Raw genomic sequence first — 57,671 nt, forward strand, 5'->3', positions numbered from 1 at the left:
TACCCGTGGTGCCGTTGCCGGTGCCGAGGTTGACGTCCACAGCGGCGGCGACGTCGGCGGTGGTGGTGTCGGTTCCGGTGGCGCCGTTGTTGGTGCCGGCGCCGAGGTCTACAACTGCCGCGACGTCAGCCGTGGTGGTGTCGGTTCCTGCTGTTCCGACGTTGCCGGTGCCGAGGTTGACGTCGACAACTGCGCCCAGATCAGCGGTGGTTTTTTCCGGCGTTGAGTCACCCAGTAGGCCCAACGACGAGTTTGCGGCGACCGCCGCTGAGACCGTGGCGGTAGTGCCGGATGTGAGACCATCCGACCCGCTCGTTGTATCCGCTGCGCTGGCAGCGGTGGTGCCGAGGGCTAGTAACCCTCCGGCAAAGAGGGTGCTGAGCAGCCCTCTGCGGATATGTGCGTGCATTGTGATTTCTCCTGAAAGTTGTTGTTGGGCGCCCAAGGCAGCCCAAGTGGCCGTTTTCCGCGCATAGGCGCAGGGGAGGCCCAACTAGTCAGGAGATGAACCGGGGTCGAAAGACACCGGCGCGGGGGAATTCTGCAGGGGGCCGCTGACGGGGAAAACACCGGTCAGTGGAACGTCCATGTGGAAAGTTGAAAGCCAAGCGGGGCCACCGGGGCCCGCGCCGGACGACTGGCTGGTCCCCGAACCGGAGCCCGGAACAGCCGGAAGCTCATAAGGGCCTGCAGTGCCATCGCCGTTGCCGGGGGATTCAGGGCTCCAGGCAGGCGCAGCGGAAGAACGTGCCGAGCCAAGGTTTGCGACCGGCAACGATAGCGTGGACTCCGGCATCAGCGGCAACCGGTAACTGAGGGGGATGGCGCCCAACTGCACCTCAGCGGCTGGCCCGACTTCGGTGCCGAAACCGCCGTCGAAAGCGAAAGAATCCGTAACAGCCGCAAGTCCCGGGGCCAGGGCTTCACTAACCGGAAGAGGGAGTGGCAGCGTATCCGTGCCCGTCAGCAGCTCGTCCACCGGCTCAAGGACCGGTTCAAGAACGGGCAGGGCATCGCCCGCGGCGGGCAAATCGGCGTGAGCGGCTTCGGCCACAAACGTGTCAGCTGCCGCGATTACCGGTGACGTGACCGTGCCGCTGGTCCCGCTGGGCACTATCTGGTTCACCACCGGAACCGCGTCGATGAAGTAGTCCACGGTTCCGGTTGCTGCGCCGGTAAGAGGCTGAAGCATGCCGGCCGGTTCGGGAGCTGCCGGTTGGGCTGGAGGTTCGGCGAGAGCGTGCCCGACGGAGGCCAGGGTGTCGTCGACGGGGGTAGCGGCTGTTCCAGCCACCGACGAAACAGACGAGCTGATGGTGCCCAGCAGCGAACCGGAATCGGGTGTCGACTCGGCGTTGGCAGCAGGGGCTGAAAGTGCCAGCCACGCCGTTGCTGCCGCGCCTGCAAGAAGCAAGGGACGGAGCGTGCGCCATGGCGAACGTGCTGATTCCATCCGCGACACCCCCGAAGCTCCTCGAAAAATCGACGATTGCCTACAGCCTAGGCACGACCACGAGCAGGAGTCCAGAGTTTTCGGTTGATAGTCCGGCGAATTGATTATTTTCCGATGGCGTCGGGCCGGGTTAGCGCGCATCATTCGGGTAGGCCACGCCGAGCTGCGCACGGACGCCATCGAACAGCCGCATGACATTCAGCGAATCCTCAAGCGGCATGACCGGGCTCTCCGTGAGTTCCTGCTGGATGCAGCGGGTGACCTCGCGGAGCTCGTAGGTGTAGCCACGGCCGACGACGTCGAAGCGTTCAATCCGCGGTTCCTCCATGCCGATTCTTACAAGCAGTTCCCTCGGGTTATTGATTGAACCGATGGACTGCAAATACCCCAGGCTTCCAGCGACGGTGGCTGTTCGCGGACCGTAGGCCGTGAGGGACGATGTCAGTTGGGCCTGCGCTCCGTGGTGGTATCCGAGCGTCAACGCGTTCTGGGCATCCACGCCGTCGTCATTTACTGTGCCGGTGGCACTGACGGACTGAGGCAGGCCCAAGGTTCCCAATGCCCACAACAGGGGGTAAACCGTTATGTCAAGGAGTGCGCCGCCGCCGTCCTTGAGGGCCCAGATACGTGCAGTGGGGGAGTAGACCGCCGGGAATCCGAGATCCGCGGTGACCCACTGGACGGCTCCGAGTTCCCCGGACGACGCGATGTCGAACGCTCGCTGCATGCTGGGCAGGAACCGGCTCCACATGGCTTCCATCAGGAAGAGCTTCCTGGACCGTGCAAGGGCCACGAGCTCGGCAGCTTCCCGCGCGTTGATGGTCAGGGCCTTTTCGCACAGCACGTGCTTGCCTGCATTGAGTGCGGCCAGTGCAACTTCGTAGTGCTGGGCGTGCGGAGTGGCCACATAGACCACATCGACGGCGCTGTCCGCCAACAGCCGCTGGTAGCCTGTGCCGCTGGCATCGTCACCGTACGTTTTGGCAAAACCGTACTTGGCCGCGAACGCATCAGCCGTAGCCTGCGTGCGGGAGCTAACCGCGTAGAGTTCCGCATCGGCGAGTTGGACGAGGTCCTGCACCACCGACTGGGCAATGCCGCCTGTTGCTACTACGCCCCACCTCAGAGTGCGTCCTGTGGCGGAACGGGGATCCTGGTCGGACTGGCTGAACAGCCACGGCTGCGCGATAGGGGCACTCATTGTGCCATCCTCTCACTCAGCTGAGAGAGCGTTCAGGAAATACGCGCAAGTACTGAGAGAGCGTCCGAATATTTCGTGCAAAAGGTGAGAGAGGATTGCCTGAAAGACTGCAGGAGCTGAGAGAGGGTTCAAATCGGCCCTCCCTCAGCTCCCGCCGACGCTCCCGGGCGCCCCCGTCGGCGCCGAGACGCCTACGCCGGGGCGGCCGCTCCCACCCGGGTGCGTGCGGGCTCTTCGGTGAGGCGCCCCTGCTGCAGCCGGAACCGGCGGTCCGTCTTGCTTGCCAGCGCTCTGTCGTGCGTGACCACCAGGATGGTGGTGTTGTGGTCGCGGCTGAGCGAGCTGAGGAGCTCGATGATGTGGTCACCGGTCTGCTCGTCCAGGTTTCCGGTGGGCTCGTCGGCCAGGATGAGCTTCGGCTCGTTGGCAAGCGCGCGGGCAATCGCTACACGCTGCTGCTCGCCGCCGGACAGTCGGTTGATGCGGCGCACGTGCTTCTCCGGATCCAGCTGCACCTGCTCCAGCAGTTCCTTGGCCCGTGCAAGCCGCGCGGCCTTGCGGACCCCCGCGAACTCCATCGGCAGCATCACGTTGTCCACGGCGGACAGGTTGGGGATCAGGTTGAACTGCTGGAAGACGAAGCCGATGTCGCGGCGCCGGTATTCGGTCAGCTTGCCGTCCGGCATGCTGGCCAGGCTGACGCCGTTGACGACGACGTCCCCGCTGGTGGGCTTGTCCAGCGCACCCAGCAGGGACAGCAGGGTGCTCTTGCCGCTGCCGCTCTTGCCCACGATGGAGGCGAGCGTGCCCTGTTCGAGTTCGAAGCTGACGTCGTTGACGGGTTTGATGGTGCGGTCGCCGGACTTGAACGTGCGGACGAGATTCTTGACTTCGATCATGGCTACTCTCCTCGGAGGACTTCGATGGGGCGGATGCGGGCGGTCAGGAGCGCGGGGACAAGTGCTCCGATGATGGCGACGCCGAACACTGCGGCGATGCCGGCGGCGATCACACCCGGGGAGGCGCTCGCGGTGACGGTGGTCAGCAGCTGGGACGCTCCGCCGAACGGCCCCCCAGCGGGAAGACCAGCGCCGCCGGGGAAGCCCGCCGCCCCGCCGGGCATGCCGCGCCCGGTGGTTGCCGCCGTCGTCGTACTGCTGTTGGAGCTGATCAGCGCGGAGGCGATGCCACCGCTGGCGAAGGAGGCGACGGCGGCACCCACCACGCTGCCGAGCGCCACCAGGACCAGCGCCTCAAGGACGAACTGGAGTCCGATGGTGCGGTTGGGGGCGCCGATCGCCTTGAGCACACCGATTTCGCGACGGCGCTCGCGGACCAGCATCACCATGATCAGGAGGATGATCAGGCCGGCCGTGCCCAGTGCCGCAACGAACGCGATGAAGGAGATGTTCTTGACGCTTTCCAGGGAGCTGACGGCGGTTTCAAGGTTGCGCTGGCCCTGGGTGACATCGGCCTTGTCGGTACCGAGGGCGTCCTGGAGCGCGGTCTTGGCGGCGTCCACGTTCTCCATGCTGTTCACCGTGACGATCATGGTGGACAGCTCGCCCGGCAGTTCAGCCAGTGTCTGGGCGGACGGGAGGGTGACGTAGAGGGCGTTGTTGCCGAACGTGGTGCCTGCATCGAACAGGCCGGCAACGGTGTAGGCCTGGTCATTGATGGTGAACGTGGAGCCCACCTTGAGGCCGTTCTTTTCGGCGAGGGTGGTGCCCAGGAGCGCGTTGGTTGACTCGGCGGTGTAGTCGCCCAGGCTGGAACCTTCGGTGATCGTCAGGGCCTTGCCCGTGCTGTCCACCTCGGCACCGATTCCGGTGGCAGTAATGGGCAGCGACATGGTCCGCGCCGGCTGGGTGGTTCCGGTTGATCCGGTGGTTCCCTCGCTGGCCTGGTTGCGGTTGCCGAGCGTTCCGGCGTCGACGGCGGCGGTGAGGCTGGTGGTCAGCGTGGTGGTGGTCTGCCCGCCGGGTCCGCCCTGACCTCCGCCGGGGCCGGCCGCCTGGGTTCCGGCTGCCGCCTGCGCTGCGGCTTCGGTTGCGTTGCGTAGGCGCAGCGCCTTGGTGCCGACCACGGCGGTCACGTTGGGTACGGCGGCCGCAGTGGCGGCCTGTTCAGCCGCGAGCGGCTCGCCGCCGCCTTCGAAGCCCTGGCCGCCGGCCGGGTTGACGGTCAACACGGTGCCTACCGATGCGTTCAGTTCGGTGACTTTGGCGGCAACTGCCTGGTTGGCCACCAGCATGGACAGGGCCAGGCCGATTGCCACTGCCAGCACCGCCACCACGGCCCCGGTTCGGACCTTGTTTCTGAAGGCATTGCCTACACTTCGGGCGAGGACGCTCACGATACTCCTAGGATCTCTGGCCGGACGGGATGGCCGGCGTGCTGATCCCACAGTGCTGCGCGCGGCTGTGCGGAGGTCGGGCCGAAGCTATGTTTGCGCTGTGAAGCCCGGGCGGCTGTGCGGTCCGGGGAACGCAAGAGCCCCGGTCCCACCCTGTCGGGCGGGCCAGGGCCCTTGACGTGCAGGCGCCGAAGCGCGGACTACTTGGTGATCGGGCCGAGTACCGGATCGTCGACGTAGGCCGTCTTGACGTTCTCCTTGGTCACGATGACCGGCTCCAGCAGGTAGGCCGGAACGGTCTTGACCGTGTTGTTGTAGGACTTGTCATCGTTGATCTCCGGCGTCTTGCCGGCCTGGATGTCCTTGACCATGGTGATCGCGTGCTCAACGAGCTTGCGGGTGTCCTTGTTGATGGTGGAGTACTGCTCGCCGGCCATGATGGACTTGACGGACTCAACCTCGGAGTCCTGGCCGGTGATGATAGGAAGCGGCTTGCCGGCAGCCTTGACGGACGTCAGGACTGCACGCGCCAGGGTGTCGTTCGGGGACAGGACGCCGTCCAGGGAAGCGGTGCCGTAGCTGCCGGTCAGCAGGGTGTCGGCCCGACGCTGGGCGTTCTCAGCCTTCCAGCCCTGGGTAACTGCCTGCCCAAAGGACTTCTGGCCGGACAGCACCTTCAGCGTTCCGTCGTCGATCTTCGGCTGGAGGATGCTCATGGCGCCGTCGAAGAAGACCTTCGCGTTGGCGTCATCCGGGGAACCGGCGAACAGTTCGATGTTGTACGGGCCGGAAGGCTTCTTGGCCTTCATGCCGTCCAGCAGCGCCTGGCCTTGCAGCTCACCCACCTTGAAGTTGTCGTAGGCCACGTAGTAGTCCACGTTCTCGGTGTTCAGGAGCAGGCGGTCGTAGGCGATGATGGTGGCGCCGGAGTCCTTGGCCTGCTTGAGCTGGGTACCCAGCTGGGCGCCGTCGATGGCACCCACGATGATGACCTTTGCACCCTTGGTGACCATGGCGCTGATCTGGTTCTGCTGCTCGGAGACGCCGCCGTTGGCGAACTGGACGTCAGCCTTGAAGCCGGCTCCGTTCAGGCCGTCGTTGAACAGCTTCTCGGCCAGCACCCAGTTTTCACTGGTCTTCTGGGGGAGCGCGACGCCGATCGAGGAGTTCTTGGGGAATGCCTCGCCGCCGCTGCTACCACCCGTGGTGCCGGTTTCGGCGCGGCCGCAGGCTGTCAGCGCCAGTGCCGCAATAGCAGCGATCGCTGCTGCCTTTCCTGCTTTACCAATCATTTGCATTGCTTGGTTCACTTTCTTTAGATGGTGTGCGGAGAATCGTGGGGAAGCGCTCAGGCTTCCTTGCGGATGACGTCCTTTGTGGCCGTGGTCTCGTCCGGCTGCAGCTCGGTGCTGCTGCGGCCGAAGTTCTTCATCATCATGCCGATGATCGACTTCTTGCCCTGGGTCTTGTTGTAGACGTCGAAGGCGACGGCGATCAGGAGCACCAGGCCCTTGATGATCTGGGTGAGGTCGGCGCCGACGCCCAGGAGCTGCAGGCCGTTGTTCAGGACGGCCATGACCAGGCCACCGACGATCGAGCCGATCACGGTGCCCACGCCGCCGGTCACGGCGGCGCCGCCGATGAACACGGCCGCGATGGCGTCCAGTTCCCAGCCGACGCCGTCGAACGGGCCGGAGGCGGTGGAGCGGCCAACGAAGATCATGCCGGCCAGGCCGGCCAGGATGGACATGTTCATCATCACCAGGAAGTTGACCTTCTTGGACTGGACGCCTGAGAGTTCGGCGGCGTGCCGGTTGCCGCCGACAGCGTAGATGTGGCGGCCGACGATGGTCTTGGACGAGATGAAACCGTAGATGATGACGAGGACGGCGAGGATCAGGCCGGGGATGGGGAACGACGTGCCCGGGCGGCCGGTGGCGAACAGGTACGTGGCGTACAGGATGGCGCCGCAGATCAGGACCAGCTTGAGGATCATCACCCAGGATTCGGGGACTTCGGCACCCAGCGCGATGGCCCGGCGGCGTGAACGGACTTCGCTGAAGATCACGAAGGCCACGGCCAGCAGGCCCAGGAGCAGGGTGAGGTTGTTGTACCCGGTGCTGGGTCCCACCTCGGGGAGGTAGCCGGATCCGAGGTACTGGAAGTCGCTGGGGACCGGGATGGTATTGGACTTGCCCACGAACTGGTTGAAGCCGCGGAACAGCAGCATGCCGGCAAGGGTGACGATGAAGGCAGGGATGCCCACATAGGCGGTCCAGAACCCTTGCCAGGCCCCGATCAGCGCCCCGAGGGCCAGGCCCAGCAGGACACCGGCGTACCAGGGGATGCCCCAGTCACGTATCGCCAGTGCCACGGTGACGCCGACGAAGGCGGCCACGGAGCCGACAGAGAGGTCGATGTGGCCGGCAATGATCACCAGGACCATGCCGATGGCCAGGATCAGGATGTAGGAGTTGCCGTTGAAGAGGTTGATGACGTTGCCCGGGGTGAGCGTGCGGCCCTCAGTGAAAATCTGGAAAAAGACGATCAGTGCAACCAGGGCGAAGATCATGCCGAATTGGCGGGTGTTTCCGCCAAAGAGCTTCTTGAGCGCGTTCATTGTTTCGGTCCTTGTGTCTGGAAGGTTCTGGAGGTATCCACAGGGTCAGGCGGCGGTCTTGCGGGCGGATGTCATGAGCTTCATCAGGCTTTCCTGGCTGGCGTCATCCTTGTCCAGGACACCTGTGATGGCGCCTTCGAAGATGGTGTAGATGCGGTCGGAGAGGCCAAGCAGCTCGGGCAGCTCGGAGGAAATCACGATCACTCCCTTGCCCTGGTTGGCCAGCTGCTGGATGATGCCGTAGATCTCGTACTTGGCGCCGACGTCGATGCCGCGGGTGGGCTCGTCAAGAATCAGCAGGTCCGGGTCGGTGAACATCCATTTCGCGAGCACCACTTTCTGCTGGTTGCCGCCTGAGAGCTTGGCGACGCCTTCTTCCACCGAGGGCGTTTTGGTCCGCAGCGACTTGCGGTACTGCTCCGCAACGGTGAACTCCTTGTTGGGATCCACCACGTTGTGCTTGCTGATCTTCTTGAGGTTGGCCGCGACAGTGGTGGTTTTGATGTCATCGAGGAGGTTCAGGCCGAGGGACTTGCGGTCCTCCGTGACGTAGCCAAGTCCGCTGTCGATCGCCTGGCGTACGGTGCGGAGCGTGACCGCCTTGCCGTCCTTGTAGATCTGGCCCGAGATGAACCGTCCGTACGAGCGGCCAAAGACCGAGCGTGCCAGCTCGGTGCGGCCGGCGCCCATCAGCCCGGCGAAACCGACGATCTCGCCGCGGCGGACGAAGAAGTTGGAGTTCTTGCAGACCATCCGGTCCTGGATCTGCGGGTGGCCCACGTTCCAGTCCTTGACCTCGAAGAACACCTCGCCGATCTTGGGTTCGTGGTCCGGGAAGCGGGATTCCAGCGTCCGGCCCACCATGCCCTTGATGATGCGGTCCTCGTCAACGCCGTCGGCCTTCACATCGAGGGTCTCGATGGACTTGCCGTCACGGATGATGGTGATGGAGTCGGCGATCTGTTCGATCTCGTTGAGCTTGTGGGAAATGATGATGGACGTGATGCCGCGGCCCTTGAGCCCGAGCATGAGATCCAGCAGGTGCTGGGAATCGGATTCGTTCAGGGCTGCCGTCGGCTCGTCCAGAATCAGCAGTTTTACCGACTTGCTCAGGGCCTTGGCGATTTCCACCAACTGCTGCTTGCCGACGCCGATTTCCTTGATGGCGGTATCGGGATCTTCGCGCAGCCCCACCCTGGCCAGCAGCTCCGTGGACCGGGTCCTGGCCTCGGCCCAGTCGATCACGCCGCGCTTGGTGGGTTCGTTGCCCAGGAAGATGTTCTCCATGATGGACAGTTCGGGAATGAGCGCCAGTTCCTGGTGGATGATCACGATGCCGGCATGCTCGCTGGCGCGGATGTCCTTGAACTGCTGAACCTCGTTTTGGTAGACGATGTCGCCGTCGTAGCTGCCGTACGGGTACACGCCGGACAGGACTTTCATGAGGGTGGACTTGCCGGCGCCGTTCTCACCACAGATTGCGTGGATCTCGCCGGCCTTCACCCGCAGGCTTACCTCGGACAAAGCTTTAACGCCGGGGAATTCCTTGGTGATGGAGCGCATCTCGAGAAGTATCGGATCGCTGTGCGTGGTCTGGGACGTCATATGCCCTTACGCCTCCAATGCATGACTTCGTTGTCCGCCCCGCAAACCGCAGGGCCGTCTGATGAAAAAGTAAACTGGATCACAGCCCTTGTCGTCAAGTCTTTAACGCAACAGCCAGATAACGAAACGATCAGGAGCGGCGTATTCCCGCATGCTGGAAGACGAGTGCGGCAGCCCCGAGCGCCTCCGCCCGGTCGCCCAGCGAGGACATCGTCAGTGTGGTGGTCTCGCCGATCACGGGCACCGCATGGCGGACAAGCCCCCGTCGGATGGGGTCCAGGAGCAGGTCTCCTAACCCGGCCAGCGGACCGCCCACCACAATGACCTCAGGGTTGATGAGGTTGGCCACGTTGCCCAGGGCCCGGCCCACGGCCAGGCCTGCGTCGTCCACTACCCGCAGGGTTGCGGAGTCCCGCTCTAGCGCCTTGCGGACGATGTCTTCGGCGCTGAGCGGCTTCTCCTCGCCGCGGCTGAGTAGCTCGATCATGGTGGTTGTGGAGGCAATGGTTTCAAGGCATCCCCTGTTTCCGCAGCGGCAGATGAGGCCGTGCTCATGGATGGTGGCGTGGCCGATTTCGCCGGTGATGCCCACGTTGCCGTAGTACGGGGCACTGTTGAGGATCAGGCCTGCGCCGATGCCCGAACCGATCTTCAGGAACATCAGGTTACTGATGCCACTGTGGGGTCCCCAGGTGACCTCGGAGAGCGCGCCAAGATTGGCGTCGTTGTCAACAAAGACGGGGAAATTCAGGGTGTCCTCAAGGTGCCGGAGGATGTTGATTCCCACCCACTCAGGGAGGATGGCGCCTTGGGCAACGGTGCCCGTGCGGCGGTCGATGGGACCGGGAATTCCGACGCCGGCACCCACCACGGCGCTGCGCTCCACGCCGCTTTCGTCCAGCAGTTTGGCCAGGAGGTCGACGGCGGCACGGATGCCTTCGTCGGAGTGGTGGCCCAGCGGCAGCAGCACCGACTCTTCGGCGATAATGTGGTAGCTCAGCGTGGCGAGGACCACCCGGAGGTGGCGGCGACCAAAGTCGATGCCCACGGCCACGGCCCCGTTGCTGTTGAGCCGGACGTTAAGTGCGCGCCGGCCGGAACTGGTGATCGGTTCCGTGGACGCCAGCCCGGCGTCCTGCATGATCTTGACGATGTTGGAGACCGTGGCCGTGGACAGGCCGGTCTGCCGGGCGAGTTCAGCCTGGGTTGACGGACCGTTCAGAAGGCACTCGATGATCCGTTGCTGGTTCAGGTGCCTCAATGCGGACTGTGAACCAGGATTCTTGGTTCGGCTCCTCGTTGAGCGCGGTGTTGAGGGCATGCAATGAAGCGTGCACCATCTCCACCGTTGTAGTCAAGAAGTTAACGCAAGAGGCAATCACGTTGCCGGACCGGCGCGCACGGACGTTCCGCACCGCCGGCCGCGGATTCCGGGTGGAAATGCACCTGCGCCATCGCCGGCACCCGTGGCTAGGCTGGTAAATACAGAGAGTCCGCGTGTTCCCGCGGGCATCCCGGAGACTTCTAGAGGTGGTAATGGTGCTGCTGGCGCTGATGCAGGCGAACTCCGCCGTGCTCGATGTGGAAGCCAACTGCGGCGCAGTCAATGACGCCGCCCAAAGGGCCGCTGCGGCCGGGGCCCGGGTGCTGGTCACGCCGGAATTGTTCCCCGTGGGTTACGCGCCCCTTCGGATCCGGGCGGAACTGGACCCAGCCAGGCTGCCGTCCATCCGCCGGCAGTTGGCCGACATCGCCCGGCGGAACGGCATCGCCCTGGTGTACAGCCTGCCGGCCGTTACAGCGGATGGGCGGTGGCAGATCACCTCCACCCTCGTGGACCAGGAGGGCGCAGAGCTGCTGAACTACGCCAAGGTGCACCTGTTCGGCGCGGAGGAGCGCAAGGCCTTCAGCCCGGCAACCGAACCTCCCGCCGTCGTGGACTTCCACGGGATCAGGACCTCCATGGTGATCTGCTACGACGTCGAATTTCCGGAGGCCGTGCGTGCTGCCGCCGTCCGCGGCGCCGAACTGCTCCTGGTTCCCACGGCCCTGGCGCAGGGGTTCGATTCCGTCCCGCAGGTCCTGCTGCGCGCACGGGCACTGGAGAGCCAGCTGACCGTGGCCTACGCCAATCACGCGGGCACGGAGGACGGCTGCGAGTTCCTGGGCGGCAGTGTGATCGCCGGTCCCGACGGATCGCTGCTGGCCGCGGCCGGGCCGGCGCCGGAGCTGCTGTTCGCCGAGGTCTTCGCCGCGGCCGCCCGCGAAGCGCGGGACGCCGTGCCGTACCTCCGGGAGCGCCGGCCGGAGGTCTACCGAGACTGGGAACCGCGCGGGTCAGGCGCGGGACGCGGGCCCGCGGCGGCAGGGGAAGGATCCGCGGCCGGGGGTTCGTCCACGTACTGAAGGGCGAACCAGAGTTCCGCGCGCACCTGGGCCTGGTTGAGGTCGGTGTCCAGCAGTTCAGCGAGGGCATTGATCTGCCGGCGGACGCTGTTGCGGTGGAGTCCCAGGGCCTTCGCTGTGGCGTCCCAGCTCCCGTTTTCGCCGAGCCAAGTCCGCAGCACCGCCAGCTGGGCGGATCGCCGCTCAGGTTCTTCCTGGCTGAGCACCGGCTCCAGCAGCCGGGCCGCAAGCATGGTCCCGGCCTCGCGGCCGAGCAGCCCGGCGACCGACCACGTCACCTCGTCCACCCGGGCACTCCTCCCGGTTGCCTGGACCCGTGCGCGCAGCGAACTGGCCCGCTGGTATGCGGAAGCCAGCCCCTGGAACTCCGTGGCATCCCCGATCACCAGCCGCCAGCCGAGCTTCTCCGTTTCGGCCAGCAGTGCCTCGTCCGCCTTGAGGCGTGTGATGGCAGCGAAGCCGTAGTCAGTGATCTCCACCAGCTTGGTGTCGAACATCCGGCGCCACTGCAGCAGTTCCCGGACGGGGCTGTCGCCAGCCGGCCAGTCGGCGTCGGCTTTGAGTCCCTGGACGACCCGCAGCGGTGCCGAACGCGTGGACGAAATGCTCTGCGCCAGGAGGTCCTTGAGCCCGTTGACATGCCTGGTCCCGCCGGACGCCACGCTGTCCGGGTGCAGCAGCAGCGCCGTCGCCAGCTGGCTCGGCGCGAGTGAGCCGCTGGTCCGCTGCCGCACCAGCAGTTCCAGGAGCCCGACGACGGAGGACACCACGCTGTTCTGCGCCGGGGTGAGGGGACTGCCGGATCCGAGGATCAGCGCGCCGAGGTTGGCGTCCCGGGTGCTGCGGAGCGGGTGGCCGAACACCAGGGCGGAACCGGGCTCGTCGAGGGAATCCATTTCCACCCGGGGGCCGCTGCCGGCCAGCAGTCTTTTCAGTATCGGCTGCAGGGCGGAAAGTTCGACGGCGGCGGGCGCGTTCCGCGGTCCGCCTCCCGGGCTGGTGGCGCCGGCGCCGGCTGCACTTCCGCCGGGTGCGCTGGTTGCGCTTCCGCCGGCTGCGGCCCGGGCGCGGACCCTGCCGTCCGCACCCACGAGCAGTGCCCACACCGGAACCCGCTGCACCAGCGCCGCCAGGAGCTCGTGTTCCGGCCTGGCCGAAAGGACCGCACGCATCAGTTGCCTGTTGGTGTCCGCCAGCTGCCTGAACACCCGGGCATTGTCCGATTCCAGCAGCTGGGAGAATTCCAGCCCGATCGCGGCAAACGGAACAGTCTTGGGAACTTCCACCAGCGTCAGGTTGTGATGCCGGCACGCGTCAACCACGGCGCCGGGCACGGCATCGAAGTACGGTTCCAGCCCGAATCCCAGGGCGCCCACGCCGGCGCCGACAAGCCGCTGCACGTAGGCGTCCACCTTCCCTCCCGCGCCGCCGTCGCCGAGGAACGGCAGCCCGGCGGTGAGGATGAATTCGCCGTCGAGCAGGTACGGCGTCGGATCCTCCAGCTCGCTCGGCTCGACCCAGCGGAGCAGCCCGGCACCGTTGCCGCCGTTGTGGAGTATTTTCAGCTCCGGCGGCAGCTTCTGCAGGAACTGCTCCAGCGTGACGAAGCCGAGACGCTCGGCGGCCGCCTCACGCGCCAAGGGGACCACCGGCTTCCTGGTAATCCGGGCACTCGTACGCACGCGGCAGGCGCGGGGCGATCCGGTTGATGATCTCGTCGCCGTGGCTGCCGATCGCCGCGCCCCAGTCATCGGCGCTGGCCGCCCCGGTCTGCGGATCGCCAAATAGCACAGCTGTGTCACCAACGGCCACGCCGTTGGCATCCGGGCCCAGGTCCACCATGAACTGGTCCATGCAGACCTTGCCGATCACCGGGACCCGGCGGCCGCCAAGGAGGATGAGGCTGCGGCCCGAAATGCCCTTCGGAATGCCGTCCGCGTAACCCAGCGGGATCAGCCCCAGGTACCGCGGCTCGTGCGTGAAGGCCTGGTGCTCGTAGCTCACGCCGGTTCCGGCGGGCACCTTCTTCACCAACACCACCGGCGCTGTCACGGTCAGTGCCGGGCGCAGGCCAAAATCGGCCGGAGCAAGGTGGTCCGCCGGAGCCAGCCCGTAGAACGCCAGGCCGGCCCGCACCATGTCGAACGCGAATTCCGGCCGGTCAAGGATGTTGGCGGAGCTTGAGACGTGCCGGAGGGCCGGTTCCAGCCCTGCCGCCCTGGCCTCCCGAACGGCTTCTTCGAAGGCGTCCACGGCTGCCAAGTTGGCGGGGTGCGCGGGAACATCGGCCCAGGCCAGGTGGGTCCAGACGCCCCTGACGGACAGGGTTCCCGCACGCTCCGCAGAGCGGGCGGCGGCCACGAGCTCAGCCCAGTCCTCCGCCCGCGCCCCGCCGCGGCTCAGCCCCGTGTCCAGTTCAAGATGGACGACGGCGGGACGGCCCAGCCGGCGCGCAATGCCGGCCACGACGTCGAGCTGGGCAACGCTGCCCAGCGACACATCGACGTCGTACTCCAGCGCCTCCCGGATCGTCCCGCTGTAGGCCGCCGCGAGGTAAAGCCACGACAGGACGGGGGCGGTGATGCCCGCCCGGCGAAGGGCGATCGCCTCGTGAAGCTGCGCTGTGCCCAGCCAGTCCGCGCCGGCCTCCAGCGCTGTCCGGGCGACGTCGACCAGGCCGTGGCCATAAGCGTTGCCCTTCACCACGGCCATGAAATGCGGTGCGGCGGAGCGCTCCCGGAGGTTGCGGATGTTGTCCGAAATGGCCGTAAGGTCAACGCTGACCTGCCCGGTCAGCGCCGCGGCCTGCGGGCTTTCGATGTGTGCATTAAGTCTCATGCCAGAACACTATAGGGCATTTTGCACAACGGTGAGAGGTGGCTCACAAACCTAAGCTGGACCAAGGGGAAACCGACAACTACTCACGAACGGACGTCAATGATGACTGTGCCTACACTCACCGGCCGGCAGCCGGCAGCTGCCCGCCGTCCGGGCCTGGCTGCGCAGCTGCTGCGCCGCAAGCCGATCGGCCAGATGGTCAGCGAGGCTGAAAACGGCCACGGCGGCCCCAAACTGGTCCGGAGCTTCGGCGTCCTGCAGCTGACCATGATCAGTGTCGGCGCCACCCTGGGCACAGGCATCCTGGTCATCCTCGGCGAATCGGTGCCCCTGGCCGGTCCGGCCATCTGGATTTCGTTCGCGATCGCCGGCCTGGCCGCCCTGCTCTCTGCCGTTTCCTACGCCGAAATGGCCGGACTGGTCCCGGTGGCGGGCTCCAGCTACTCCTATACCTACGCCACCATGGGCGAAGGCATGGCCTGGATCTGCGGCTGGTGCCTCGTGCTGGAGTACGCCGTGTCGGTGGCTGCCGTGGCTGTGGGCGCAGGCCAGTACGTGAACGAGTCCCTGGCGGTCTTCGGGCAGGTCCTGCCGGAGTCCATCTCCCAGCCGCCCGGTGACGGCGGCATCATGAACATCCCGGCCATGGTCATCGTGGTCCTGGCCACGATCCTGCTGGTCCGCGGCGCCCGGGAAAGCGCCTGGATCAACACCGCCATCGTGGTGGTCAAGGTCGGCATCCTCCTGTTCTTCTGCGTCGTAGCCTTCACCGCCTTCAACGCAGGCAACTTCGAACCGCTCCTGCCCATGGGCGCAGCCGGTGTCTCGGCCGCCGCCTCTACGGTGTTCTTTTCCTACATCGGGTTCGACGCCGCTTCCACGGCGGGCGAGGAAGCCCGCAACCCCAAGCGGGACCTGCCGCGCGCCATCATGCTCTCCATGCTGATCGTCACCACCATCTACGTCCTCGTTGCTGTCGCCGCCATCGGCGCCCGCCCCTGGGGCTGGTTCGACGGCACCGAGGCCGCCCTGGTCAAGATTCTTGAAGAGACCACCGGGCAGCCGTGGATTGCCCTGGTCTTCGCCGTCGGCGCCGTGCTGGCCATTGCCAGCATCGTCCTGACCGTCCTCTACGGACAAACCCGCATCCTTCTGTCGATGTCCCGCGACGGCCTGATCCCCAGGATCTTCGGCCGCGTCTCGTCCCGCACCGGCACACCGGTTGCCGGAACCCTGATCGTGGGCATCGCCGTCGCCCTCACCGCCGGGCTGGTCCCGCTCGGGGCACTGGCGGACGCCACCAGCATCGGCACCCTGTTTGCCTTTGCCCTGGTCAACATTGCCGTCATCTACCTGCGGCGCAACCGGCCCGAGCTCAAACGCACCTTCCGCGTGCCGCTGTTCCCGTTGACGCCGATCCTCGGCGCCCTGATGTGTGCGTTCCTCATGGCCAACCTTGGCGCCGACACCTGGGTGGTCTTCGGCATCTGGATGCTGGTGGGCCTCGCAGCCTACCTCGGCTACGGCCGGCGCCACTCCAGGGTGGCGTCGCTCAGCCACGAGGAATACCGTGAACTCAGCGGGCGCGAAATTTCAACACCGTCCACCACCGAACCGACGAAGGCAGACCTTTCATGACCATCGCCACCGAACTGCCGGCAAACGATCCCGCGGCCGCAGCCGGCCCGGACGCCGCACCGACACCTGACCAGGCAAACGACGCCCCCATCACCATGCTGAACCCGGACTTCCCGTTCAGCTATGACCACTACCTCGCCAACCCGGCCGGCCTCGGGTGGGTCCCGCCCGAGCTGTACGGGACCGAAGTGGCAGTGGTCGGGGCAGGGCTCTCCGGGCTGGTCACGGCCTACGAACTGATGAAGCTGGGCCTCCGCCCGGTCATGTACGAGGCGGACCAGATCGGCGGCCGGCTGCGCACCGCCAGCTTCCCTTCGGCACCAGGCGTGATGGCGGACCTCGGCGGCATGCGGTTCCCGGTGTCAGGCAGGGCGTTCTACCACTACGTGGACCTGCTGGGCCTGCAGACCCAGGAGTTCCCCAACCCGCTGGCCGCCGCAACCTCCAGCACCGTGATCGAATTGGCCGGGCAGAAGCACTACGCCAGCACCCCGGCGGACCTGCCGCCGTTCTTCCGCGAAGTGGCGGACGCCTGGAAAGCAGCCGTGAACGACGGCGCCAAGTTCAGTGAGATGCAGGACGCCATCCGTGCGCGGGATACGGCCAGGATCAAGGAGATCTGGAACGAACTCCTGCCGCTCATGGACGAACAGACGTTCTACGGCTTCATCGCCGCCAGCGAGTCCTTCAAGAAAGCAGGCTTCGCCCACCGCGAAGCATTCGGCCAGGTGGGCTTCGGAACCGGCGGCTGGGACACGGACTTCCCAAACTCCATCCTCGAAATCCTGCGCGTCGTCTACACGGACGCCGATGACCAGCACCGCCTCATCGCCGGGGGAGCCCAGCGGCTCCCCGAGGCACTCTGGCAGCACGCGCCGTCGGGCATGGCCCACTGGCCGGAAGGGACGTCACTGGCGTCGCTGCACTCAGGTTCCCCGCGCGGTGCCGTGGACCGGATCGGCCGGGACGCCAACGGCGACCTGCGCCTGCGCGAACGCTGGGGCCGGGAGGCGTCCTACCCTGCCGTCGTCACCACGTGCCAGTCCTGGCTGCTGTCCACCCGGATCCACACCGAGGAGGCATTGTTCCCGGCGGAGCTGTGGACGGCGATCGAGCGCTCGCACTATATGCAGTCCTCCAAGACCTTCGTGATGGTGGACCGCCCGTTCTGGAAGGACACCGATCCGGCGACCGGCCGCGACGTCATGTCCATGACCCTGACCGACCGGTTGAACCGCGCCACTTACCTGCTGGATGACGGGCCGGACAAGCCCGCCGTCATCCTGCTCTCCTACACCTGGAACGACGACGCGCTGAAGTGGCTTGCGCTCGACGCAGACCAGCGGGTGGAGCTCATGCTGCACTCACTCGAGCAGATCTACCCGGGCATGGACATCGCCAGCCACATCATTGGCCAGCCCATCACGGTCTCCTGGGAGGCGGACCCCAACTTCATGGGCGCCTTCAAGGCGAACCTGCCCGGGCACTACCGCTACCAGCAGCGCCTGTTCACGCACTTCAAGCAGGACAAACTGCCGGAGGGCCAGCGCGGGATCTTCCTCGCCGGCGATGACGTTTCTTTCACCGCCGGCTGGGCCGAGGGCGCCGTGACCACCGGCCTCAACGCGGTGTGGGGCGTGGTGAACCACCTCGGCGGACACTCTGCCGCGGGGAACCCGGGCCCGGGAGAGCTGCTTGACGCGCTGGGGCCGATCAGCCTGGACTAGCCGTGCACTTCCCGGTGCGCCTGGGCGAGCTCGCGGTAGTGCGCAGCGTTGCGCTGAACGTCGTCGAACTCCTCTTCGGTGAGCTCGCGCCGGACCTTTGCCGGGACGCCGGCCACCAGCGAACGCGGCGGGATAACCGTTCCTTCGAGGACGACAGCGCCGGCCGCCACGAGCGAGCCGGCGCCGATCACCGCGCCGTTGAGGATGGTGGCGCTCATGCCGATGAGGCAGTCGTCCTCAACGGTGCAGCCGTGCACGACGGCGCTGTGCCCCACACTGACCCGGGCGCCCACTGTGCAGGGGAATCCGGGGTCAGCGTGCAGCACCACGTTGTCCTGCAGGTTGCTGCCGGCGCCTACGGTGATGGCGGCGGTGTCAGCACGGACCGAGACGCCGTAGAACGCGCTGGAGTCCTCGGCCAGGGTGGCATTGCCGATCACGGAGGCGCTTGGGGCAACGAAGACTGAAGGGTGGACGTCCGGGCTGGTGCCGGCAAAGGGATAAAGAGGAGCCATGAGCCCAGCCTAGGACACTGTTCACGTCAGCCCACGTATGCGGACTCCACAAGCGGACTTTGTGCCTAGTGACGCAGCTGACCTGACTCACTAGCATGGGGCCATGGAACTTCGGGGTTTTGGCCCTCACGGGCTTCAGCTGCAAGGACTTCACCTGCGGAAGGACGGAGGCGGCGGGCCCGGCCGGTTCCGCCGGTTGATGCGGCGGATTGAGCAGCTCGAGGCCCTTGACCCGGCCGTCTCGGTGGCCGAGCCGAAGGCTGGCCGCCTGGTCGAAAACCGGCGGATGCGCAGCTTCCTCCACGGCGACGCAACCGGAATACCCCTGCACGGCATCCTGACCGATGTGCCCTTCGGAGCCTGGTTCATGGCCATGTACCTCGACCTGTTCGCGGATCCCGGAACCCAGCGGGCAGCCACCCGGCTGGTGGGCCTTGGCGTTCTGGCCGCGGCGCCCACCGCACTGACCGGATGGGCCGAGTGGGCTTTGGCCGGCCGGGCAACGAAGCGGGTTGGCATCGTCCATGCCGGGCTGAACGGCGTGGCCGTGCTGATCTTCCTCGGATCCTGGACTGCACGGCTCCGGGGCCGGCACAGGCTCGGCATCAGGCTGGCACGGGTCGGGGCACTCCTGTTGATTGCGGCCGCATTCCTGGGCGGATACATGGGCAGCGCCCGTCGGGGTACCTAGCTGGGCAGGGGAGTGCGGAGGACCAGGAACTGGTAATGCTGTGTCCAGTGGCCCGCTCCCGGGCCTGATTCAGCGCCTGAGCCCTCCGGCCACGTGACGAATTCCTCAATGTCGCCGTGCCGGCCGAAGATCCGCCGGAGCGCTGCGTCGCTGCGGCGGCTGAAAAAGCGCGGCGGCTCTATTTCGTCTTCGGGGTTGAGTACCTCTTCGTCGTCCCCGGACCAGAGTCCGACGGCGATCGGCGCCCCGGGGGCGGCCACGCGCACCAGTTCGCGGACGACGTCGTCAATGTCCCTGTTGGGGACGTGCAGCAGCGTGCTCATGCTCCACACCGCCGGGAAGGCGCCGTCGGCGAAGGGCAGGCTCCGGGCGCTGGCAACCGAGACGTTCAGTCCTTTGGACGTTGCTATCCGCACGTGCTCTTCGGACAGGTCAATGCCGGTGTAGTGGATCCCGGCCTGGACGAACTTCAGCCCGTCGAGCCCCAGGCCGGAACCGATTTCCAGCACGCCGTGCCGGCCTTCGGCCTTTAGCCGGGCGATGAACCGGTCCCGCTGCTCCACCCTTTGAGGGGTGAGCGGATGCTCCGGATGAAGGACCGCCCTCTGGTTGTAGAACGCGGCCAGCCGGTCCTCGCCGCCATGCTCCGTGGCGAAGTGCTCGACCACTAGTTGAAGACGACCGTGCGGTTCCCGTCGAGCAGGACCCTGTGCTCGGCGTGCCACTGGACGGCCTGTGCCAGCGTGCGGCCTTCCACGTCGCGGCCCATCTGCACGAACTGTTCGGCGGTGCGGCGGTGGTCCACCCGGATGACTTCCTGTTCGATGATCGGTCCCTCGTCCAGGGCGGCCGTGACGTAGTGCGCCGTGGCACCGATCAGCTTCACGCCGCGGGTGTGGGCCTGGTGGTAGGGCTTCGCGCCCTTGAAGGACGGCAGGAAGGAGTGGTGGATGTTGATGGCCTTGCCGGTGAGCTCGGTGCACAGGTCATTGGACAGGATCTGCATGTAGCGGGCCAGGACGGTCAGTTCGACGCCTTCCTCCGCAATGATCTTCCGCAGCTCGTCCTCGGCCTGGACCTTGGTGTCCGCGGTGACGGGGATGTAGTGGAACGGAATGCCGTAGAACTCCGCCAGCCCGGCCAGTTCCTGGTGGTTGGACACGATGGCGGGGATCTCGATGGGCAGCGTGCCGGAGCGCTGCAGGAACAGGAGATCGTTGAGGCAGTGGGCGGACTTGCTCGCCATCAGCAGCGTGCGGACCTTGCGTCCCTCGGGGTTCAGGCTCCACTGCATGCCGAACGCAGCCGCCACCGGTTCCAGCGCCGCGTACACGTCAGCCTGCGAACCAGCCGTGGTCGCCTCAACCCGCATGAAAAAGGTGCCGGTGGACTGGCTGCCGTACTGCTGCGAGTCCGTAATATTGCAGCCTGCCACGAGCAGTGCTCCCGCAACGGCATGCACGATGCCGGGACGGTCGGGGCAGGAAAGGGTCAGTACGTAGGCGGAGGCCAGCTGGTCTTCAGTCACGAAGAACAGCCTACCCGCGGCGGAGGCTCTGCTTTCGACGGGATGGACGGTCCACATAAAAGGTTTTTGATAGGCTTAACCGGTCGCAACTGGCGTTGGATGGCTAACCATCAGGGAGCGGCACCTACGAAGACCACGGATCGTACGCCTGGGCCGAGGGTCATGTTTTGCCGGTTGGCAGTTTAACCGCTGCCGATCCATGCCGTCGTGCTGCCCTTAACCAAGGGGCGGGGCGACGTCACAGCCGGTAGCCTGACCTTAGCAGTGCCCATCCCTAGCCAGGAGTTTTTCGTGACTACATCACCGACTTCCGTCAGCACTTCCTCCACCGTCAGTAACCTGCCGCTGGCTGAGCTCGATCCCGAGATCGCCGCCGTACTGGACCAGGAGCTTGGCCGCCAGCGCGGCACCCTGGAAATGATCGCCTCCGAAAACTTCGCTCCGCGCGCCGTCATGGAAGCCCAGGGCTCCGTCCTGACCAACAAGTACGCCGAGGGTTACCCGGGCCGCCGCTACTACGGCGGCTGCGAATACGTGGACATCGCCGAGCAGCTGGCGATCGACCGCGTCAAGGAACTGTTCGGCGCCGAGTACGCCAACGTCCAGCCGCACTCCGGTGCACAGGCCAACGCCGCAGCACTGTCCGCCATGATCACCCCCGGTGACAAGATCCTGGGACTCTCCCTTGCCCACGGCGGCCACCTTACCCACGGCATGAAGCTCAACTTCTCCGGCAAGCTCTACAACGTGGCCGCCTACCAGGTGGAGCAGGACAACTTCCGCGTTGACATGGACAAGCTCCGCGAGCAGGCCATCGCCGAGAAGCCCCAGGTGATCATTGCCGGCTGGTCCGCCTACCCGCGCCACCTGGACTTCGCAGCCTTCCGCTCCATCGCCGACGAAGTCGGTGCGCTCCTCTGGACGGACATGGCGCACTTCGCCGGCCTGGTGGCAGCGGGCCTGCACCCGAGCCCGGTGCCGTACTCCGACGTCGTCACCTCCACTGTGCACAAGACCCTCGCCGGCCCCCGCTCCGGCGTGATCCTGGCCAAGCAGGAGTGGGCCAAGAAGCTCAACTCCAACGTCTTCCCGGGCCAGCAGGGCGGACCGCTCATGCACGTCATCGCCGCCAAGGCCGTTGCCTTCAAGATCGCCGGAACCGAGGAATTCAAGGAGCGCCAGGAGCGCGTCCTCGAAGGTGCCAAGATCATTGCCGACCGCCTGAACCAGGCCGACGTCGCAGAAGCCGGCGTCTCGGTACTCACCGGCGGCACCGACGTGCACCTGGTCCTGGTGGACCTGCGCAACTCCCAGCTGGACGGCCAGCAGGCCGAGGACCTCCTGCACTCCGTGGGCATCACCGTGAACCGCAACGCCGTTCCGTTCGACCCCCGCCCGCCGATGGTCACCTCCGGCCTGCGCATCGGTACCCCGGCCCTGGCCACCCGCGGCTTCGGCGCCGAGGAGTTCACCGAGGTTGCCGAGATCATCGCCACCGCCCTGAAGGCCGGCTCCGCCACGGACACCGAGTCCTTGCAGGCCCGCGTGGACAAGCTCGCCGCCGACTTCCCGCTCTACCCGCAGCACGAGCAGTGGTGAACCCGTCCATGGCGCAGACCGCGAAGATCCTTGACGGCAAGGCAGCTGCTGCCGCCATCAAATCCGAGCTGGCTGAGCGTGTCGCGGCACTGAAGGCCCATGGCGTCACTCCGGGGATTGCCACAGTGCTCGTGGGCGCGGACCCTGCCTCGCAGCTGTACGTGTCCATGAAGCACAAGCAGTCTGTGGAGATCGGGATGAACTCGATCCAGCGTGAGCTTCCGGCGGATGCCACCCAGGCCCAAGTTGAGGCCCTCATTGACGAACTCAATGCGGACCCCGCCTGCCACGGTTACATCGTGCAGCTGCCGCTGCCCAAGCACCTGGACACCGACGCCATCCTCGAGCGGATCGACCCCGCCAAGGATGCCGACGGACTGCACCCGACCAACCTTGGCCGGCTGGTGCTCAACGTCAACGGTGAGATCACCTCGCCGCTGCCGTGCACGCCCCGCGGCGTCATCGAGCTCCTGGAGCGCAACGGCTACAGCCTCGCCGGCAAACACGTGGTGGTCGTCGGCCGCGGCGTCACCATCGGCCGCTCGATCGGCCTGCTGCTCACCCGGCGGGCCGTGAACGCCACCGTGACGCTGACGCACACCGGCACCAAGAACCTCTCGGAGCTGCTGCGGCAGGCAGACGTCATCGTGGGTGCGGCGGGTGCCAAGCACATCGTCAAGGCCGCAGACGTGAAGCCGGGCGCTGCCGTGCTCGACGTTGGTGTCACCCGTGAAACCGACCCCGAGACGGGCAAGAGCAAGGTCCACGGCGACATCGATCCTGCCGCTGCCGAAGTAGCCGGCTGGATTTCGCCGAACCCCGGCGGCGTCGGTCCCATGACCGTGGCACTGCTGATGACCAACGTGGTCGAAGCCGCGGAACGCCAACTGGCGGCGGCAAGCCGCGCCGGCGCTGCCTAAGCCGGCTGACTGAAAAGCAACAGGGCGCCTACTCCCCGGGGAGTAGGCGCCCTACGCCGTTAAGCCGACGACGCCGGGCGGTCGGCGCGGCTAGGCTCGGAGTATGCCGCGCCGATTCCAGGGTCCGCCCACTGCCTTCGTGGTGATCGCCGTGGCTGTGGTCCAGGTGGTGGGCACGGTCTTCGCCGCCGCGCGCCAGCCGGACACGCGGCCCCTGGACGCCCTGGCCTTCGTACTGCTGCTCGCCGGCCCGGCAGCGTTGTCCCTCCGGCGGCGGTCCCCGGCAGTCATGCTCCCAGCGGTTGCCGCGGCAACCCTCCTGTACCTGGCCTCCGGATATCCCTGGGGTCCCGTGCTGCTCTCCCTGGCGCTGGCCATCGTCTTCTCGGCGGCCGCCGGCAGGCGGTGGCAGACGTGGACGGTGGCAGGGGCCTGTGCGGCTGCGCTGGTGGCCCACTTTGTGGCCAGCGGCGACGACGGTGCCCTGATCCGGGCCGTGGCCGGAACATCGTGGCTGGTGATCCTGGTGCTGCTGGGGGAGGCCGCCCGGCTCCGGCATGAACGCGTGGCCGAAAGGCGCCGCCAGCAGGAATCCCGCGAACAGGCCGCGCGCGACGAATACCGCCTGGCCCTCGCCAGGGACATCCATGACGTTGTGGCGCACTCGCTGTCCATGATCAACGTCCGGGCCTCAGTGGCACTCCACCTGGGGGACCGGGATCCCGATCAGTTCCGCCCCGCCCTGGAGGCCATCAAAGCGGCGAGCAAGGAATCCTTGGACGAGGTCCGCCAGCTCTTGGGCGTGCTCCGGGACGATGCACCGCTCCGTCCGGCGTCGGGGCCAGGGCTGCGCAAGCTCCCCGAACTTGCCGAGAGCGCGCGCCGTACCGGGCTGGACGTGAAGCTGCAGGCCCTCCCGGACCCCGGAACTAACACGCCGGTCGCGGGAGTCGTGGAGGAAGCGGCCTACCGGATCGTGCAGGAGGCGCTCACCAACGTGGTGAGGCACTCCGGTGCCGGCCGCGCCGCCGTCGTGCTGGAAATTCCCGCGGAGGGGCCCGACGCCGGACAGCTCACCATCACGGTCGACGACGACGGCCGCGGCGCCGCCGGAGCACCGGAGGGCAACGGCCTGACCGGGATGCGGGAGCGCGCGGCGGCGCTGGGCGGCACGGTCCGGTTCCGCCCGCTGCATCCGGGGTGGCGGGTCCAGGCGGTCCTGCCGCTGGGTAGCACCCCGAGTACGGGCGCTCAGATTGAGGGGCAGCAATGATCCGCATCCTGATCGCCGATGACCAGACGCTCATCCGTGCCGGATTCCGTGCGCTCCTGGACGCCGAACCGGACATGGAAGTCGTGGCCGAATGCGGAACCGGTGACGACGCTGTCCGGCTGGCGGCACGTGAGCACCCCGACGTCGTGCTCATGGACATCCGCATGCCGCAGGGTGACGGACTGGACGCGACCCGTCGGATCCTGGCCGATCCGGCCCTTCCCGAAACGCGGGTCATCATCCTCACCACCTTCGAACTGGACGAGTACATCGCCGAGGCCGTGCGGGCGGGCGCGGCCGGGTTCCTCGTCAAGGACACCGAGCCGGAGGAACTGCTCCGCGCGGTGCGCGTGGTGCACGACGGCGACGCCCTCCTGTCGCCGTCAGTGACGCGCAGGATCATGGCCCAGTTGGCCCTGCAGCCCCGCGCGGCCGGCAAACCGCCCGACGCCGGGCTGGACCGGATCACCGACCGTGAACGCGAAGTGCTCCGGCTGGTGGGGGAGGGACTGAACAACGCGGAAATCGCCGGGCGGCTCTTCATCACGCCGCTGACCGCCAAGACCCACGTCTCGCGGATCATGGCAAAGCTGCAGGTCCGGGACCGCGTGCAACTGGTGGTGCTGGCCTATGAATCGGGCCTGGTCCGGCCCGGCTGGAGCAGCTGACGCGGCCCCGCCGCCTCCCGGGGGAGTACGCAGCCCGCCCCAAGTGCCTCCCGTCGCCGGACGACGGCGGGGCGTCCCGAAACCAGACTTGAAGCAGAGCCGAGATACGGCTCGTTGAGAGTTTGGAGCTGACATGTTGACAGCCATGAGCACCGCCATCGGCACGGCCGCTGTGCAGGCGGCGGCGGTGCAACTTCCGGCCGGCGTCGCCGTCCATGCCCCGTGGTACGACGGCGGGTTCTCGCCCTGGTTCCTGCTGTTTCCGCTGTTCTGGATCCTGGTCATCGGCCTGATCATTTTCATCGCCCGCCGGACGTGGCGGACTAACCACCGCTGGGCGGCGCGACAAGGCGGTGAAGGAGTGCTCCGCGAACGGTACGCGCGCGGGGAAATCGACGAAACGGAGTACCGCCAGCGCCTGCAGGTCCTCCGCGCAGAGGAAAAGTAAGACCGCCTCCGGCGCCCTCAACAGCAGGGCGCCGGAGACGGGACGGGGCGGACAAAATCGAATGGATTTTTTGAGATTCAACTCTTTCTTTGTTCGAACGTGAGTACTAACGTTGTGTGGGTGCCTGAACTTGTGTCCAACGAAGAACTGTCAAGCAAACCATCCCGCAGCCAGACCCAGGGCGACCAGATGCAGTACGTCATCACCGCCGAGAACCTCACCAAAACGTATGGCGACGTCACCGCCGTCGACGGCATTTCCTTCAGTGTCCCGGCCGGCGAGGCCTTCGGCCTGCTTGGCCCCAACGGGGCCGGCAAGTCCACCACCATGAAGATGATTGGCGGCGTCTCGCAGCGCACCTCGGGAAGCCTGTCCATCATGGGGCTGGACCCGGAAAGCCACGGGCCGGAAGTCCGAGCCCACCTGGGTGTTGTGCCACAGCAGGACAACCTCGACGAAGAGCTCAAGGTGCGCGACAACCTGCTGGTCTACGGCCGCTACTTCGGGCTGCCGATGAGCTACCTGCGTCCCAAAGCGGATGAGCTGCTGGAGTTCGCCCAGCTGACGGACAAGGCCAAGTCCAAGGTGGACGCCCTCTCCGGCGGCATGAAGCGGCGGCTGACCATTGCGCGCTCGCTGATCAACGAACCCCGGATCCTGCTGCTGGACGAGCCCACGACGGGCCTGGACCCGCAGGCCCGGCACATTCTCTGGGACAGGCTGTTCCGGCTCAAGGAACAGGGCGTCACGCTCATCCTGACCACGCACTACATGGACGAGGCCGAACAGCTGTGCGACCGTTTGATCGTCGTGGACAAGGGCCGGATCATGGCCGAGGGCTCGCCCGCCAGCCTGATCCGGGAGTACTCCACCCGTGAAGTCCTGGAGCTGCGCTTCGGCTCGGAACGCAACGCCACCATCGGTGCCGAACTGGAGGGCATCGGCGAGCGGCTGGAGACGCTCCCGGACCGGGTGCTGATCTACGCCCACGACGGCGAGGCCGCCCTGGAACAGGTCTCCGCGCGCGGACTGCGCCCGGTCACCTCGCTCGTCCGCCGGTCATCCCTGGAGGACGTCTTCCTCCGCCTCACCGGTAGGAGCCTCGTTGACTGATCAGTCCGCGCCTTCCGTTTCGGATGCCGGCGGCCGCGGTCCTGCCGCGCCCGCCCTGCTTCCCGCCCACTCGCCGGCCGTGTCCGCGGCCCGTGCCCGCCGCTGGGGCTCCTTCTACTACGCCGAGCAGGTCCTCCGCGTCATGAAGGGCTACGGCTGGACCATCGTGATGTACGGCGTGGGCCAGCCGGTGGCGTACCTGTTCGCCATGGGCGTGGGCCTGGCCACCCTGGTGGACACGAACAGCGAAGCGGCATTCGGCGGCGTCAGCTACCTCGCGTTCATTGCCCCTGCCCTGCTGATCTCGGCTGCGGTCATGACGGCAGCCAACGAATTCACGTTCCCGGTCATGGACGGGTTCAAATGGCGGCGCGTCTACTACGGGCCGCACGCTTCACCCCTCACTCCGGAACAGATCGCCTCCGGCCACATCATGGCCGTGACGCTGCGGTTCCTGCTGCAGTCCGCCATCTATTTCGTGGTGGTGGCGCTCTTCGGTGCGTCGCCGAGCGGCTGGGGCTGGGTGTCTGTCCTGGTGGCCACGCTGGCAGGGCTCTCGTTCGGCCTGCCACTCATGGCCTATGCCGCGTCCATCAAGGAGGACAAGGGCCAGTTCGCCATGGTGATGCGGTTCATCGTGACCCCCTTGTTCCTGTTCTCGGGAACGTTCTTCCCGCTCGATTCGCTGCCGCTCGCGGTGCGGTGGATCGGCTGGATTTCGCCGATCTGGCACGGCACGGAACTGGGCCGGGTCTTCAGCTACGGCTATGGGGAACCCCCGCTGCTGACCATCGCCCACATCGTGTTCCTGGTGGGTCTCGCCGTTGCCGGCTGGATGCTCACCAAGCGCCAATTCGTCAGGAGGCTGGGCCAATGAGCGTTCTGGCTGAAAGTCACAACCCAAGGGGCCACAGCGTCACCGAAGCGGCGCGGAACCGCCGCTTCGGGCCCATGTACTCACGGAACGTTAAAGCAGTCATCGCCCGCGGGCTCATGGCCACCAAGAGCAGCAACTGGATGGTGATGCTCTCCGGCTTCTTCGAGCCGGTGCTCTACCTGATCTCCATGGGTGTGGGCCTGGGCGCGATCGTGGGCGCCGTGCAAGGCCCCGGCGGCCAGGAAATCAGCTACGCCGCGTACATTGCCCCGGCGCTGTTGGCCGTCTCTGCGATGAACGGTGCCGTGTACGACTCCACCTGGAACGTCTTCTTCAAGATGAACTTCGCCAAGCTGTACCAGGGCATGCTCTACACTTCCCTGGGGCCGTTGGACGTGGCCATGGGGGAGATCTTCCTGGCGCTGCTGCGGGGCCTGCTGTACGCCACCGGGTTCACCGCCGTCATGGGAATCATGGGGCTGATCACCACGCCCTGGGCCATCCTCATGATTCCTGCGTCCGTGCTGATCGCCTTCGGTTTCGCGAGCTTCGGGATGGGGATCACCAGCTTCATGAAGACCTTCCAGCAGATGGACTGGATCAACTTCGTGATGCTCCCCATGTTCCTTTTCAGCGCCACCTTCTACCCGCTCAGCGTGTACCCGCAGTACATCCAGTGGCTCATCCAGGCCATGCCCCTGTGGCATGGGGTTGAGCTGCTCCGGCAGATCAGCGTGGGAATTTTCAGCCCCGCCACGGCCATCCATGTCGGGTACTACCTCGTGATGATCGTGCTTGGTGTCATGCTCACCGCCGGGCGCCTCCGCAAGTTGTTCCTGAAGTAGCGTTCGCCCGGGGTGGAAGCGGCCATTTCCACCGTCGCGTGTTTGAGACAATGGAGGCATGCGAACTCTGGGTAACCCTAACTCTGCGTCCAACCCGGCCAAGGGCGGGTTCTCCATGCTCCGGATCAGCGGCCCAGGAATGATGGTGTTCGTCATTGCCTTCATCGTCGCCGTCATCTTCGCCGCCAACCAGAACGACGTCGTGGGCTGGGTTGTGGCCATCATCGCCGCGTTCTGGCTCGCGCTTGCCGCGTTCGTCGTCTTCAGCATCCAGAAGGCGGCCAAGAAGGCGACCGCCAAACTCAACGAGGCACAGAACGCCTTCAACGCCGCGACCGGCCGCGCGCCGTCGTCGGGCAGTGCCGATCACGGCGGCACCCGCCTGGTGCAGTCACGCAGCGAGGCTGACGAAGTCCGGAACCTGAAGCTGGACCACTCCTTCAAGATCGTGCAGGTGCAGGTGCGCGTCGTCGACCAGGAACGGGCCAAGGGCGACGCAGCAGACCAGGACACCATCCGCCGCGCACTGGAAACCATCGAAATCACGGCCACCAACGCCAGGGACATGATCAAGTCCTCCGGTGGCGCTGACGAACCCGTCAGCGGAACCATCATCGACTAGAGTGGAGCGGGTGAGCTCGGCATTGAAGAAGGACCACCTTCGCATCGCATCAGTCAACGTCAACGGCCTCCGCGCCGCCTACAAGAACGGCATGGCGGAATGGCTTGAACCCCGGGACGTGGACATTCTCTGCCTCCAGGAGGTCAGGGCACCCGACGCGATCGTTCGGCAGCTCCTTGGCGAGGGCTGGTTCATCCTGCATGAGGAAGCCGAGGCCAAGGGCCGCGCCGGCGTGGCCATTGCCTCCCGCACTGAGCCGCTGGCCACCCGCCCACACATCGGCGACGACTACTTTGCCACCGCGGGCCGCTGGGTCGAGGCAGACTTCCGGGTGACGGACGCCGCCGGTGCAGCCGCCACACTGACAGTGGTGAGCGCCTACGTGCACTCCGGCGAGGCAGGAACGCCCAAACAGGACGACAAGTTCCGTTTCCTCGACGTTATGGTCAACCGTCTTCCGGGGCTGGCAAAGCACAGCGACCATGCCCTCGTGGTGGGCGACCTGAACGTGGGCCACACGGAACTGGATATCAGGAACTGGAAGGGCAACGTCAAGCGTGCCGGCTTCCTTCCGGAGGAGCGTGCCTACTTCGACCGCTTCTTCGGCGAAGAAATCGGATGGAGGGATGTCCACAGGGGCCTGGCGGGAAACGTCGACGGCCCCTACACCTGGTGGTCCCAGCGCGGCAAAGCCTTTGACAATGACACAGGCTGGCGCATCGACTACCACATGGCGACCCCTGCCCTTGCTGCCGCCGCGATTTCGGCAGTGGTGGACCGGGCGCCGTCATGGGACACCCGCTTCTCCGACCACGCACCGCTGGTAGTGGACTACCAGCTCTGAGCCCCGAAGGTTTTTCTTACAATGACTAGCTCGACTTCCCCCGTGACCAAGAAACGCATCCTCTCCGGTGCCAAGCCCACAGCGGACTCGCTGCACCTGGGCAACTACATTGGCGCGGTCCGCAACTGGGTCGACATGCAGGCCGAATACGACGCCGTGTTCTTCATCCCAGACCTCCATGCCATCACGGTGGACTTCGAACCCGCCGAGCTGGCCAAGCGCACCCGCGTGGTTGCCGCGCAGTACATTGCCGCGGGCATCGACCCGGACAAGAGCATCTTCTTCGTGCAGTCCCATGTGCCCGAGCACGCCCAGCTGGCCTGGGCCCTGAACTGCATCACGGGCTTCGGCGAAGCAGCCCGCATGACGCAGTTCAAGGACAAGACGCAGAAGTCGGGTACGGACGCCGCAACCCTCGGCCTGTTCGCGTACCCCACCCTGATGGCCGCGGACATCCTCCTGTACCAGACCGACCTTGTGCCGGTCGGCGAGGACCAGCGCCAGCACCTGGAACTGACGCGGAACCTGGCCCAGCGCTTCAACGCCCGCTTCGGCCACACGTTCACCGTCCCCGAGGCCACCATCCTCAAGGCCACCGCCAAGATCTACGACCTCCAGAGCCCGACGGCCAAGATGTCGAAGACAGGAGGGTCGCCCCACGGTTCCATCCAGCTCCTGGAGGACCCCAAGCTCGCGGCCAAGCGCATCAAGTCAGCAGTGACCGACACCGGAACGGAGATCCGGTTCGATGCCGAAGCCAAGCCGGGCGTGTCCAACCTGCTCACCATCTATTCGACGCTGACCGGGAAGACCGTGGCCGAGCTCGAGGCGGAATACCAGGGCAAGATGTACGGCCACCTCAAGAAGGACCTCGCCGATGTCATGGTCGACTTCATCACGCCCCTCCGGGACCGGACCAACGAACTGATGGCGGACCCGGCGGAGCTGGACAGGCTCCTGGCCCAGGGCGCCGAACGCGCCCGGGAAATCGCGTCCGTGACCCTCGGCCAGGTCTATGAGCGCATGGGCTTCCTGCCGTCCCTCAGCCTCGCAGGAGTCCGCTAGCCCCATGTCATCCGTCAGCAAGGTCACCGCAAGCGAAAACTCCCCTGCATACCGCGGAGAGGGACAATTCGTTGACGCCGATGATGACGCTGCCGTCGTCCGTGGCACCGCGCCGGGTAACCGCCAGGCCAGGACCGACGGCATGAGCGTCGGCGTCATCCTGGGTTTCCCGCCTGACATTGCCGAGGAACTGCAGCGCTGGCGGGCCTCCTTCGGCGACCCCATGGCCGGGGTGATCCCCGCGCACATCACGCTGGTCACCACCACGCCCACCAAGGACTGGGAAGCCACCCGCAGCCATGTCCATGAGGTGGCGCGCAAGCAGCAGCCGTTCACGGTCACCATCGCCGGAACAGGCTCGTTCCGGCCCGTTTCCCCGGTGGTCTTCCTGAACGTCGAAGACGGCTTCGGCGACTGCGTGAGCCTGCACGAACAGCTGCAGACCGGGCCGCTGGAACGGGAACTGCCGTTTGCCTACCACCCGCATGTGACCATTGCCCACGATGTGGCGCCGGAGAGCCTGGATGAGGCCGAAGCGGTGCTCAAGGATTACCGGGCCACGTTCCCTGTGGTTAGCATGGGGCTGTACGAGCACGACATCAACGGCATTTGGCAGCTAAGGGAAGAACTCGACTTTGGCATCGAAACTGACCACGCCCGAGGCAAGTCCGGCGCAGAACGGCGCTGAGCCTCCGCTTCCCACGGAGCGCGCCCGGCTAAAGCTGGAAGTGAGCCGGAAGAAGGTCGAGTGGAGCAAAGCCCGCAGGTCCGGCAGCAGGGCAGCCGCCGGGCTTCCCGCCATGTTCCAGTGGCTGCTTGCCCGCCTGAACGCGTTCCGGCCCATGCGGGTGTTCCAGCACTACAACCTGCAGCACGGGCCGCTCATGGCGGCCGGCATCGGCTTCCGGATGTTCTTCTCCATCACGGGCCTGCTGGCCACCGGGTTCTCCCTCGCTGGCCTATTCCTGAGCGGACAGCCTGCGTTGCTGGGCCAAATCATCAAGAGCGTGGTCGTGACCGCGCCGGGCCTCCTAAAGGTCGGCGACGGCGACGGCCTGGTCGACCCGCGGGATCTGCTGAATCCCGCCGGCCTCGGCTGGACCGCCGTGATCGCCGCTGCGGTGACGGTTTTCACGGCCCTGGGCTGGATCAGCGGCATCCGCGACGGTGTGCGGGGCATGATGCAGCTCGGCCCGCGTGGGATTAACCCGGTCCTGCAGATACTTCGCGACGCCGGCACCCTGCTGCTGCTCGGCGTGGCACTCGTGATCAGCGCAGGTGCGTCGCTGATTTTCGGCACTGCGGCCGGTTGGGTCACTGAGCAGCTGCAGCTGGATCCGGTCATGTCATGGCCGCTGACCACGTCCATCAAGGTCGGTGTCCCACTGGCCCTGGGGTTGGTCACGGCCGTGATCATGTTCCGTCTTGCCGCAGGGCTGAAGCTGTCCCGCCGGGCACTGCTGGAAGGGACTATCCTCTCCGCGGCGGGAACCACGGTGCTGCAGATCTTCAGCACTGAGCTCCTCGCCAGCGCCGGCCGCAACCCCATCCTGGCGCCCTTTGCCATCATCATCGGCCTGCTCATTTGGTTCAACCTGGTCAGCCAGGTCTACCTGGTTTCGGCCGCGTGGTCCGCTGTCCGGGAAGAAGACCTCAACAACGCCCCCGCCCCCAAGGCGACCGGCTGGGGTTCACGCCAGGTGCAGCCGGGAAAAACGCCCGTCGAGCGGGAGCGCCAGGCAGCTAGCGTCCGGCGTCGAGGTACTGAGCGGCCCACGCGGAAATAATCAGCGCGGCACGGGCGGCCTGGCCCTTCCCGGTCAGCAGGTGGTCGCTGCCTTCCAACGAGACGAAGCTGCGCGGGTGCCGGGCGGTCTGGAAAATGGTGCTGGCATTCTCGATCCCCACGGTGTTGTCGGTGGGGGAGTGCAGGACCATCAGGGGCTTGTGCAGGCGCTTGATGCAGTCGGTCAGGTCGGCGTTTTCCAGGTCCTCGACGAAGTGCCGGCGGATCTCAACACGCTTGCCGCCGAGGTCCACCTCCGCGCTGCCTTCGCTCAGGATCCGGTCCAGGGCTGCGTCAAAAACGTGGGCCACGTGCTTCGGCGAGAACGGGGCTCCCACGGTGGCCACGGCGTCGAGTTCGGGAATGTGCCGGGCCGCGGACAGGACGGCGGCACCGCCGAAGGAATGCCCCACCAGCAGCGATATTTCCGTGCCCTCGGCGCGCATGAATTCCGCGGCGCGGACCGTGTCGGCCACCTTGTGGCTGAACGAGCCTTCAGACCACAGCCCGGCCGACTCTCCCAGGCCAAGGTTGTCGAAGCGGAGCATGCCCACCCCGTTGTCCGCCAGCGCCTTGCACATCCGTGACGCGGAAGGGTGGTCCTTGCCGAGGGTGAAGCCGTGCGAGAAGACTCCCCAGCCCCTCACCGGCCCGTCGGGGCGGTCCAGGATGCCGGAGAGCAGTTCTCCGGTGGAACCTTCGAACGAGACTTTTTCGGAGCGGGACACGGCGTCCCCTTTCGTTGTGGCTGTCGTGTGTTAAAACGACGACGGCGCCATCCACCGTGAGGTGAGCGACGCCGTCGGCTGTTTATCGTCCGTTCGTGAACGGGCGCTAGATCTTGCGGGCGAGGATTGCCTGCTTGACCTCGGCAATTGCCTGGGTCACCTGGATGCCGCGGGGGCATGCTTCGGAGCAGTTGAAGGTGGTGCGGCAGCGCCACACACCTTCCTTGTCGTTCAGGATCTCCAGGCGCATGTCGCCGGCGTCATCACGGGAATCGAAGATGAAGCGGTGGGCGTTCACGATCGCTGCCGGGCCGAAGTACTGGCCGTCGGTCCAGAAGACCGGGCAGGAGGACGTGCACGCGGCGCACAGGATGCACTTGGTGGTGTCGTCGAAGCGCTCACGGTCCTCGGCGGACTGCAGGCGTTCCTTCGTGGGCTCGTGGCCCTTGTTGATCAGGAACGGCATGACTTCACGGAAGGACTGGAAGAACGGCTCCATGTCCACGATCAGGTCCTTCTCCACCGGCAGGCCCTTGATGGGTTCCACCGTGATGGGCTTGGACGTGTCCAGGTCCTTCAGCAGGGTTTTGCACGCGAGGCGGTTGCGGCCGTTGATGCGCATGGCATCGGAACCACAGACGCCGTGGGCGCAGGAACGGCGGAAGGAGACGCTACCGTCAATCTCCCACTTGACCTTGTGCAGGGCATCCAGCACGCGGTCGGTACCGTACATGGTCACCTTGAAGTCGTCCCAGGTGGCGTCCTCGGAAACCTCGGGGTTGTAACGGCGCACGCGCAGGGTGACGTCGAACGTGGGGATCTCTCCGCCGCCTCCGATGTGCGCGGGCAGCTCGATCTTGGAGGCTGGCTCAGCCAGTTCAGCGGTCATCTTAGTACTTCCTCACCATCGGCTCGTAGCGGGTAAAGACAACCGGTTTGGTGGCCAGGCGGATGCCGGCGATTGCTTCGGCCGATCCGTCAGCCGGGGCGTGGTCGTCCTTGTACGCCATGGAGTGCTTCATGAATTTTTCGTCGTCGCGGTCCGGGAAGTCCTCGCGGAAGTGTCCGCCGCGGGATTCCTCACGGTGCAGGGCAGCAACCGTCATGACCTTGGCCAGTTCCAGCAGGAAGCCCAGTTCAACGGCTTCGAGCAGGTCCAGGTTGAAGCGCTTGCCCTTGTCCTGGACGCTGATGCGCTTGTACCGCTCTTCGAAGGACGCGATGTCCTTGAGGACCTGGTTCAGCGTGTCGGCCGTGCGGAACACCTGCATGTTGGCGTCCATGGTGTCCTGGAGTTCCTTGCGGATCACGGCCACCTTCTCGTCGCCGTTGCCGTTGCGGGCGATATCCAGCAGTTCGATGGTGTACGCCTCCGGGTCCTCCGGGAGCTCCACAAAGTCAGCCGTCTTGGCGTACTCTGCGGCGGCGATGCCGGCGCGCTTGCCGAACACGTTGATGTCCAGCAGCGAGTTGGTGCCCAGTCGGTTGGAGCCGTGAACCGAAACACAGGCCACTTCGCCGGCCGCGTAGAGGCCCGGCACCACGGTGTCGTTGTCCTGCAGCACTTCAGTGGTGATGTTGGTGGGAATGCCGCCCATGGCGTAGTGCGCCGTAGGGAACACCGGGACCGGCTCTGTGTACGGCTCAACACCGAGGTAGGTGCGGGCAAACTCGGTGATGTCCGGCAGCTTCGCATCGATGTGCGCCGGCTCAAGGTGCGTCAGGTCAAGGAGGACGTAGTCCTTGTTCGGGCCACAGCCGCGGCCTTCGCGGACTTCGTTGGCCATGGAGCGGGCCACGATGTCACGGGGTGCAAGGTCCTTGATGGTGGGGGCGTAGCGCTCCATGAAGCGCTCACCCTCAGAGTTGCGAAGGATGGCGCCTTCGCCACGGGCAGCTTCCGAAAGCAGGATGCCCAGGCCGGCAAGACCGGTCGGGTGGAACTGGAAGAACTCCATGTCCTCCAGCGGGATGCCGCGGCGGAACGCAATGCCCATGCCGTCACCGGTCAGGGTGTGTGCGTTGGACGTGGTCTTGAAGACCTTGCCCGCACCGCCGGAGGCGAACACCACGGACTTGGCCTGGAACACGTGCAGTTCGCCGGACGCGAGGTCGTAGGACACGACGCCGGCAACACGCTTCTGCTTGTACGGCGTGCCGTCTTCGCGGACGGCGTCTTCCTCGACCGTCAGGAGGTCCAGGACGTAGTACTCGTTATAGAACTCGACGTTGTGCTTGACGCAGTTTTGGTACAGCGTCTGCAGGATCATGTGACCCGTACGGTCGGCGGCGTAGCAGGCCCGGCGGACCGGGGCCTTGCCGTGGTCACGGGTGTGGCCGCCGAAGCGGCGCTGATCAATCCGGCCTTCCGGCGTGCGGTTGAACGGCAGACCCATCTTTTCCAGGTCCAGCACGGCGTCGATGGCTTCCTTCGCCATGACCTCGGCCGCGTCCTGGTCCACCAGGTAGTCGCCACCCTTAATGGTGTCGAAGGTGTGCCACTCCCAGTTGTCTTCCTCGACATTGGCCAGTGCTGCACACATGCCACCCTGCGCCGCACCGGTGTGCGAGCGGGTGGGGTAGAGCTTGGTCAGTACTGCTGTGCGCGCGCGCTGACCGGATTCGATCGCGGCGCGCATGCCAGCGCCACCGGCACCGACGATGACGACGTCGTACTTATGGACCTGCATACCAGACGCTCTTTCTCTCAAAATTCGCTATAAAACCACGGGCGGGCGGAGCCTGCTCCGTAAAACCGTTGCCCGCACGCCGTGCGGGCGCAGCTGATCCCCTGACGGGGAAAGGTGCCGCTAAGGGGCCGGGCAGAAGCCGCCCGGCAGCGGTACGCCGCTTGCGTCCAGCGGGCACGGGTTGAAGGTGAAGATCACCAGGGTGCCCAGGATGATGATGACGGTGGTGGCGGCGTAGAGGACGGTCTTCAACCAGAAGCGCGTCGAGTCCTTCTCGGCGTAGTCGTTGATGATGGTGCGGACGCCGTTGGTGCCGTGCAGCATGGCGAGCCAGAGCATGGCCAGGTCCCAGAACTGCCAGAACGGATCTGCCCACTTGCCGGCCACGAAGCCGAAGTCAATGGCGTGGATGCCTTCGCCGGCCAGGAGGTTGATGAAGAGGTGGCCGAAGATCAGGACCACCAGGACAACGCCCGACAACCGCATGAACAGCCAGGCCGCCATCTCGAAGTTGCCCTTCGAGCCCCCGGTCCGGCGGTACTTCGGGGCGATCAGTCCGGCGCCCGGCTTGCCGCTGCTGTTTTGTCCACTTCGCGGATTCTGAATCTGGGTAGCAGTCATGGCTTAGTGACCTCCGAAGGCGAGGGAAAGGTGGCGGATGGAGAAGCCGACCATGACGATGACCCAAAGGATCAGGACCGTCCACAGCATCTGGCGCTGGTACTTCGCGCCCTTCTTCCAGAAGTCGACGGCGATGATCCGCAGGCCGTTGAAGGCGTGGAAAACGATCGCTGCGACAAGGCCCGTTTCACCCAGGGCCATGAGGGGGTTCTTGTAGGCGCCGATCACGGCGGTATATGCCTCTGGGGACACGCGCACCAATGAGGTGTCCAGCACATGGACCAACAAGAAGAAGAAAATCACTACACCTGTAATGCGATGTCCGACCCAGGACCACATGCCTTCACGGCCGCGGTACAAGGTGCCAGCTGGTTTTGTCGGCACTGAATAAACCTCCCTGCAACACAGCGGCGCTGGCATGGGATCCACGCGGGGGGAACGCCTGCTGCGAGAGCACTCGTAAGCTCAAGCCTAAATCTAGGCTTCGCTCACAGCTTATTCAATTTAGGAACTCCTTGGTGTCGCCTGCTTGCGCGGTTTTCGTCCTTATTTGAGACGAACGCCACATTAAGGCGCCCGAAGGGGCGCCGGAGGGACGGCATCTGCCCGTATCAGGGCGGTGGTCGGCTAAAGTAGGCCTTGATGACTACAGACATAGCGACAAGCCGGGATTCACCGCTGGACCGTTTTATTGCGGTAATTCCTGCAGGCGGAGTGGGGACCCGCCTCTGGCCCCTGTCACGTGCAGCAGCCCCCAAATTCCTCCACGATCTCACCGGTTCCGGCAGCACACTGCTGCGGGCGACCTACGACCGCCTGGAACCGCTGGCCGGTGAGGGCGTACTGGTTGTTACCGGTGTCGCCCACCGGAACGCGGTGTGCAGCCAGCTTCCCGAGATCCAGGATTCCGATCTGGTGCTGGAAAGCGAGCCCAAGGACTCCGGCGCGGCCATCGGCCTCGCGGCGGCCATCCTTTACCAGCGGGATCCGGAGATCATCATGGGTTCCTTCGCCGCGGACCAGGTGATCAGCCCAGACGATCTCTTCCAGGACGCCGTACGGGAGGCCATTCACACGGCCGCTGCCGGCAAGATCGTCACCATCGGCATCAAGCCCACGCATCCGTCCACCGGGTTCGGGTACATCCGTTCCGGCGAGAACCTTTCCATCGCGAAGGCGCCAAGCGCGCAGGCCGTGGTGGAGTTCGTTGAGAAGCCCAGCGAGGACGTCGCCCAGCAGTACGTGGACAGCGGCGAGTACGTATGGAACGCGGGTATGTTCGTTGCTCCTGTGTCACTGATGCTCAAGCACCTCGAAGCAAACCAGCCTGAACTGTTCAAGGGACTCACGGAGATCGCCGAGGCCTGGGACACGCCGGAGCGTGACGAGGTCACCGCCCGTGTGTGGCCCACGCTGCCGAAGATCGCCATCGACTACGCGGTGGCGGAGCCCGCCGCCGCCGCCGGGGACGTCGCCGTTGTGCCCGGCGCCTTCCGCTGGGACGACGTCGGCGACTTTGCCTCCGTGGGCCGGCTCAACAGCGCCAAGGAAGTCGACGATGTCACCGTCCTCGGCGAAGGCGCCCGTGTATTCACCGAAAACGCGAGCGGCGTTGTGGTCACGGACACCAAGCGTGTCATCGCGCTGATCGGCATCAAGGACGTGGTCATTGTTGACACCCCGGATGCTTTGCTGGTCACCACCATGGCGCACTCGCAGCGTGTCAAGGCCGCCGTTGATGCGCTCAAGGCCAGCGGCGACACAGACGTCCTCTGATTTCGGACCCAGCCCAAGCTTTCCGGCGCCGCCGGGGAGCTTGGGCTGACCTGTGTCCGGTGCCGGAAGCTGGCTCCCGGATCCGTAACCCGCAGACCCTGATGCGGGTATTCGCACCACCATCGCTAGAGTTGTTCCGTGCGCAATTACACTACTGAAGCCGAGCCCACCGCCCTTGTGGGGCCGTGGCTGGAGCCGCTGCTGCCGGAACTCATCGATTTCCGCCGTGACCTCCATGCGCATCCGGAGCTGTCCTTCAAGGAATTCCGGACCACCAACAAGCTGGCGGAGCGGCTGGAAGCTGCCGGCCTGAAGCCGCGCCGGCTCGAAGGTACCGGCCTTACCGTTGACGTCGGCGAAGGCCCCATCGCCACGGCCCTGCGCGGAGACATCGACGCCCTCCCCATCATCGAGGAAACCGGCCTGCCGTTCGCGTCGAAGAACCACGGCGTCACCCATGCCTGCGGCCATGACGTCCACACCACCACCATGCTTGGGATCGCCCTGGTGCTGCACCGCATGCACCAGGAATCGCCGCTGGGCGGCAGTGTCCGCATCATCTTCCAGCCTGCCGAGGAAACCATGCCCGGCGGAGCGCACGCCTGCATCGAGCAGGGCGTGCTCGAAGGCGTGCCGCGCATCCTGGCCCTGCACTGCGATCCGCGCATCGACGTGGGCAAGATCGGCACCCGGATCGGGGCCATCACCTCGGCCTCGGACACCATCCGGATCGAGCTTTCCGGACGCGGCGGCCACACCTCGCGCCCGCACCTGACCGAGGACCTCGTCTTCGCGCTGGCGCAGATCGCCGTGAACGTGCCGGCAGTGCTGTCCCGCCGTGTGGACGTCCGCAGCGGCGTTTCCGTGGTTTGGGGACACATTTCCGCCGGCTCGGCACCGAACGCCATTCCCGGCACGGGCTACATGGCCGGAACCATGCGGTGCCTGGACCGCGATGCCTGGCACAGTGCCGGCAAGCTCCTGGACGAAGTGGTGCACCAGGTGGCCGCACCGTACGGGGTGGACGTCCGGCTCGAGCACACCCGCGGCGTTCCCCCGGTAGTGAACTCCGAACACGAGACGGCACTCATCGAGGCGGCGGCACGCGCCGAAATCGCCGAGGGTGCCGTGGTCCTCACGCCGCAGTCCATGGGCGGCGAGGACTTCGCCTGGTTCCTGGCTGAACTTCCGGGGGCGATGATGCGGCTTGGCACCAAGACGCCCGGCGGCGAGGAATACGACCTCCACCGCGGCGATTACATCCTGGACGAGCGTGCCCTGGGCTACGGCATCCAGGTCCTGACCGCCGCTGCCCTCCGCACCATCCGCGACCTCTAAGCAACGCCTTTTAGAGCGCGAACTGGCAGCTAATGCCCTCAAATCCCGGATTTGCGGGCATTAGCTGCCAGTTCGCGCTCTCCTTTGCGCAGATAAGTTGTGCACAATTCAATTGTGCGTTATCGTTTTTCTATGACCGACGCTCCCAGACTCAATCGCCAGGTGTGCTTCGCGCTGTATTCCGCGTCGAAGGCAGCCACCGCTGTGTACCGGCCCATGCTGGACGAGCTGGGGCTGACCTATCCCCAGTACCTCGTCATGCTGGTGCTCTGGGAGGACCAGCCGCGCAGCGTCCGCGAACTGGGGGAGGAGCTGGGCCTGGACTCGGGCACGCTCTCCCCGCTGCTGAAGCGGCTCGAGGCGCTGGGGCTGGTGGAGCGCAGGCGTTCGGCCGAGGATGAACGCCGGGTTGAGGTCTTTCTCACGGACTCCGGCACGGCCCTCAGTGCCAAGTCCAGCGCAATTCCCCAGCAGCTCGCAGACGCGGCAGGCCTATCCGCGGCCGAGCTCGACCAGCTCCGGGAGACCCTCGGCCGGCTCACAGCCGCCCTCCATTCCTCCCGCTAGACAGACTTTCCATCCAACAGAACGGAACCACGTGAAGACTCTTTACACAGCAGAAGCACTGGCCTCAGGCGAGGGCCGGGACGGCAACGCCCGTACCAAGGACGGCAAACTCGACGTGACGCTGGCCAGCCCCGTGGAACTGGGCGGCAACGGCCAGGGCACCAACCCGGAACAGCTCTTCGCAGCCGGCTACGCGGCGTGCTTCCACTCGGCCCTCCGCCTGGTGGGCCGGACGGAAAAAGCCGACCTCACGGATTCCGCCGTCGCAGCGAAGATCCACTTCGGCGCCCTCGAGGACGGTGTGGGTTACGGCCTGGCCGCCGAGCTCGAAATCGCCCTGCCCGCACTGGACCTGGCAACAGCTGAGGCCCTCGTGGCCAAGGCTCACCGGATCTGCCCCTATTCCAACGCCACCCGCGGCAACATCAACGTAGACATCAAAATCCTGGAGGTGGCCGCATGAGCGCCAACACCGTAACCCTTCCCGTCACCACCCGCGAGATCCAGCTGGCGTCGCGTCCGCACGGCCGCCCGGTGCCGGAGAACTTCCGCCTCGCCGAGTCCGGACTCCCGGAGCTGCAGGACGGCCAGGTGCTGGTCCGCAACCGTTTCATCTCCGTTGACCCTTACATGCGCGGCCGCATGAACGACGTCAAGTCCTACTCGGCGCCGTTTGCGCTGGATGCAGCGCTCGACGGCGGCGCCGTCGGCGAGGTGATCGCGTCCAGGTCGGAGGAACGCAAGGTGGGGGACGTCGTCGTGCATTCCCTTGGCTGGCGTGAATACGCCGTGCTGGACGCCGCCGCCACCTCCCCGGCCCGCACCGACCTGGCACCCGCATCGGCGTTCCTGGGAGCGCTGGGCATGACCGGCCTGACCGCCTACGCCGGCCTGCTGAAAGTAGCCGAGTTCAAGCCCGGCGAGGTCGTCTTCGTTTCCGGAGCCGCGGGTGCCGTCGGGTCCCTGGTTGGCCAGATCGCCAAGGCGATGGGTGCCTCCCGCGTAATCGGCAGCGCAGGATCCCCGGACAAGGTGGCCCGCCTGCTGGAGCTCGGCTTCGACGCCGCCTTCAACTACAACGACGGCCCTGTGGCTGACCAGCTCGCCGCGGCAGCGGGTGAACGCGGGATCGACGTGTACTTCGACAACGTCGGCGGTGAACACCTGGAAGCGGCGCTCTCCGCGCTGACTGTCGGCGGCCGCGTGGCCATGTGCGGCGCCATTGCGCAGTACAACTCGATCGAACCCACTCCGGCTCCCCGCAACCTCATGCTGGCCATCGGCAAGCAGCTGACGCTCAAGGGCTTCCTGGTCCGCGGCTACTGGCAGTACATGGGCGAGTTCGTCGAGGCCGTGTCCGCCTGGGTTGCTGACGGCACGGTCCGCTACGACGAAACCGTCGTGGACGGCCTGGAGAACGCCCCGCAGGTGTTCATGGACCTTCTCGACGGAGCCAACACCGGGAAAATGCTGGTCCGGATCTAGGGAAATGGACGTGACTTGCGGTGACGGCTACCGGTAGGTAACAAGTTCTCAACAATCTTCCGGAAGGTGTGCCGGCGTGGTATCAGGACGTGTCGCAGGCCACTACAGTAGCTGACATCAGTGCGCCTCGGCGCAGTGCTGCGAACCCATCAGTGAAAACAGAATTTCAGTGTGGAGCATTCGAAACGGACACTCATTGAACCCCCGTCGTAGCGCCTATCTCTTTGTTCCTGGAGGAAAATTGAAGAACTCACTGCGTGCAACCCTGAAGCGCGGTTCAATGGCCGGTGTCGCCACCGCGGGTGCGGCCGCCCTGCTACTGACCGGCTGCGGGGCTCCCCCGGAATCCGGCAGCACCGCAAGCGCCACCGCCAGCGACTACACGGGCTGCATTGTGTCCGACTCCGGTGGATTCGACGACCAGTCGTTCAACCAGTCCTCGTACGAAGGACTGAAGAAGACGGAGAAGGACCTCGGAATCAAGGTCAACCAGGTCGAATCCAAGACCAACAACGACTTCGAACCGAACCTCCGCGCCATGGTCACCGCCGGCTGCAGCCTGACCATCACTGTTGGCTTCCTGCTTGGCGATGCCACGAAGGCCCAGGCCACGGCCAACCCGGACAAGCACTTCGCCATCATCGACTTCGGCTACGACACCCCCATCACCAACGTCAAGCCGATTATCTATGACACGGCCCAGGCTGCTTTTATGGCCGGTTACCTCGCCGCCGCATCCACCAAAACCGGGACGGTCGCCACGTTCGGCGGCATTAAGATCCCCACGGTCACCATCTTCATGGACGGCTACGCCGGCGGCGTGAAGTACTACAACGAAAAGAAGGGCAAGGACGTCAAGGTCCTTGGCTGGGACAAGGCGAAGCAGGACGGCAGCTTCACCGGTGACTTCGAAAAACAGGACAAGGGCAAGCAGCTGACCCAGAACTTCCTGGACCAGGGCGCGGATATCGTGATGCCCGTTGCCGGACCCGTCGGCAAGGGCGCCGGCGCGGCCCTGAAGGAAGCCAAGGCAGCAGGCAAGGACGTCAAGCTCATCTGGGTTGACTCCGACGGCTTCCTGACCGCTCCGGACTACAAGGAAATCATGCTCTCCTCAGTGATGAAGCAGATGGGCGAGGCCGTTGAGACGGTTGTGAAGGAAGACAAGGACGGCAAGTTCACCAACACGCCGTACGTCGGCACCCTCGCGAACGACGGGGTCCAGCTGGCCCCGTTCCACGAATTGGAGTCGCAGGTTTCCGCGGAACTGAAGACTGAACTGGACCAGATCAAGAAGGACATTGTTGACGGCAAGCTGAAGGTCGAGTCGGCAGCGAGCCCGAAGGCCTAGTTCCCTCCGCAAAGCGCCACCACCCGGTTGGTCATTGACTCCGGGCGGTGGCGCTTTGCGTTGGGCGTCGGCTTTTCCAGCGGGCTCATCCCATTCCGTCAAAGGCTGCAGGCACTAGGCTGGTGCTGCAGCCACATATCCCGTCCGGGCACATTTTCCGGACGCTTCGAGATTGGTCAGAGTTTTGAAACTTGAACTCAGAGGGATCACCAAACGCTTCGGCTCCCTAATTGCCAACGATCACATCGATGTGGTTGTTGAACCCGGTCAGATTCACTGCCTGCTTGGTGAGAATGGCGCTGGCAAGTCCACGCTAATGAATGTCCTGTACGGACTGCACGAGCCCAGTGAGGGCGAAATCCTGGTGGACGGCAAAGCCGTCACCTTCCGCGGCCCGGGCGATGCCATGGCTGCAGGCATCGGCATGGTGCACCAGCACTTCATGCTGGTCCCGGTGTTTACCGTCGCTGAGAACGTGGCGCTCGGCGCCGAAACCACCAAGGTGGGCGGCTTCCTCAACCTGGATGACACCCGCCGGAAGATCAAGTTGATCTCGGACAGGTACGGTTTCGACGTCGACCCCGACGCCCTGATCGAGGACCTTCCGGTGGGCGTCCAGCAACGCGTTGAGATCATCAAGGCCCTGGTCCGCGATGCGAAGGTGCTCATCCTTGACGAGCCCACGGCAGTACTGACACCGCAGGACACCGATGAGCTTCTGGACATCATGCGCCAGCTGAAAAGCAGTGGTACGTCGATCGTCTTCATCTCCCACAAACTCCGCGAAGTGAAGGCCGTGTCCGACACGATCACCGTCATCCGGCGCGGCAAGGTGGTAGGCACGGCGGACCCCGGTGCGTCCACCACCGAGCTTGCCTCCATGATGGTGGGCCGCGCGGTCAGCCTGACGCTGGACAAGGCGCCCGCCAAACCGCAGGAAACCACCTTCCAGGTCAAGGACCTCACCGTCATCGCCCCGACAGGCCAGCATGTTGTGGACGGCATTAGCTTCGACATCGCCCGCGGCGAAATTCTCGCCGTGGCAGGGGTGCAGGGCAACGGCCAGACGGAACTCACGGAAGCCATCCTGGGCCTGCAGGAACGCTGCCACGGATCAATCCTGCTCGACGGCGAAGAACTCCTGGGCCACAGCGTCAAGGAAGTGCTCAACGCAGGCGTCGGCTTTGTCCCTGAAGACCGGACCGTTGACGGGCTCATCGGCACGTTCTCCATCGCGGAGAACCTGGTGCTGGACCTCTACGACCAACCGCCTTTCGCCAAGGGCATCAGCATGAGCCCCGCCAGGATCCTGGAGAACGCCAAGTCCCGGATCGACGAGTTCGACGTCCGGACCCCGTCCGGGTCACTGGCCGCGGGCACGCTCTCCGGCGGAAACCAGCAGAAAGTGGTCATGGCCAGGGAACTGTCCCGGCCGCTTCGCCTCTTCATCGCCTCCCAGCCCACCCGTGGCGTGGACGTGGGGTCCATCGAGTTCCTGCATAAACGCATCGTGGCCGAACGCGACCAGGGCACCCCGGTGATGATCGTCTCCACCGAACTCGACGAAGTGATCGAGCTCGCCGACCGCATAGCCGTGCTCTACAAGGGCAAACTGGTGGGCGTCGTCCCGGCCGGCACCGGCCGCGACGTCCTGGGCCTGATGATGGCCGGGCTCTCGCCGGAAAGCGCCCACGCAGACACCGCGCACGCTGCCCACGCTGACGCCACCGGGGCGCAGAAGCCGGCACAGACTTCCACCTCCGGTGCCGAACGAGGCGACCATGACTGAACAGGACAAGCCCAAACACATGGCTGACGATAACGCGGAGGAAAACCGCGACACGCAGGCACTCGAACCCCAGGCCCCGGCCGAAGACGCAGCAGCCGCCGCTTCGCTGGACACAGCCGGCGGCGCGATGCAGCCCTCGGCCGTTCCCGTCTCGGCCCAGAGCGGCACCGTCCCGGGCGGACCTGACACCCTGGTCCGGCGGATCTTCACGGGCAGCGGCACGGTCTCGGTCCTGGCGGTGCTGCTGGCCCTGATCCTCGGCGGACTCCTGATCGCCAGTACGGACAAGCAGGTGGGGGCCACGGCAAGCTACCTCTTTGCCCGGCCCTCGGACTTCCTCTCGGCTGTCTGGACCGCTGCGACGCGTTCGTACATCGCGCTGTTCCAGGGCTCGGTGTTCAATCCCCGCGGCTCCAGTGTCGCGGTGCAGTTTGCGCCGCTGATGGAGACCCTCACCATTGCGACACCGCTCATCACCGCGGGCCTGGGCGTGGCGCTGGCATTCCGTGCCGGCCTGTTCAACATCGGCGCCCAGGGCCAGATCATCATGGCCGGCATCCTTGCCGCCTGGGTCGGCTTCGCACTGCACCTGCCCGTGGGCCTGCACCTCCTGCTGGTCCTCGTCGCCGGCATTGTGGGCGGTGCCATCTGGGGTGGACTGGTGGGCCTGCTGAAGGCACGCACAGGAGCGCATGAGGTCATCCTGACCATCATGTTCAACTACATCGCCCTGTACTTCCTGCGATACCTGCTGAACACCCCGGCGTTCCAGCGGCCGGGGGAGTCCAACCCCATCTCGCCGATCCTGGATCCCTCCGCTGTGTACCCGCAGATTTTCGGGACCCAGTACAGGCTGCACCTGGGCTTTGTCCTGGCCATCGCGGCCACCGTCTTCGTCTGGTGGCTGCTTAACCGGTCCACCGTCGGCTTCGAATTTCGGGCCGTCGGGGCCAACCCCAAGGCGGCACTGACCGCCGGCATCAACGTTCCCCGGGCCACTGTCCTGGTCATGGCAATCGCCGGTGCCCTGGCAGGCATGTCCGGTGTGGCGCAGGTGGCGGGAACCGAAAAGGTCCTGACCGATGGCGTCGCTGCCACCTACGGCTTCGACGCCATCACCGTTGCGCTCCTGGGACGCTCGACGCCGTGGGGCACCTTCGCGGCCGGCCTGCTGTTCGGCGCCTTCCGCGCCGGGGCGGTGCAGATGCAGATCCAGACCGGAACCCCCATCGACATCGTGTTGGTGGTCCAGTCGCTGATCGTCCTGTTCATCGCAGCCCCGCCGTTGGTGCGTGCCATCTTCGGGCTCAATCCCCGCAAAAAGAAGGCCGCTAAGCCCGGCAAGTCCAGGACGGCAGCAACCACCGGAGGTGCAGCATGAGCACAACAGCAACGTCGCCCGTTCCGGGCGCGCCGCAGCCGGGAACACCGCAGTCGGCCAAGGAAAAGGCCCCCGCAGTTTCAGCGAAGCCCGTGACCTGGAAGGTGCCGGTCCTGCTGGCTGTCCTCGGCGTCGTGGCGTTCATCTTCTTCGGGATCATGGGACCCAACCAGACAGCAAGTTTCGGAATCTCCTCGAGCGGCGACTTCTTCCAGCTTCCGGCCATCCAGGTGCCCGCCTTCCTCGGCGGCATCGTACTTTCGGTCCTGATGCTGGGCCTCGCCGCCTACGCGGTGTACCTGAAAACCCGGAACGAGCCCTCCCCCGGCTGGCTTCCCGTCGTCTTCATCGTCCTTTTTGTGGCAGCCTTCCTGATCTGGGTGGTGGGCGGCGCCCGCACACCCAGCATCTCGCTGGCCGGTCTCATCGCCGGTTCCGTGACGCTCGCCGTTCCCCTCGTCTTCGGCTCCCTTTCGGGCGTGCTCTGCGAACGCGCGGGCGTCGTAAACATCGCGATTGAGGGCCAGCTCCTCGGCGGTGCGTTCACCGCCGCAATGGTGGCCACCCTGACTAAGAGCCCCTTCGTCGGGCTGCTGGCCGCGGCCGTTGCCGGCGCAGTCGTCTCCATGGTGCTGGCTGTCTTCAGCATCAAGTACCTGGTCAACCAGATCATCGTCGGCGTGGTCCTCAACGTGCTGGTCTCCGGGCTGACCGGTTTCCTGTTCAGTACCGTGATGCAGGCCAACAAAGCCCAGTTCAATTCACCGGGCCGCCTGCCCATTATCGACATCCCCGTGCTGTCCAGCATCCCGGTGATCGGCCCCATTCTGTTTAAGCAGTCCGTGGTGGGGTACCTGATGTACATTGCGGTCATCGTGGTGTGGATCGGCCTCTTCAAGACCAAGTGGGGCCTGCGCGTCCGGGCCGTCGGGGAACACCCGCAGGCCGCCGACACCATGGGCATCAAAGTCAATGCCACGCGCTTCTGGAACGTCACGCTCGGCGGTGCCGTGGCAGGCATCGGCGGTTCCTTCTTCACGCTGGTGGCGATTGACAGCTTCACCAAGGAGATCTCGGGCGGACGCGGCTTCATCGCCCTGGCCGCGCTCATCTTCGGCCGGTGGAACCCGATCGGTGCCTTCTTCGCCGCACTGCTGTTCGGCTTCGCGGACAACCTGCAGAGCATCGTGACCATCATCGGCACGCCGGTTCCGAGCCAGTTCATGGCCATGCTGCCCTACCTGGTGACGGTACTCGCCGTGGCTGGACTGGTTGGCCGCTCCAGGCCGCCGGCGGCTGACGGCATACCCTACGTCAAGGGTTGACGGCCGTGGACGAGGTTTCGCAACGCCCGGAGATTTCTCCCAGCCAGGGCACAGGCGTGGACTGGGCGGCCCTCGAAGCCGCCGCCGTATCCGCCATGAAGAACGCGTATGCGCCGTATTCGAAGTTCGCGGTGGGGGCAGCTGCCCTCACCTCGGACGGCAGGATCGTCAGCGGTTGCAACGTCGAGAACGCCAGCTACGGCCTGACGCTGTGCGCGGAATGCTCCCTGGTAGGCAACCTGCACATGACCGGAGGCGGGCTGCTGCGCGCCTTCTACTGTGTGGACGCCGGCGGCAACATCCTGATGCCGTGCGGGCGCTGCCGCCAGCTGCTGTACGAATTCCGGGCTCCCGACATGGAGCTGATGACAACGCAGGGAATCAAAACCATGGACCAGGTGCTACCCGATGCCTTTGGTCCCCAACACCTGGAGGAACCCCGGTGACACAAACCCCAAGCAACACCGAGGCGTTCGACGCCGTCGACATCATCCGTATCAAGCGGGACAGGGGAGTCCTGACCCCGGCACAGATCGACTGGACCATCAACGCCTACACCCGCGGCGCGATCGCCGACGAGCAGATGGCCGCCCTGAACATGGCCATCCTGCTCAACGGCATGGACCGTGCGGAGATTTCGCGCTGGACCAATGCGATGATCGCCTCCGGCGAACGGATGGACTTCTCCGGCCTGCGGCGTCCCGACGGCGGCGTGAAAGCGACGTCGGACAAACACTCAACAGGGGGAGTGGGGGACAAGATCACGCTGCCGCTGGCACCGCTGGTGGCTGTTTTTGGCGTAGCCGTCCCGCAGCTCTCCGGGCGCGGCCTCGGCCACACCGGAGGCACGCTGGACAAACTGGAGTCAATCCCGGGGTGGCGCGCAGCGCTGAGCAACGACGAGATGATGGCCCAGCTGCAGGACGTCGGGGCCGTGATCTGCGCCGCGGGCGCCGGACTGGCACCTGCGGACAAGAAGCTTTATGCCTTGAGGGACGTCACCGGAACCGTGGAGGCCATCCCGCTCATCGCGTCCTCCATCATGAGCAAGAAGATCGCCGAAGGCACGGGTTCGCTGGTCCTGGACGTCAAGGTGGGAAGCGGCGCCTTCATGAAGGACGAGGCCCGCGCCAGGGAACTGGCCGAGACCATGGTCGCCCTGGGCAAGGACGCCGGGGTCAACACGGTTGCCTTGCTGACCAACATGGACACGCCACTGGGGCTCACGGCCGGAAACGCCATCGAGGTGGAGGAGTCTGTGGAGGTGCTGGCCGGCGGCGGTCCGGAAGACGTCGTCGAACTGACCGTCCGCCTGGCCGAGGAAATGCTGGCCTGCGCAGGCGTGCACGACGCCGACCCGCGTGCGGCGCTCAAGGACGGCCGGGCCATGGACGTGTGGAACCGAATGATCGAGGCGCAGGGCGGCGACCCCCGCGCCACATTGCCTGTGGCCAAGGAGTCCGAGGTTGTCTACGCGCCGGCCGACGGTGTCCTCGTGGAGCTGGACGCCCTGGCCGTGGGTGTGGCGGCCTGGCGGCTGGGCGCCGGGCGGGCCCGCAAGGAGGATCAGGTCCAGGCTGGAGCCGGCGTCAGGCTGCACGCCAAGCCCGGTGCCGTGGTCCGTGCCGGCGAGCCGCTGATGACACTGCTGACGGACACCCCGGAGAAGTTCGGACGTGCCAAGGAAGCCCTTGAAGGGGCCGTGCTGGTTGCGCCGGAAGGCTCCCGGCCGGCGCAGAAACTCATCATCGACCGCATCTCCTGACCACGTGGTTCTCTCCGGCCGGGTCCCTGCGGCGGCGGCGCTTGCCGGCTGTGGACCGGCCGGGGAGAAAACGGGTGGCCCCGGCCGTTAGGAAACTGTGCAGGCTATCAACGACTTCATTCTTGCGGCGGCCGGGCAGCCCTGGGTTCTCCTGCTGGTGCTGGCCTGCTGCGTGATCGACGGGTTCTTCCCGCCGATCCCCAGCGAGTCGGTGGTGGTGGGCCTGGCCGCCGTGGCAGCGACCGCCGATGTGCCCAACCCCTGGCTGCTGATGCTCATGGCCGCGCTGGGTGCATTCGGCGGCGACAACATTGCCTACCTGATCGGACGCAGGGTAGGTACACGGCGGTGGCGGTGGATGCGCGGACCGCGGATGCAGACAGCCTTCCACTGGGCCGGGAACGAACTGAGGAAGCGGCCGGCGTCCCTGGTGCTCGTGGCCCGGTTTGTTCCGATCGGCCGGGTGGCGGTGAACCTCACTGCGGGTGCCACGCATTTTCCGCACTTGCGGTTCGTGGGGCTGACCGTGCTGTCCGCCGCGCTGTGGTCATCGTATTCCGTAGCGATCGGCCTGTTTTTCGGGCAGTGGTTCGAGGACAACCACCTGCTTGGTGCCACCATTGCCATTGTCTGCGCCATCCTGCTCGGGATCATTGTTGACATCATGATCGGCCGCTTCCGTGGCCGGCTGCCCGAGGAACCTGCGGAGGAGCCCGCATCTGGTCCCTAGCAAGGGCCCATGCAGCGGCCGGCGTACCAGCACGCGCCCGCCCGGAGGAGACTCCAGTGAATTGTTTTTCTCCCACCGGAGCGTAGCGAATCATGCTTCTTACATGCGACACTAAATAGGATTTCCATCACTTCATAGGAGCAGGGCCCCGCGTGGAATTTATCAATGAGGCAGTGCTCCATGCCGCAGGCCAATGGTGGATTTATCCCATACTGCTGGTGTTCTTTTTTGTTGACGGTTTCGCGATGGTCGTGCCAAGCGAAACACTGATCGTCGCCCTCGCGGCGTTCTCACGCCAGAGCGGCGAACCCAACCTCTGGATTCTCGGTGCCACAGCGCTGGTCGGCGCCATTGCCGGCGACAACATGGCGTACATGCTGGGTCGGAAGATCGGGCTGGAACGGTGGCGCTGGATGCGCAAGCCCAAGGTGCAGAAAGTCTTCGCGTGGGCCAACTATGAGCTGGAGAAGCGCGGCGCGGTGCTGATCTTCACGGCCCGGTATATTCCCTGGGGCCGTGTGGCCGTCAATTACGTCGCCGGAACCACCGCTTTTCCGCACCGCAGGTTCTTCATCCTGGATGCCTTTGCCTGCTTTACCTGGGTGGGCTATTCGATCGGGATAGGCCTACTGGCCAGTTCGTTCCCCTTGCTGCATGACAACCCGTTGCTCGGCGCCGGCATTGCCGTGGTGTTCGCCATCATTCTGGGGATCATCATCGACCACCTTCTGCGCTGGTGGCACAAGCGGCTCGGCCGCCACGACGCCGAAGTCGTGGACGAGTGGCTGGACGGCGGAACGGGCACGGCCCCGGCGGCTGTCCACGGCCACGGAACGGTCCTCGCCGCCCCCGCCGGAGATGCCGAGGCCAGGGAAGCCTGACGGCTGGCATTACGCGGCCACCGACCCTAAGGTGGGAACCGTGACTGAGCCTATTCTTGACGCTGCCCCTGCCATCGACTTCGACCTCAAGAGCCTCCCGAAGGTATCCCTGCACGACCACTTGGACGGCGGCCTGCGCCCGGCCACCATCATCGAACTGGCGGCGGCCGTCGGGCACACCCTGCCCTCCACCGATCCGGTGGCGCTGGGGCAATGGTTCCGTGAATCCGCCGACTCCGGCTCCCTGGTCCGCTACCTCGAGACCTTCGACCACACCATCGCCGTGATGCAGACCAAAGAGGGTCTCTCCCGGGTGGCCAAGGAATTCGTTGAAGACCTTGCCGACGACGGCGTGGTGTACGGCGAAGTGCGCTGGGCGCCGGAGCAGCACCTGCAGAAGGGGCTGACGCTGGACGAAGTGGTCGAAGCCATCCAGGAAGGGCTCGACGCCGGCGTGGACGCCGTCGCCGAAACCGGCCGGGAAATCCAGGTGGGCCAGCTCATCACGGCCATGCGCCATGCGGACCGCGGCCAGGAGATTGCCGAACTGGCGGTCCGGCACCGCAACAACGGAGCCGTGGGCTTCGACATTGCCGGAGCCGAGGACGGCTTCCTGCCGGCCCGCTTCCGCGACGCCTTCACCTACCTGGCCCAGCACAATTTCCCCGCCACGGTGCACGCCGGCGAAGCCGCAGGCCTGGAAAGCATCCAGTCCGCCCTTGTTGACGGCCGTGCCCTGCGCCTGGGCCACGGCGTGCGCATCGCCGAGGACATCACGGTCGAATTCGACGACGAAGACGCAGAAGAGGGAGACGACGCCGACGACAACATCGGGATGGTGACCCTTGGCGAGCTTGCCAGCTGGGTCCGCGACCGCGGCATCGCCCTGGAGATCTGCCCGTCCTCCAACCTGCAGACCGGCGCCATCGCCGGCTTCGGGGAGGGCATCGAAAGCCACCCGCTGGACATGCTCTACCAGATCGGCTTCAACGTCACCATCAACACCGACAACCGGCTGATGAGCGGCGTGACCCTCACCGACGAGTTCGAACTGCTCGTGGAGACCTTTGACTACGATCTGGACGATCTCCTTGAGCTGACACTCAACGCCGCCGAGGCCGCGTTCCTGCCGTTGGAGGAAAAGGAAGCCCTCGTTGAGTACATCAACGACGCCTACGCCAATCTTGCCTAAGGACGGTTCGGGCCCGGCCGCCTCAGGAGTCGCCTCTTTGTCGGCAAGGATAGCCGCCCTCCGGGAGCACTGCCCCTGGATGGGGGCACTCACCCACGAGTCCCTCGTGGAATACCTCCTCGAGGAGGCCTTTGAGGTCGCCGAAACAATTGAAACCGGCACCGACGAGGCAGAGCTCCGCGGGGAGCTGGGCGATGTGCTGCTCCAGGTGGTGCTGCACGCCCGCCTGGCGGAGGAACGGGGGAGCTTCGGCTTCGACGACGTCGTCCAGGGGCTTGAAGCGAAGCTGATCCGCCGGAATCCGCACGTGTTCCGGCCGGACGGCTCGCTGCAGGACACTTTCCCCGCCAGCGTGGCGGAGATCGTCCGGAAATGGGACTCCATCAAGCTGGCCGAGAAGCCGGAACGCAGTGATCCTTTCGAGGGAATCCCGCAGGCGCTTCCGGCTCTCGCCCGGGCCCAAAAGTCGCTGGACCGGGCCGGGCGGGCAGGCATCGCGGCGGCCGCGCCCGTCCCCTCAGTGGGTCATCTCGTCGACGCCTTCGCCACTGAGGATGAGCTCGGGGAGTTTCTCTTCGAGCTCGCCGCCGCCGCCCGAACCAGGGATTTCGACGCCGAACGCGCCCTCCGCGGGGCCGTCCGGCGTTACCAGGACAGCCACCGTCCTGGTCACCCGGCTACGCCCCGGACGGGATCATGACGTCCGGGTTCTGGATAGGTTTCCGTAACGTGCACCACTCTCGACTACGCTAGTCCCTGACGAGGACGTCGAGTTTTTCCGCTAGTTTCCCAGTAAATCGCTTCACCATAAGGAGCATATTCATGGCGCTTATCGATGCCATCCACGCCCGCGAGATCCTCGATTCCCGTGGCAACCCGACCGTAGAAGTTGAAGTTCTGCTGTCCGACGGCCAGATCGGCCGCGCAGCAGTCCCCTCCGGTGCTTCCACCGGCGAACACGAGGCCGTTGAACTCCGCGACGGAGACAAGGGACGCTACCTCGGCAAGGGTGTCCAGAAGGCCGTTGACGCTGTCATCGACCAGATCGCTCCGGCCCTGACCGGCTTCGACGCCACCGACCAGCGCAGCATCGACCAGGCCATGATCGACCTGGACGGCACCGCGAACAAGGGCAAGCTCGGCGCCAACGCCATCCTGGGTGTTTCCCTGGCCGTGGCCAACGCAGCTGCAGCTTCCGCTGACCTGCCGCTGTACAAGTACCTCGGAGGCCCCAACGCGCACGTCCTGCCCGTTCCGCTGATGAACATCCTCAACGGTGGCTCGCACGCCGACTCCGACGTGGACATCCAGGAATTCATGATTGTCCCGATCGGCGCCGAGACCTTCTCCGAGGGCCTGCGCTGGGGCGTTGAGGTCTACCACAACCTCAAGTCCGTCCTGCAGGCCAAGGGCCTCTCCACCGGCCTCGGCGACGAGGGCGGCTTCGCTCCGAACCTGCCGTCCAACCGTGCCGCCCTGGACCTGATCCAGGAAGCCATCAAGAACGCCGGTTACACCCCGGGCAAGGACATCGCCCTGGCACTGGACGTTGCCTCCTCCGAGTTCTTCAAGGACGGTGCCTACCAGTTCGAAGGCAAGGCACTTTCCGCCACCGAGATGAGCGCCTACTACGCCGAGCTCGTGGCCGACTACCCGCTGGTTTCCATCGAGGACCCGCTGGATGAAAACGACTGGGAAGGCTGGAAGACCCTCACCGACTCCATCGGCGACAAGGTCCAGCTCGTGGGCGACGACCTGTTCGTCACCAACCCTGCCATCCTGCAGCGCGGCATCGACACCAAGACCGCCAACTCGCTCCTGGTCAAGGTCAACCAGATCGGCTCCCTGACCGAGACGCTGGATGCAGTGTCGCTGGCCCAGCGTGCCGGCTACACCACCATCACCTCGCACCGCTCCGGCGAAACCGAGGACACCACGATTGCTGACATCTCCGTTGCCACCAACGCGGGCCAGATCAAGACCGGTGCCCCGGCACGCTCCGAGCGCGTTGCCAAGTACAACCAGCTGCTTCGCATCGAAGAGGAACTCGACGACGCCGCACGCTACGCCGGACGCAGCGCATTCCCGCGTTTCAAGGGCTAGCCTCCAAAAAAACAGCTGACCGGTGGCTATGGTTGAAAGACCATGGCCACCGGTTCTGTTTGTGCCAAGGACCGGTTCACGGCCAGAACTGAGCACAGCACGGACCATTCATTACAGGAGTGTCATGGCCACCCGCCGTCCCAAGGTTCCCCGGGCTACGCCCGCGGCGCGTCAGTCCAAGGACGCCGACGACGGCGCTGAAGTCATCCGCGCGGATTTCGGCGCGACGCGGCACCTGCCCGCCGCCGAGGCCAAGCCGCCCGCTGCGCCCGGGAAAGCCACCACGGCAAGCCGTCTGGGGGCGTCGGTCAAAGCCGGGGTTGCTGCCGGCAAGCAGGCCGCCGGCCGGCCGGCGGGCAGCCAGTCACCGAGCCAATCCACCCGGGCGTCCGGGACAAATGCCTCGGGCAACCAGGATCCCGTCCCCGCTAAGGCCTTTTCCGGACGGATGCTGGCCCTGGCCGTGGTCATGATTGCCATCACCATCATGCTTGCCCCCACAGTCAAGATCTTCATCGACAAACGGGCCGAGATCGCCGCGCTCGAGGCGGATATCGCGGCACGGCAAGCCGAACGGGACAACCTGAAACTCCAGGTCTCCCGCTGGCAGGATCCGAACTACGTGAAACAGCAGGCCCGCGACCGCATTAACATGGTTATGCCGGGAGAAACCGGCTACTGGGTGTTTGGCAGCGATCTGCCGGCCGGGACCGCCAGTGGCCAGGCCGGTACAGGATCAGCAGAGGACCCGGCCAACCTGCCATGGGTGGACTCGCTTTGGGAGTCCATCAGGCGTTCGGCAACAGACTAGAGGCGGTGCCCTCCGCCGGCTGTCCCACGGGTCAGCCTCCAAGGGCAGGAAGGCGGCCGCGCCAGTGGACCAGCATGCAGTGGGCGAAAATGCCCTGGACGGAAACCCCGTCGAGGAAGACACCGCAACCGTGACGGCTTACAGCCACCCGTCTGCCCGCGACCTGGACGTCCTGAGCCGCCAGTTGGGGCGTCCCGTACGCGACGTCGTCGAAATCCCGGCCCGCTGCGTCTGTGGCAACCCCCTGGTCGCGGCGACGTCACCACGGCTCAGCAACGGAACGCCGTTCCCCACCACTTTCTACCTGACCCACCCGGTCATTACATCGGCCGTGTCCCGGCTCGAAGCCGCCGGTCTGATGAACCGGATGAACGAGCGCCTCTCAGCAGACTCCGGCCTCGCCGCGGACTACCGCGCGGCACACGAGGCCTATCTCGTTTCCCGGGCCGAGATTGGCGAGCGGTCAGGCATTGGCGCCGTCCCCGAGATCAACGGGATCTCCGCCGGCGGGATGCCCGCCCGCGTGAAGTGCCTCCACGTCCTGGTGGGCCATTCCCTCGCTGCCGGCCCCGGAGTCAATCCGCTGGGCGATGAAGCCATTGCCGCCATCAGTGAATGGTGGACAGCGGACCGCTGCTATTGCGACGGCGCCTGGGACACCGGGGGAGAGGCGCCCTCAAAGGACCTCAGCCGGCACGGGCCGCAGGGGCTTCCCGACATCGTGGGCCGCCCGGCACCCGTACGCAACACCCAGCGGCTCGCTGAAGAGAGCACCGAAGACTCCGCGGAGGCTGCCAAGTGACCCGGGTTGCCGCCATCGACTGCGGAACCAATTCGATCCGACTCCTGATCGCGGACGTGGACGGAAACGGGAGCAGTTCCACGCTCACCGACGTCGTGCGTGAAATGCGTGTGGTCCGGCTGGGCCAGGGCGTGGACGCAACAGGTGAACTGGCGCAGGAGGCCCTCGACCGGACCTTTGCGGCAACGTCCGACTACGCCGAGCTTATCCGTGAGCACGGAGCCGGTAAGGTCCGCTTCGTTGCCACCTCCGCCACCCGTGACGCCCGCAACCGGAAGGTGTTCGTGGACGGCATCCGCGAGATCCTCGGCGTGGAACCCGAAGTCATTACAGGCGACGAGGAAGCCGCGCTTTCCTTCGCAGGCGCCAGCAGCGTGCTTCCGTCCCGGGGCGCCGACCCCGTGCTTGTGGTGGACCTCGGCGGCGGAAGCACCGAATTTGTCCTCGGCGACGCCAGCGGCGTCATCGCCGCCAAATCAGTGGACGTCGGCTGCGTGCGGATGACCGAACGCCACCTTCGTAACGACCCGCCGTCGGCGGAGCAGATCGCTGCGGCGGAGGCCGACGTCGACGCCGCCATCAGCGAGGCGGGACTGGCCGTTCCGCTGGACCGCACCACCGCCGTCGTCGGCGTCGCAGGGTCGGTCACCACCATTACCGCCCATGCGCTGCGGCTGCCAGAATACTCGCCTGGGGCCATCCACGGCGCGGAACTTCCCCTCGGCACTTTTGGCGAAGCCTGCACGGATCTCCTGGAGATGTCCAAGGCCGACCGCGCCGGACTGCCGTACATGCACCCTGGCCGGGTTGACGTCATCGGCGCCGGCGGCCTGGTCTGGCGCCGTGTTTTGGAGCGCCTGGCCGAAGTGACGGAGGGCAGGATCACATCGGCAGTGGCCAGTGAACACGATATTCTCGACGGAATTGCCCTGAGCATCAGATAGCGACGTGGCATCAGCTCATGAAGACGCGCCGGCCGGATTCCGCATCCCGCCGGTACCACGAGACCGCAGCCTGCCACCGTGCCGGGCCGCCAGATGTAGAGCCGATTGGACCCGAATGACCAGAGCAACAACCCGCTGGGGCCGGACGGCCTCCGCCGTGACTGCGATGGCCCTTGCCGCAGGAAGCCTGGCGACGTCGCTGATCGCGGCGCCGGAAGCCCGTGCCGATTCATGGCGGGACAAGGAATACTGGCTGGCCGAGTCCGGCATCACCAAGGCGTGGGAAGTCTCCAAGGGCGCCAACGTCAAGGTGGCTGTCATCGACAGCGGCGTGGACGCCAAGCACCCGGACCTGAAAGGCGTGGTTGTTGGGGGAAGCGACGCTTCCGGGGCCGGCAGCGCCGACGGGCAGAAGAGCATCGGGTCAAAGCCGGAGCACGGCACCCTGGTGGCAACGATGCTGGCCGGCCGCGGCCACCAGCCGCCGAAGTCCACCGCCAGTCCCGGTGCCAAACCGGCACCCGGCCCGGACGGCATAGTGGGCGTCGCCCCCGAGGCGCAGATCCTCTCGGTGTCCACCTGGCTTGGATCGTCGAATCCCGGCGGGAAGAGTGACCAGGAACAGATACCAGCCGCCGTCCGCTGGGCGGTGGACAACGGCGCCCGCGTGATCAACATTTCGCTGGGCAGCACCTCGCCGGAGTGGCCGCAGAGCTGGGACGCAGCGTTCCTCTACGCCGAACAAAAAGACGTG

55 protein-coding genes and 1 pseudogene (1 of these 56 running past the window's edge) are annotated in these 57,671 nt (G+C 65.7%); 37 read left to right on the forward strand and 19 right to left on the reverse strand.

The genetic code is table 11. The features are described 5' to 3' along the window. From J7I79_RS17890 to J7I79_RS17930, 9 genes and pseudogenes are all read right to left on the reverse strand, one after another. Nucleotides 1–409, reverse strand: a pseudogene (locus J7I79_RS17890) (DUF320 domain-containing protein); the annotation flags it as partial. Between the two features lie 84 nt (nt 410–493). Then, entirely contained in the window at nt 494–1,453 is a 960-nt protein-coding gene (locus J7I79_RS17895) for a hypothetical protein (protein WP_214955473.1), read from the reverse strand. Nucleotides 1,454–1,583: 130 nt separating this feature from the next. Then, complete coding sequence (locus J7I79_RS17900; protein ID WP_214955474.1) at nt 1,584–2,654, reverse strand: Gfo/Idh/MocA family protein; 1,071 nt, start codon at nt 2,652–2,654, stop codon at nt 1,584–1,586. 191 nt (nt 2,655–2,845) lie between these two features. Next, the gene (locus tag J7I79_RS17905) at nt 2,846–3,553 is read right to left on the reverse strand and encodes an ABC transporter ATP-binding protein (protein ID WP_214955476.1); all 708 of its coding nucleotides are present in this window, start codon (nt 3,551–3,553) and stop codon (nt 2,846–2,848) included. A 2-nt stretch (nt 3,554–3,555) separates the two neighbouring features. Beyond that, a complete protein-coding gene (locus J7I79_RS17910) occupies nt 3,556–5,010 on the reverse strand; it encodes an FtsX-like permease family protein (protein WP_214955478.1) in 1,455 nt (484 codons plus the stop codon). Between the two features lie 200 nt (nt 5,011–5,210). Continuing rightward, nucleotides 5,211–6,308 (reverse strand): sugar-binding protein, encoded by a 1,098-nt coding sequence (locus J7I79_RS17915; RefSeq protein ID WP_214955480.1) that lies wholly within the window; start codon nt 6,306–6,308, stop codon nt 5,211–5,213. A 50-nt stretch (nt 6,309–6,358) separates the two neighbouring features. Continuing rightward, nucleotides 6,359–7,630, reverse strand: coding sequence for a multiple monosaccharide ABC transporter permease (gene mmsB, locus J7I79_RS17920; protein ID WP_214955482.1), 1,272 nt, complete (start codon nt 7,628–7,630; stop codon nt 6,359–6,361). Nucleotides 7,631–7,675: 45 nt separating this feature from the next. Further along, nucleotides 7,676–9,235: a multiple monosaccharide ABC transporter ATP-binding protein gene (gene mmsA / locus J7I79_RS17925; RefSeq protein ID WP_214955483.1), complete on the reverse strand. Its 1,560-nt coding sequence runs from the start codon at nt 9,233–9,235 to the stop codon at nt 7,676–7,678. A 130-nt stretch (nt 9,236–9,365) separates the two neighbouring features. Beyond that, nucleotides 9,366–10,556, reverse strand: a complete 1,191-nt coding sequence (locus J7I79_RS17930) for an ROK family transcriptional regulator (protein ID WP_214955485.1) — start codon at nt 10,554–10,556, stop codon at nt 9,366–9,368. 215 nt (nt 10,557–10,771) lie between these two features. On the opposite strand from J7I79_RS17930, the gene J7I79_RS17935 reads away from it, so the two are divergent. Next, nucleotides 10,772–11,641, forward strand: coding sequence for a nitrilase-related carbon-nitrogen hydrolase (locus tag J7I79_RS17935; protein WP_214955643.1), 870 nt, complete (start codon nt 10,772–10,774; stop codon nt 11,639–11,641). On the opposite strand, the gene J7I79_RS17940 is transcribed toward J7I79_RS17935, so the two are convergent. Further along, nucleotides 11,548–13,290 carry a PucR family transcriptional regulator ligand-binding domain-containing protein gene (locus J7I79_RS17940; RefSeq protein WP_396020211.1) on the reverse strand — a complete coding sequence of 581 codons (1,743 nt, stop codon included), beginning with the start codon at nt 13,288–13,290 and terminating at the stop codon, nt 11,548–11,550. The two genes, J7I79_RS17935 and J7I79_RS17940, sit on opposite strands and share 94 nt — an antisense overlap. After that, nucleotides 13,271–14,479 (reverse strand): alanine racemase, encoded by a 1,209-nt coding sequence (gene alr, locus J7I79_RS17945; RefSeq protein WP_214955486.1) that lies wholly within the window; start codon nt 14,477–14,479, stop codon nt 13,271–13,273. The genes J7I79_RS17940 and alr overlap by 20 nt, the downstream gene beginning before the upstream one ends. Before the next feature lie 102 nt (nt 14,480–14,581). On the opposite strand from alr, the gene J7I79_RS17950 reads away from it, so the two are divergent. Together J7I79_RS17950 and J7I79_RS17955 are read left to right on the forward strand one after the other, a co-directional pair. Further along, nucleotides 14,582–16,117: an amino acid permease gene (locus tag J7I79_RS17950; protein ID WP_214955487.1), complete on the forward strand. Its 1,536-nt coding sequence runs from the start codon at nt 14,582–14,584 to the stop codon at nt 16,115–16,117. Beyond that, nucleotides 16,114–17,844 (forward strand): NAD(P)/FAD-dependent oxidoreductase, encoded by a 1,731-nt coding sequence (locus tag J7I79_RS17955; RefSeq protein WP_214955489.1) that lies wholly within the window; start codon nt 16,114–16,116, stop codon nt 17,842–17,844. Before J7I79_RS17950 ends, J7I79_RS17955 begins: the two co-directional genes overlap by 4 nt. Here J7I79_RS17955 and J7I79_RS17960 read toward each other — a convergent pair. Then, the gene (locus J7I79_RS17960; protein WP_214955491.1) at nt 17,841–18,359 is read right to left on the reverse strand and encodes a gamma carbonic anhydrase family protein; all 519 of its coding nucleotides are present in this window, start codon (nt 18,357–18,359) and stop codon (nt 17,841–17,843) included. The genes J7I79_RS17955 and J7I79_RS17960 overlap by 4 nt on opposite strands. A 103-nt stretch (nt 18,360–18,462) precedes the next feature. On the opposite strand from J7I79_RS17960, the gene J7I79_RS17965 reads away from it, so the two are divergent. Further along, the gene (locus J7I79_RS17965) at nt 18,463–19,050 is read left to right on the forward strand and encodes a DUF2231 domain-containing protein (protein WP_214955493.1); all 588 of its coding nucleotides are present in this window, start codon (nt 18,463–18,465) and stop codon (nt 19,048–19,050) included. Here J7I79_RS17965 and J7I79_RS17970 read toward each other — a convergent pair. Together J7I79_RS17970 and purU are read right to left on the reverse strand one after the other, a co-directional pair. Further along, the gene (locus J7I79_RS17970; RefSeq protein WP_214955495.1) at nt 19,047–19,718 is read right to left on the reverse strand and encodes a class I SAM-dependent methyltransferase; all 672 of its coding nucleotides are present in this window, start codon (nt 19,716–19,718) and stop codon (nt 19,047–19,049) included. The genes J7I79_RS17965 and J7I79_RS17970 overlap by 4 nt on opposite strands. Continuing rightward, nucleotides 19,718–20,578 (reverse strand): formyltetrahydrofolate deformylase, encoded by an 861-nt coding sequence (gene purU, locus J7I79_RS17975; RefSeq protein ID WP_214955497.1) that lies wholly within the window; start codon nt 20,576–20,578, stop codon nt 19,718–19,720. The genes J7I79_RS17970 and purU overlap by 1 nt, the downstream gene beginning before the upstream one ends. A 291-nt stretch (nt 20,579–20,869) precedes the next feature. On the opposite strand from purU, the gene glyA reads away from it, so the two are divergent. The 13 genes from glyA to J7I79_RS18040 all read left to right on the forward strand — a co-directional run bounded on the left by glyA (nt 20,870) and on the right by J7I79_RS18040 (nt 32,639). Beyond that, nucleotides 20,870–22,177 carry a serine hydroxymethyltransferase gene (gene glyA, locus J7I79_RS17980; protein WP_311380607.1) on the forward strand — a complete coding sequence of 436 codons (1,308 nt, stop codon included), beginning with the start codon at nt 20,870–20,872 and terminating at the stop codon, nt 22,175–22,177. Nucleotides 22,178–22,185: 8 nt separating this feature from the next. Further along, nucleotides 22,186–23,097, forward strand: a complete 912-nt coding sequence (locus J7I79_RS17985; protein ID WP_214955498.1) for a bifunctional methylenetetrahydrofolate dehydrogenase/methenyltetrahydrofolate cyclohydrolase — start codon at nt 22,186–22,188, stop codon at nt 23,095–23,097. Between the two features lie 103 nt (nt 23,098–23,200). Next, the gene (locus tag J7I79_RS17990) at nt 23,201–24,370 is read left to right on the forward strand and encodes a sensor histidine kinase (RefSeq protein WP_214955500.1); all 1,170 of its coding nucleotides are present in this window, start codon (nt 23,201–23,203) and stop codon (nt 24,368–24,370) included. After that, a complete protein-coding gene (locus tag J7I79_RS17995) occupies nt 24,367–25,038 on the forward strand; it encodes a response regulator transcription factor (protein ID WP_214955502.1) in 672 nt (223 codons plus the stop codon). Before J7I79_RS17990 ends, J7I79_RS17995 begins: the two co-directional genes overlap by 4 nt. Nucleotides 25,039–25,183: 145 nt before the next feature. Then, nucleotides 25,184–25,486 (forward strand): SHOCT domain-containing protein, encoded by a 303-nt coding sequence (locus J7I79_RS18000; RefSeq protein ID WP_251042973.1) that lies wholly within the window; start codon nt 25,184–25,186, stop codon nt 25,484–25,486. 189 nt (nt 25,487–25,675) lie between these two features. Next, entirely contained in the window at nt 25,676–26,599 is a 924-nt protein-coding gene (locus J7I79_RS18005; RefSeq protein ID WP_214955649.1) for an ABC transporter ATP-binding protein, read from the forward strand. Continuing rightward, nucleotides 26,592–27,476 carry an ABC transporter permease gene (locus tag J7I79_RS18010; protein WP_396020212.1) on the forward strand — a complete coding sequence of 295 codons (885 nt, stop codon included), beginning with the start codon at nt 26,592–26,594 and terminating at the stop codon, nt 27,474–27,476. The genes J7I79_RS18005 and J7I79_RS18010 overlap by 8 nt, the downstream gene beginning before the upstream one ends. Next, entirely contained in the window at nt 27,473–28,321 is an 849-nt protein-coding gene (locus J7I79_RS18015) for an ABC transporter permease (RefSeq protein ID WP_214955506.1), read from the forward strand. Before J7I79_RS18010 ends, J7I79_RS18015 begins: the two co-directional genes overlap by 4 nt. 58 nt (nt 28,322–28,379) lie before the next feature. After that, nucleotides 28,380–28,943, forward strand: a complete 564-nt coding sequence (locus tag J7I79_RS18020) for a hypothetical protein (RefSeq protein WP_214955508.1) — start codon at nt 28,380–28,382, stop codon at nt 28,941–28,943. A gap of 10 nt (nt 28,944–28,953) precedes the next feature. Continuing rightward, nucleotides 28,954–29,787 (forward strand): exodeoxyribonuclease III, encoded by an 834-nt coding sequence (locus tag J7I79_RS18025; RefSeq protein WP_214955510.1) that lies wholly within the window; start codon nt 28,954–28,956, stop codon nt 29,785–29,787. A 21-nt stretch (nt 29,788–29,808) separates the two neighbouring features. Beyond that, complete coding sequence (gene trpS, locus J7I79_RS18030) at nt 29,809–30,852, forward strand: tryptophan--tRNA ligase (protein WP_214955512.1); 1,044 nt, start codon at nt 29,809–29,811, stop codon at nt 30,850–30,852. 142 nt (nt 30,853–30,994) lie between these two features. Further along, a complete protein-coding gene (locus J7I79_RS18035) occupies nt 30,995–31,540 on the forward strand; it encodes a 2'-5' RNA ligase family protein (RefSeq protein ID WP_214955650.1) in 546 nt (181 codons plus the stop codon). Beyond that, complete coding sequence (locus tag J7I79_RS18040) at nt 31,488–32,639, forward strand: YihY/virulence factor BrkB family protein (RefSeq protein WP_214955513.1); 1,152 nt, start codon at nt 31,488–31,490, stop codon at nt 32,637–32,639. Before J7I79_RS18035 ends, J7I79_RS18040 begins: the two co-directional genes overlap by 53 nt. Here the strand turns inward: J7I79_RS18040 and J7I79_RS18045 are convergent. The 5 genes from J7I79_RS18045 to sdhC form a co-directional block, all read right to left on the reverse strand. Continuing rightward, entirely contained in the window at nt 32,596–33,366 is a 771-nt protein-coding gene (locus J7I79_RS18045; RefSeq protein ID WP_214955515.1) for a S9 family peptidase, read from the reverse strand. The genes J7I79_RS18040 and J7I79_RS18045 overlap by 44 nt on opposite strands. Nucleotides 33,367–33,472: 106 nt before the next feature. Then, nucleotides 33,473–34,255: a succinate dehydrogenase iron-sulfur subunit gene (locus J7I79_RS18050; RefSeq protein ID WP_214955517.1), complete on the reverse strand. Its 783-nt coding sequence runs from the start codon at nt 34,253–34,255 to the stop codon at nt 33,473–33,475. Nucleotide 34,256: 1 nt separating this feature from the next. Next, complete coding sequence (sdhA, locus tag J7I79_RS18055) at nt 34,257–36,056, reverse strand: succinate dehydrogenase flavoprotein subunit (RefSeq protein ID WP_214955519.1); 1,800 nt, start codon at nt 36,054–36,056, stop codon at nt 34,257–34,259. Between the two features lie 120 nt (nt 36,057–36,176). Further along, entirely contained in the window at nt 36,177–36,677 is a 501-nt protein-coding gene (locus tag J7I79_RS18060) for a succinate dehydrogenase hydrophobic membrane anchor subunit (RefSeq protein ID WP_214955521.1), read from the reverse strand. A gap of 3 nt (nt 36,678–36,680) precedes the next feature. After that, on the reverse strand, nt 36,681–37,061 hold the full coding sequence (gene sdhC / locus J7I79_RS18065; RefSeq protein ID WP_081818859.1) for a succinate dehydrogenase, cytochrome b556 subunit: 381 nt from the start codon (nt 37,059–37,061) through the stop codon (nt 36,681–36,683). Nucleotides 37,062–37,319: 258 nt separating this feature from the next. Between sdhC and J7I79_RS18070 the strand changes: the two genes are divergently transcribed. From J7I79_RS18070 to J7I79_RS18165, 20 genes are all read left to right on the forward strand, one after another. Next, complete coding sequence (locus tag J7I79_RS18070) at nt 37,320–38,453, forward strand: mannose-1-phosphate guanylyltransferase (RefSeq protein ID WP_214955523.1); 1,134 nt, start codon at nt 37,320–37,322, stop codon at nt 38,451–38,453. Nucleotides 38,454–38,591: 138 nt separating this feature from the next. Beyond that, the gene (locus J7I79_RS18075) at nt 38,592–39,791 is read left to right on the forward strand and encodes an amidohydrolase (RefSeq protein WP_104172765.1); all 1,200 of its coding nucleotides are present in this window, start codon (nt 38,592–38,594) and stop codon (nt 39,789–39,791) included. 132 nt (nt 39,792–39,923) lie between these two features. Further along, entirely contained in the window at nt 39,924–40,358 is a 435-nt protein-coding gene (locus J7I79_RS18080) for a MarR family winged helix-turn-helix transcriptional regulator (RefSeq protein ID WP_214955525.1), read from the forward strand. A gap of 31 nt (nt 40,359–40,389) precedes the next feature. After that, on the forward strand, nt 40,390–40,821 hold the full coding sequence (locus J7I79_RS18085; protein ID WP_214955527.1) for an organic hydroperoxide resistance protein: 432 nt from the start codon (nt 40,390–40,392) through the stop codon (nt 40,819–40,821). Then, nucleotides 40,818–41,843: an NADP-dependent oxidoreductase gene (locus tag J7I79_RS18090; RefSeq protein WP_214955528.1), complete on the forward strand. Its 1,026-nt coding sequence runs from the start codon at nt 40,818–40,820 to the stop codon at nt 41,841–41,843. Before J7I79_RS18085 ends, J7I79_RS18090 begins: the two co-directional genes overlap by 4 nt. A 280-nt stretch (nt 41,844–42,123) precedes the next feature. Beyond that, complete coding sequence (locus J7I79_RS18095) at nt 42,124–43,194, forward strand: BMP family protein (RefSeq protein WP_214955653.1); 1,071 nt, start codon at nt 42,124–42,126, stop codon at nt 43,192–43,194. A 184-nt stretch (nt 43,195–43,378) separates the two neighbouring features. Then, on the forward strand, nt 43,379–44,983 hold the full coding sequence (locus J7I79_RS18100) for an ABC transporter ATP-binding protein (RefSeq protein WP_214955530.1): 1,605 nt from the start codon (nt 43,379–43,381) through the stop codon (nt 44,981–44,983). After that, nucleotides 44,976–46,364, forward strand: coding sequence for an ABC transporter permease (locus J7I79_RS18105; protein ID WP_214955532.1), 1,389 nt, complete (start codon nt 44,976–44,978; stop codon nt 46,362–46,364). Before J7I79_RS18100 ends, J7I79_RS18105 begins: the two co-directional genes overlap by 8 nt. Next, entirely contained in the window at nt 46,361–47,689 is a 1,329-nt protein-coding gene (locus J7I79_RS18110; RefSeq protein ID WP_214955534.1) for an ABC transporter permease, read from the forward strand. The genes J7I79_RS18105 and J7I79_RS18110 overlap by 4 nt, the downstream gene beginning before the upstream one ends. A gap of 5 nt (nt 47,690–47,694) precedes the next feature. Beyond that, a complete protein-coding gene (locus tag J7I79_RS18115; RefSeq protein ID WP_311380608.1) occupies nt 47,695–48,135 on the forward strand; it encodes a cytidine deaminase in 441 nt (146 codons plus the stop codon). Then, nucleotides 48,132–49,454, forward strand: a complete 1,323-nt coding sequence (locus J7I79_RS18120) for a thymidine phosphorylase (RefSeq protein WP_214955535.1) — start codon at nt 48,132–48,134, stop codon at nt 49,452–49,454. Before J7I79_RS18115 ends, J7I79_RS18120 begins: the two co-directional genes overlap by 4 nt. Nucleotides 49,455–49,551: 97 nt before the next feature. Further along, nucleotides 49,552–50,184, forward strand: coding sequence for a DedA family protein (locus tag J7I79_RS18125; protein WP_214955537.1), 633 nt, complete (start codon nt 49,552–49,554; stop codon nt 50,182–50,184). Between the two features lie 152 nt (nt 50,185–50,336). Next, nucleotides 50,337–51,065, forward strand: a complete 729-nt coding sequence (locus tag J7I79_RS18130; protein ID WP_311380609.1) for a DedA family protein — start codon at nt 50,337–50,339, stop codon at nt 51,063–51,065. 40 nt (nt 51,066–51,105) lie between these two features. Further along, complete coding sequence (locus J7I79_RS18135; RefSeq protein ID WP_214955539.1) at nt 51,106–52,257, forward strand: adenosine deaminase; 1,152 nt, start codon at nt 51,106–51,108, stop codon at nt 52,255–52,257. 79 nt (nt 52,258–52,336) lie between these two features. Beyond that, entirely contained in the window at nt 52,337–52,957 is a 621-nt protein-coding gene (locus J7I79_RS18140; RefSeq protein ID WP_214955657.1) for a MazG nucleotide pyrophosphohydrolase domain-containing protein, read from the forward strand. A 122-nt stretch (nt 52,958–53,079) separates the two neighbouring features. Beyond that, nucleotides 53,080–54,360 carry a phosphopyruvate hydratase gene (eno, locus tag J7I79_RS18145; RefSeq protein WP_104172754.1) on the forward strand — a complete coding sequence of 427 codons (1,281 nt, stop codon included), beginning with the start codon at nt 53,080–53,082 and terminating at the stop codon, nt 54,358–54,360. 124 nt (nt 54,361–54,484) lie between these two features. Continuing rightward, nucleotides 54,485–55,171, forward strand: coding sequence for a septum formation initiator family protein (locus tag J7I79_RS18150; protein ID WP_214955541.1), 687 nt, complete (start codon nt 54,485–54,487; stop codon nt 55,169–55,171). A gap of 94 nt (nt 55,172–55,265) precedes the next feature. Beyond that, nucleotides 55,266–55,973 (forward strand): DUF501 domain-containing protein, encoded by a 708-nt coding sequence (locus tag J7I79_RS18155; protein ID WP_251042992.1) that lies wholly within the window; start codon nt 55,266–55,268, stop codon nt 55,971–55,973. Further along, nucleotides 55,970–56,917: a Ppx/GppA phosphatase family protein gene (locus J7I79_RS18160; protein WP_214955543.1), complete on the forward strand. Its 948-nt coding sequence runs from the start codon at nt 55,970–55,972 to the stop codon at nt 56,915–56,917. The genes J7I79_RS18155 and J7I79_RS18160 overlap by 4 nt, the downstream gene beginning before the upstream one ends. A 115-nt stretch (nt 56,918–57,032) precedes the next feature. After that, nucleotides 57,033–57,671, forward strand: the start of a protein-coding gene (locus J7I79_RS18165) for a S8 family serine peptidase (protein ID WP_214955545.1). It continues 735 nt past the right edge of the window; 639 of the gene's 1,374 nt are visible here — the first part of the coding sequence; the start codon lies at nt 57,033–57,035; its stop codon lies off the right edge, out of view.

This window comes from Arthrobacter sp. ISL-69 (assembly GCF_018613775.1).
In the GTDB taxonomy this organism is placed as follows: domain Bacteria; phylum Actinomycetota; class Actinomycetes; order Actinomycetales; family Micrococcaceae; genus Arthrobacter.

Bases quoted from the DNA above. Each gene is read 5' to 3' on its own strand.
- J7I79_RS17900 (WP_214955474.1), bottom strand. From the start codon at position 2,654: ATGAGTGCCCCTATCGCGCAGCCGTGGCTGTTCAGCCAGTCCGACCAG.
- J7I79_RS18140 (WP_214955657.1), top strand. From the start codon at position 52,337: ATGGGGGCACTCACCCACGAGTCCCTCGTGGAATACCTCCTCGAGGAG.
- J7I79_RS18090 (WP_214955528.1), top strand. From the start codon at position 40,818: ATGAGCGCCAACACCGTAACCCTTCCCGTCACCACCCGCGAGATCCAG.
- J7I79_RS18060 (WP_214955521.1), bottom strand. From the start codon at position 36,677: ATGACTGCTACCCAGATTCAGAATCCGCGAAGTGGACAAAACAGCAGC.
- J7I79_RS17985 (WP_214955498.1), top strand. From the start codon at position 22,186: ATGGCGCAGACCGCGAAGATCCTTGACGGCAAGGCAGCTGCTGCCGCC.
- J7I79_RS18000 (WP_251042973.1), top strand. From the start codon at position 25,184: ATGAGCACCGCCATCGGCACGGCCGCTGTGCAGGCGGCGGCGGTGCAA.
- J7I79_RS18070 (WP_214955523.1), top strand. From the start codon at position 37,320: ATGACTACAGACATAGCGACAAGCCGGGATTCACCGCTGGACCGTTTT.
- J7I79_RS18095 (WP_214955653.1), top strand. From the start codon at position 42,124: ATGGCCGGTGTCGCCACCGCGGGTGCGGCCGCCCTGCTACTGACCGGC.
- J7I79_RS17965 (WP_214955493.1), top strand. From the start codon at position 18,463: ATGGAACTTCGGGGTTTTGGCCCTCACGGGCTTCAGCTGCAAGGACTT.
- J7I79_RS17930 (WP_214955485.1), bottom strand. From the start codon at position 10,556: ATGCCCTCAACACCGCGCTCAACGAGGAGCCGAACCAAGAATCCTGGT.
- alr (WP_214955486.1), bottom strand. From the start codon at position 14,479: ATGAGACTTAATGCACACATCGAAAGCCCGCAGGCCGCGGCGCTGACC.
- J7I79_RS18110 (WP_214955534.1), top strand. From the start codon at position 46,361: ATGAGCACAACAGCAACGTCGCCCGTTCCGGGCGCGCCGCAGCCGGGA.
- J7I79_RS17960 (WP_214955491.1), bottom strand. From the start codon at position 18,359: ATGGCTCCTCTTTATCCCTTTGCCGGCACCAGCCCGGACGTCCACCCT.
- J7I79_RS18080 (WP_214955525.1), top strand. From the start codon at position 39,924: ATGACCGACGCTCCCAGACTCAATCGCCAGGTGTGCTTCGCGCTGTAT.
- J7I79_RS17995 (WP_214955502.1), top strand. From the start codon at position 24,367: ATGATCCGCATCCTGATCGCCGATGACCAGACGCTCATCCGTGCCGGA.
- J7I79_RS17915 (WP_214955480.1), bottom strand. From the start codon at position 6,308: ATGCAAATGATTGGTAAAGCAGGAAAGGCAGCAGCGATCGCTGCTATT.
- J7I79_RS18015 (WP_214955506.1), top strand. From the start codon at position 27,473: ATGAGCGTTCTGGCTGAAAGTCACAACCCAAGGGGCCACAGCGTCACC.
- eno (WP_104172754.1), top strand. From the start codon at position 53,080: ATGGCGCTTATCGATGCCATCCACGCCCGCGAGATCCTCGATTCCCGT.
- J7I79_RS18035 (WP_214955650.1), top strand. From the start codon at position 30,995: ATGAGCGTCGGCGTCATCCTGGGTTTCCCGCCTGACATTGCCGAGGAA.
- J7I79_RS18105 (WP_214955532.1), top strand. From the start codon at position 44,976: ATGACTGAACAGGACAAGCCCAAACACATGGCTGACGATAACGCGGAG.
- J7I79_RS18020 (WP_214955508.1), top strand. From the start codon at position 28,380: ATGCGAACTCTGGGTAACCCTAACTCTGCGTCCAACCCGGCCAAGGGC.
- J7I79_RS18050 (WP_214955517.1), bottom strand. From the start codon at position 34,255: ATGACCGCTGAACTGGCTGAGCCAGCCTCCAAGATCGAGCTGCCCGCG.
- J7I79_RS17935 (WP_214955643.1), top strand. From the start codon at position 10,772: ATGGTGCTGCTGGCGCTGATGCAGGCGAACTCCGCCGTGCTCGATGTG.
- mmsB (WP_214955482.1), bottom strand. From the start codon at position 7,630: ATGAACGCGCTCAAGAAGCTCTTTGGCGGAAACACCCGCCAATTCGGC.
- trpS (WP_214955512.1), top strand. From the start codon at position 29,809: ATGACTAGCTCGACTTCCCCCGTGACCAAGAAACGCATCCTCTCCGGT.
- J7I79_RS17950 (WP_214955487.1), top strand. From the start codon at position 14,582: ATGACTGTGCCTACACTCACCGGCCGGCAGCCGGCAGCTGCCCGCCGT.
- J7I79_RS17955 (WP_214955489.1), top strand. From the start codon at position 16,114: ATGACCATCGCCACCGAACTGCCGGCAAACGATCCCGCGGCCGCAGCC.
- J7I79_RS18150 (WP_214955541.1), top strand. From the start codon at position 54,485: ATGGCCACCCGCCGTCCCAAGGTTCCCCGGGCTACGCCCGCGGCGCGT.
- J7I79_RS18005 (WP_214955649.1), top strand. From the start codon at position 25,676: ATGCAGTACGTCATCACCGCCGAGAACCTCACCAAAACGTATGGCGAC.
- J7I79_RS17990 (WP_214955500.1), top strand. From the start codon at position 23,201: ATGCCGCGCCGATTCCAGGGTCCGCCCACTGCCTTCGTGGTGATCGCC.
- J7I79_RS17895 (WP_214955473.1), bottom strand. From the start codon at position 1,453: ATGGAATCAGCACGTTCGCCATGGCGCACGCTCCGTCCCTTGCTTCTT.
- sdhA (WP_214955519.1), bottom strand. From the start codon at position 36,056: ATGCAGGTCCATAAGTACGACGTCGTCATCGTCGGTGCCGGTGGCGCT.
- mmsA (WP_214955483.1), bottom strand. From the start codon at position 9,235: ATGACGTCCCAGACCACGCACAGCGATCCGATACTTCTCGAGATGCGC.
- J7I79_RS17905 (WP_214955476.1), bottom strand. From the start codon at position 3,553: ATGATCGAAGTCAAGAATCTCGTCCGCACGTTCAAGTCCGGCGACCGC.